The organism is Rathayibacter sp. AY1F9 (assembly GCF_002932155.1).
Lineage (GTDB): Bacteria > Actinomycetota > Actinomycetes > Actinomycetales > Microbacteriaceae > Rathayibacter.
This window is the reverse complement of sequence record NZ_PSVA01000010.1, coordinates 53,434-109,400: the sequence shown is the minus strand read 5'-3', so window position 1 is coordinate 109,400 and position 55,967 is coordinate 53,434. Positions and strand designations below refer to the sequence as shown.

The following is a 55,967-nucleotide window of genomic DNA, read 5'->3' as shown; positions in this document are numbered from 1 at the left end:
GGAGATGAGGAAGCGCGGTTCCTGACCGAGACCGCGCCGGAGCGATGCCCGCACGTCCCTCAGCGCCACCAGCTGCGACTCCACCGCCGCGAGTCGCTCCCCGTCGCCCGCCTTCCCGCGCAGGCCCGCCGCCTCGCTCCTCAGCGCCACGATCCGCGCCCTCAGCGCCCTCTCGTTCGCCCTCACCCGGGCGCGGTAGGGAACACCCTCCAGATTCCCGATCACCCCGGGCAGACCGGCGACCAGCGCCTCCTGCTGCGGCGAGAAGCGCGCGCCGTCCGTGGAGTCGAGGCTCCGCCACCAGTCGTTCACGAGGGTCGGAGCCAGTCGCCCGAGGCGCGCCGCGAGGTCGGGCGACGCCGCCAGGAGTGTCGCGAGATCGTCGGACGAGAGCGCCGCGAGGGAGTCGAGCAGGCTCCGGCCGCCCCGGGGCCGCGCCAGGGTGCCGACGGCGTCGAGGACCGGAACGGAGAGCGCCGCTCCCCCCGCGGCGGTGAAGGCCAGGGAGATCTGCTCGACCCAGGTCGCGTCGGCCGCACCGATCGACAGCAGCTCGCGGAAGCCCCGGAGCACCGAGAAGGACTCGACCGGCGCCCACGAGCAGCGGTTGCCGAAGGCTCCCCAGGCGGCCATCAGATCCTGGAGCCGGGAGCGCATCGCCTCGTCCGCCTGCCGGGTCTGCGAGACGAATACGTCGAGGCGCTCGGGGTCGGCGGAGGTCGTGCCTCCCGCGGCGGGGCCGCCCGGGGACGTGCGGGGCACCGACCGGGGGGAGAACAGCGCACGGATCGGCGGAGGCACGACCGGCCGATCGGACGGCGGCCGGTCGACGACCTCTTCGACTCCCGCCGCGAGGGCCGCGACCGGATCGAGGCGGCGCTGCTGCTCGCGCTCGTCCGCCCGCCGCTCCCAGGCCGCGTACTCCTCCCGGCGCCGACGCTCCTCCTCGGCCTTCCGTGCCACGAGCCGAACCGTGTCGGCGAGCTCGTGCAGCTCGGCGCTCAGCCGACCGCGGTTCTCCCTGTCGCAGACGCAGACCCGGCGGAACAGCTCGGCGTACGCGCCGCGGAACTCGCCCAGCGCGTACTCGGCAGCGACGGACCTCAGCAGCCCCTGGGAGGCGAGCGCCTCCGCCGCCTCGTCCGAGGCGCGGACCAGCTCCGCCGCTGCTGCGTGGTCGAAAGAGAACAGGGTCATCGCCTCCTGAGTGAGAACATCTCAGGAAATGTAGAACGACCACGACGGCGTCGGCACCGGGTGGCGCGAGACGGCGCGCGGTCAGCGCGCCCGCGCCGCGTCCGGCGGCACGCAGAAGTGGCGCGGACCGCATCGGTCCGCGCCACTCGTTCAGATCACGCGGCTTACTCCGCCGCGGTCAGCCGCTCCAGATATCCCGCGAACGCGCGCAGGTCCTCCTCGGGCCAGGCGCTCAGCGCCTCCTGCATCCGCTGCCGCTGACGGCCGCCGAGGTCGCGCATCCGCTCGCATCCGGCCGAGCTGAGCGAGAGGAACCGCGCTCGGCCGTCGGCGGGATCGGAGGTCATCTCGACCAGGCCCAGCTCGGCGAGCTGGCGGGCCTGGCGGCTGATCGCGCTGCGGTCGACCCCGAGCCGCTCCGCCGCGGCTCCGGAGTGGACCGGACCGCAGCGCTCGAGGATCCGCAGCAGCCGCAGTCCGAAGGGCGGCAGCGCCGGGTCGATCGACGCCGCCGCGTCCCGGACGGCGAGGCGCACCTGGACGGCGAGCACGGTGATCTGCTCCTCGACCTCGTGCAGCGCCTCGGCCGAGGGCGCGGCGGCGGGCATCAGGAGCGCTCGATCACGTCGACCGAGCCGGTGGGAGCAGCGTGCCGGGCGTGCCCGACCGGCTCCTCCTGCCGCTCCTCGTCGGCGTGGCGGCCGTGTCCGGCGGGAGTGGCCTCGCGACCCTCCCGGGCGTGCGTCGCGTCGTCCGTCCGCCGGGCCTGGCCGACGGGGCGGAGCGCCGCCTGGCCGTCCGAGGCGGCGATGAGGGCGTCCTCCGCGGCCTGCAGCGGAGTGGTCGGCTCCGCCTTGAGCTGCACCGCGTTCTTCGAGCCGAGGCTCACGTTGGGCAGGAGGACGACGGCGATCAGCGTGACCACGGCGAGCGGGATGCTGTAGAGGAACACGTCGCCGACGCCGATCCCGTAGGCGCTCTCGACCACGACGCGCACGGCGTCGGGCAGGGTCGCCGGCTGCGGGATCGTGCCGCTGCCCAGCGCCTGCGCGGCGAGAGCCTGGTCGGCGGGAGCGAGACCCGCGATGCCGGTCTTGATGCGGTCGGCGATCACGGTGCCGAGCATCGAGCCCAGGACCGAGACTCCGACGGTGCCGCCGAGGCTGCGGAAGAACGTGACCGCGCTGGTCGCGACGCCGAGGTTCTTCACCTCGATCGAGTTCTGCACCACCAGGACGAGGTTCTGCATCAGCATGCCCAGGCCGGCGCCGAGGACGGCCATGTAGATCCCGACGAGGACCAGGTCCGTGTCGTAGCGGAGGGTGCTGAGGAGGGAGGTTCCGATCACGGCGAGCACGCCGCCGCTGATCATGATCGCCTTCCACTTGCCGGTGCGGGAGATGATCCCGCCGAAGATCGTCGACGCGATCAGCAGGCCGGCCATCATCGGGATGGTGAGCAGGCCCGACTGGGTCGGCGTGGCTCCGCGGGCCAGCTGCATGTACTGCGCGAGGAAGACGGCGACGCCGAACATCGAGACGCCGACCGAGATGCTCGCCACGACGGCGAGGCTGAAGGTGCGGTTCTTGAACATCCCCATCGGGATGATCGGCTCGGCCACGGTGAGCTCGGTGATCACGGCGGCGATCAGCAGCACGACGGCACCGCCGACCATGACCGCGGTCTCCCACGAGGCCCAGTCGAAGTTCTTGCCGGCGAGGGAGACCCAGATCAGCAGGAGCGAGACTCCGCCCGCGATGAGCACAGCGCCGAGGTAGTCGATCCGCACCTTGCGCTTCGGGTGCGCGGGGAGGCGGAGGGTCATCTGGAGGAGGACGATCGCGACGATCGCGACGGGCATCGCGATGAAGAAGTTCCAGCGCCAGCCGAACGCGTCGGTCACGACGCCGCCCAGGAGCGGGCCGCCGACGGTGCCGATCGCCATCACGCCGCCGAAGAGGCCGGCGTACTTGCCGCGCTCACGGGGGCTGATGATGTCGGCCATGATGATCTGGCTCAGCGCGGCGAGTCCGCCGGCGCCCAGGCCCTGGAACACGCGGAAGACGATCAGCATGTTCGTGTCCTGCGAGAAGCCGGCCAGGGCGGAGCCGATGACGAACAGCCCGAGGGCGAGCTGGATCAGCAGCTTGCGGTTGAACAGGTCGGCGAACTTGCCCCAGAGCGGGGTGGAGACCGTGGTCGCGAGCAGGGTCGCGGTGACGACCCAGGTGTAGGCGTTCTGGTCGCCCTTGAGGTCGGAGATGATCCGGGGCAGCGAGGTCGACACGACCGTGCCCGCGAGGATCGAGACGAACATGCCCAGCAGCAGGCCGCTGAGCGATTCGAGCACCTGGCGGTGCGACATGGCGCCGTCCGGCCCGGCGGGGGCGTGCGGCGCGGTGGTTCCGCGCGATGCGGCGCGGTGTTCAGGGTGTAACATGGGCTCCTCTTCAGCACGGCGGCGGTTCTAGTTGACTGCGATCAACTATTGACCGAGAGCAACTATATAGCCGGGCGTCACGAATCTCCAGTGGCACTCTGCTGCCGTCCAGGCGCCGCTCCGGCCGCGCCTATCCTCGGAGCATGGACAACATCGATCGGAAGATCCTCGATCTGCTGCGCCAGAACTCCCGCGCGGGCTACGGCGACATCGGCGGCGTGGTCGGGCTCTCCGCCTCCGCGGTGAAGCGCCGCGTCGACCGCCTCGTGGCCGACGGCGTGATCCGCGGCTTCACGATCAAGGTCGACCCCGCGGTCGACGGCATGGCCACCGAGGCCTACGTCGAGCTCTTCTGCCGCGGCACCGTCGCTCCGGACGAGCTCCGCCGCATCCTCTCCGCGGTCCCCGAGGTCGTCGACGCGGGCACGGTCACCGGCTCCGCCGACGCGATCGTCCACATCCGCTCGCGCGACATCCCCAGCCTCGAGCTCGCCCTCGAGAAGGTCCGCATCGCGCCCAACGTCGACCACACGCGCTCCGCGATCGTCCTCTCCCGCCTCATCCAGCGCAGCGAGGCCTGACGGATCGCGCCACCTCCTCGACGCGCGTCGCGACCGCCTGGTACTCCATACCTGTATGGTGAATCCAGGAGGGCGAGCATGAGCGACAGGGAACAGGCCGGTACGGCGGCACGACGCAGACGGCGCATCTGGCTGATGCTGCCGGCTCTGTTCGTCGGCGTCCTGGCCGGGCACCTCGTCGCGACCGCGGTGGGCGCCGAGGATCCGTGGGACGTCGTGGTCACCGCCGCCGTCGCGGCAGCGGTGGCGTCCGTCGTCCTCGCCCTCGTCGACCGGCGGCGCTGAGCCCTCCCTCCTGGATCGGAATCCGAGGGAGGGAACGACGATGGAACGACAGAGGACGAGCACGGCACTGGTCGCGGCGGCGGCCGCTCTGCTGGCGGTGCCGCTGTTCACAGAGCAGGCCGCGCACGCCGAGCCGGCGAGGCAGGAGACGAGCAGCCGGGTGCACCTCGAGGCACGGGGCGGATCGGCGTCGACGGTGACCTTCGACGTCACCGACGACACGCGGATCGTCGAGCTGGCGGGCGGCGGGGTCGGCTTCACGGACGGCGCCGAGACGTCCGACGCACTCCCGGAGAGGATCGACGTCGGACGCGGCCGCACCGTGTCGGGCCACTGGTCGATCGACGACTCCGACACGCTCACCTTCCACTTCGCCCCGGACTCGGCGTCCCGCTCGGCGGTGGGCGGCCTGCACCTGAACAGCGACTGGAGCTCGCCCGAGTGGGGCCACTGCGTCGCCGGGAGCGGCGTCAGCGGTGCCGCGACCGGCGGGGTGATCGGCGCGATCTCCGGTCCCGGCGCGATCGCCTCCGCGACCGGCGGGCTGCTCGCGGGGATCATCGGCGGAGCAATCACCTGCTGAGCGCCGCCTCCTGAACGACCCGGATCAGGCGGGCGCGTCCGCTGCGGTGTGGACGCGCTCGCCGCCGATCCAGGTGCCCAGCACCCGGGTGTCCCCGATCGCCCGGGGGTCGCCGGCGAAGGGGTCCCGGTCCAGCAGGGCGAAGTCCGCCGCGAGTCCCACGGCGATCGAGCCCGACTCGCCCTCCAGGCCGTTCACCCACGCCGAGCCGGCCGTGGAGGCGGAGAGGGCGGTGGCGAGGTCGAGGCGCTGCTCCGGGAGGAACACCTCCTCGCTCCACCCCGGCTCGCGCTCGGAGGGCGCCGAGAGCCGGTGCACCGCGACGTGGATCGCGGCGAGCGGGTCGGGCGTCGACACCGGCCAGTCGCTCCCCGCGGCGAGCACCGCGCCCGAGCGGAGCAGGTCGCCGAACGGGTACTGCCACGAGCCGCGCCGCTCACCGAGGAACGGCAGCGTCAACTCCACCATCTGCGGCTCCAGCGAGGCCCACAGCATCTGCAGGTTGGCCGCGACGTCGAGCGCACGGAAGCGCGGCAGGTCGTCCGGATGCACGACCTGCAGGTGGGCGAGGTGGTGGCGGTTGCCGCGGCGCCCGTTCGCCTGGATCGCCCGCTCGACCGCGTCCAGGCACTCGCGTACGGCACGATCGCCGATCGCGTGGAAGTGCACCTGGAACCCGGCCGCGTCCAGGAGCGGCACGGCCTCGTTCAGGAGGCGCGGGTCGACCATCGAGAGGCCGTCGCCGTGACCATGGCCGCCGTGCCCGTCGAGGTAGGGCTCGAGCATCGCCGCCGTGAAGTTCTCGGCGACCCCGTCCTGCATGATCTTGACGGTCGTCGGCGCGAAGCGGTCGGCGGCGAGCGCCGCGCGCCGCTCGACGAGCTCCGGGATCTGCTCGATGCCGCGGCCCCGGTCCCACCACAGCGCACCGCGGACGCGCCCGGTCAGCTCGCCGTTCAGCGCCGCGCGGCGGTACACCGGACCGGGGTCGCCCACATCGCCGTAGGAGCCGATGATCGCGTCCTGCCACGCCGTCACTCCGAACGAGTGCAGGGTCTCCTGCCCGAGGAGTAGCGCGCGGTGGAGCTCGTCCGCGCTCGCGGGCGGGAGGTGGCGGCGGACCGCGTCCATCGCCCCCTCGTGCAGGGTGCCGGAGGGGGTGCCGTCGGCCAGGCGCTCGATGCGGCCGTCGGCGGGGTCCGGCGTCGTGCGGTCGATCCCCGCGAGGCGCAGTGCGGCGGAGTTGACCCAGGCGCCGTGCCCGTCGGCGTTGGTGAGGAAGGCGGGCCGGTCAGGGACGACCGTGTCGAGCTCGCGGGCGGTCGGGGTGCCTCCGGGGAAGTCGGGCAGGTTCCAGCCGCCGCCGAGGATCCACTCCGCTCCGCTCTCCCGAGCCGCGTACCCGGCGACCGTCGCCAGGTGCTCGGCGGGCGACCCTCCCGCTCCGAGCCAGCAGCGCAGCAGCGCGGCGCCGCCCCAGACCGGGTGCACGTGGGCGTCCTGGAAGCCGGGGACGAGCATCCGGCCCTCGAGGTCGACCACCTCGGTGCGCGGCCCGATCAGGTCGGAGGCGTCGGCGCCGACCGCGACGATCCGCCCTCCGACGACAGCGACGCCGTGCGCTCGGGAGCGCACGGCGTCGGCGGTGAAGACGGCGCCGCCGGTCAGGACGAGATCGGCGGCGCGCACGGGTTCAGAAGCCCGCGGGAGCGAAGGCCTGCGTCATCTGGGAGAACAGCGACACCGTCCAGCCGATCGCGATGAGGAACGACACGACCACGACGCCGAGGAAGACCCAGAGCGGGAGGAGGCCGCCGCCGGTCACGCGCTTCACGACCACGCTTCGGCCGATCACGTAGACGTAGGGAGCGGCGAGGAAGGCCCACGCCCAGTGGAACGGACGCTGCAGGCCGGCTCGCTTCAGCTGGCGCCAGTCGAGGAAGGCGAAGACGACCTCCGCCGCGTAGATCAGGAAGCCGACGACCTGGAGCACGCCGAGGCCGACGAGGTAGGCCGTCGACATCCCCATCGAGGAGCTCGGCCCGTAGGTCGAGGCCATCGACGAGTCGACGATCGCGCTCGGCGGGAGGAGGAAGATCGACAGCGCCGAGAGCAGCGGCAGGAGGACCACCACCCAGATCCACGGGGTGGACGTGACGATGCTCGTGTCGCGCTGCTGCACGGGTGCTCCGGGAGCCGTGGAGTAGGCCGGGTACTGCGGCTGCTGCTGGTTGTAGGGCTGCTGCTGCTGCTGGCCGTACTGCTGGGGAGCCTGCTGGCCGTAGCCCTGCTGCGGCTGCTGCGGCTGCTGCTGGCCGGCGCCCTGCTGGCCGTAGCCCTGCCCGTAGCCCTGCTGCCCGTAGCCCTGCTGCCCGTAGCCCTGCTGGCCGTAGCTCTGCTGCGGGTCGGCGGACGACGGCTGCTGCGGATACCGACCCGAGGCCGACTGCCCGTAGCTCGTCGCCGCCCCGCTCGACGTCTCCCCGTAGGCGGGACGCTCGGCGGGCGGCGCGGGCGGAGTCGGTGCGGTCGGCGGAACGGGAGTCACGGCGGCCTGCGCCGACCCGCTCCCGGCCGGGGCGGTGGGAGTGGCCGCCGGCGCGTCGCGGAGCGACTCCGTCCAGCCGGTCCCGTCCCACCAGCGCTGACGGGACGAGCCCGCCGGGTCCGGGTACCACCCGGCGCGGGGTCCGGAGGCCTCGCCGCCCGTGCTCGCGCCCTGGTCCGTGCCGGTTCCGTTGTCGTCCGTCATGGCGTCCTCCACTCCCCTCCGGGCGTCTGCCCGCGATCTCGGACCACCGTAGCGCCGCGACACGATGCGTGGCCTGAGGGCGGGCTGATCGCGCGCTGTCCGAGCGCTGTCCGCACCGGCAGGCACCGGAGGCCGCCGACCGCCAGGATGGACGCATGCCCCACCTCCTCCGAGCCCGCGCCGCCCTCTTCGACATGGACGGGACGCTCGTCGACTCGACGGCCGTCGTGGAGACCATCTGGGGTGCCTTCGCCGAGCGCTTCGCTCTCGACCACGACGCGGTGCTCGGCGCCGTTCACGGTGTCCGCGCCGCCGACAGCGTCCGCCGCTTCGCTCCGGCCGGCAGCGACGTCGACGCGATCGTCGCGGAGCTCGACGCGTACGAGCTCGAGCACACCGAGGGCACCGTCGAGATCCCCGGCGCGACGGCGTTCCTCGCCTCACTCCCCCGCGAGCGCGTCGCCCTGGTCACGTCCGCGAGCCCGGCGCTGGCGGCCGCACGTCTGGCTGCGGCGGGCGTCCCCTCCCCCGACACCGTCGTCACCGCGCACGACGTCGCGAACGGCAAGCCCGCTCCCGACGGCTACCTCGCCGCCGCGGCCCTGCTCGGCGTCTCCCCCGAGGAAGCGCTGGTGTTCGAGGACGCCGAGGCCGGCATCCGGGCGGGTCTGGACGCGGGCATGCGCGTGATCGTCGTCGGGAGCCACGAGAGTGCGAGCACCCGGGGGCTGCCCCGGATCGCGCACTACTCCGACGCGCGCGCCGCGCTCGAGGGCGACGAGCTCGTCGTCACCCTCGGCGGGCCTCAGTAGCGGATCGCGTCGATCACCTTCACCCGCACGGCGACGATCGCCGGCACCAGGCCCGCGAGCGCGCCGACGAGGGTCGCCGCCCCGAGCCCGAGCAGCGCCGCCTCGGCCGGGAAAGGCGGGATGTCGGCGATCCCGTTGTCCTGCACGAAGGCCACCGTCCACGGGTTGGTGACGAGGATGACCGCGACCGTCACGCCGACCACTCCCGCGACGACGGTCGCCACGACGCTCTCCATCATGATCGAGAAGAAGATGCGGCCGGAGGAGGCGCCGAAGCTGCGTCGGATGCCGATCTCGCGGATCCGCTGCCGGACGGTGACCAGGGCGATGTTGAGCAGTCCGAGCGCGCCGAGCGCCAGCACCAGGCCCGCCACGCCGCCGATCACCCAGGTCAGCACGCCGAAGGGGTCGGAGTCGTAGACCAGGTAGTCCTGCCGGTCGACCGACACCTCGAAGTCGGATCCCAGGGCGCCGGCCACGTCGCGCTCCACCGCCGCGGCGAGGGGCTCGGCCAGGTCGAGCGGCACCCACATCTCGTAGTTCGGCACGCCCTGCCCGCCGTACTGCGGGTCGGCGTCGCGGGCGACCGCCGGGTAGGCGTCCGCGAGCATCATCATCGACGGATCCGTCTCGAACTGCGAGGAGGGAGTCACGCCGACCACCACGCCCGTGACGTCGCGCTCGGAGCCGAGCAGGGTGACCACCGGGTGGGTGCGCAGATCCGGGCTCCCGATCCGCTCCCAGAAGCGCTCGTTGACGACGAGGGCGGGAGCGAGGCGCTGGGAGTCGCGGGCGGTGAACCAGGAGCCGTCCACGATCTTCAGCCGGTGCATCTCGGCGAAGGGCTGGTCCACCGCCTGCACCGCGACGTCGACGGCGCCGTCGGCGAACTGGACGCGCGCGCTGCCGTAGGTCGAGCGGCTCGCGTAGGTGATGGAGTACCGCTCGAGCGCACCGGTCCACGCGGCCTGGAGTGCGTCGGCATCCACCTCGGAGGTGCCGGTACCGGAGGGGTAGGCGGAGAGGAAGAGGCTCGCCGGGCGCCCGCTGGAGCGCTCGGCCTGCTCGATGCTGGCCTGGCGGGCGATGCCGCCGGCCGCGACGACCGCGGTCAGGGCGGCGACGGCCACCGCGACTCCGATCAGCGAGAGGAGCACGCGTCCGCGGTGGATCCGCAGCTCGGTCCACGCCTCGACGATCGCGCCGGCGATCCCGACGAGCGCGCGCATCAGAGGACCGCCGCCTCGGCGACGGGGCCCGCATCCGCGGTCGAGCCCAGGCGGCCGTGGTCGAGCCGGTAGTGGCGCTCGGCCCGCGCCGCGATGGCCGGGTCGTGGGTGATGGTGACCAGCGCGGAGCCGGACTCGCGGGCGATCTCGTCGAGCAGGCCCATCACGCTCTCGCCGGTGTCGGTGTCGAGGGCGCCCGTCGGCTCGTCGGCGAGGATCAGCCGCGGTCGGCGCACCAGGGCGCGGGCGATCGCGATCCGCTGCTGCTCGCCGCCGGACATGCGCCCGGGCATCGAGTCCACGCGGTGCCCGAGGCCGACCCGCTCCAGCATCTCGGCCGCGAGGTCGCGGCGGCGCCAGAACTCCGATCCGGTCGCGTAGAGCAGCGGCGTCATCACGTTCTCGCGGGCGGTCCGCCCCTCCAGCAGGTTGAACTGCTGGAAGATGAAGCCGATGCTGCCGCCGCGGATGCGCGCGCGGGCCCGCGAGGACAGGGTCTCGGTGGGAGCGCCCTCGAGCAGCATCCGCCCCTCGGTGGGCTCGTCGATGAGTCCGAGGATGTTGAGCAGCGTCGACTTGCCGGAGCCGCTGCGCCCCACGACCGAGACGTGGTCGCCCTCGCCCACCTCGAGATCGACGCCGTCGAGGATCGTCAGCGGCGGTGCGTCGGGCAGCGGGACGACCTTGCGGATCCCCTCGAGCCGGAGGATCGTCACGAGCAGAAGACCGAGCCGTCGGGCTGCGCGATGCAGTCGCCGCCCAGCTGGGCGTCGGGAGCAGCCTCCTCCGCGCCCGGCACGAACTGCAGGAGCTCGGCGCCCTCCTCCACTCCGCCGGTGATCTCGACGGAGCTGCCGTCGGTGAGTCCCAGCGTCACCGGGACCTCCTCGGTGCTGCCGTCGTCCGCCCGGCGGAACACGACGCCGGACTGGGCGGTGCCCTCGACCGCGGTGGTCGGCACGACGAGGACGTCCTCCGCCTTTCCTCCCGCGAGCGTCACCGAGGCGGCGAGCCCGGGGAACACGGTGACCTCCGTCGGCACCTGGCAGGTGAAGCTCGTGCCGGAGCCGCCGGTGGAGGTCCCGCCGCCGCCGTCCGTCGCGCCGCCGGTCGTGCCGCCCTCGCCGGCTCCGGCGAGAGGGGTGCTGATGGTGAGGTCGGTGCAGGTGAAGCCCGCGGGCCCGCCGGTGATCGCGACCTGCGCCTCCGTCGGCCGGTTCTGGATGCGGTAGAGCTGCTGCGCGTCGATCGTGCCGGTGACGGCGTAGCTCGGCGGCGCGACCTGTCCGGTCACCTCGCCGACCGTGACGGCCTGGTCGTGGATGACGCCGAGGGCGCTGAGGGTGCCGCCGGTCGCGGCGTAGACCCGCTCGAAGCGCACGGAGGGCTCCTGCTGGGTGAGGGTGACGGCGCCGTCCGGGCCGGTCGTCTCGACCGGGTCGCGCGGAGTCTCGACGCGGATGTCGTAGATGAGATCGCCCGACGCGACGGCCGCGCCCTGCTGCACGTAGACGTCGTCGACCGTTCCGGCCGCCGTCGCCTTCAGCGGCACGGCGGGGTCGGCGGCGACGGTGCCCTGGAGGGTGAGGTCGTTGGTGACCGTGCCGCGGGCGACCGTGACGGTCGGCTCGGTGATCTCACCGGTCGGCTGCGTCGGATCGGCCTCGGCCGCGCCGTCCGGGAAGAACGCGATCTTCACCAGGGCGATGCTCGCCGCTCCGATGATGACCATCCATACGATCGGGAACACCCAACGCCGAACCGCACCCATCAAGTCCCCCGACTCCGCTTCCAGGGCGCTCCGCCGTGGGGCGCCGGAGGCAGCCTATCCGGCGGGGAGGTCGCGTCACGGACCGTGGCGCGCCCGTCAGCCGGCGAGCGCCGCGACGATCGAGGCGACGCGGCGCGCCCTCGTCTCGGCGGCCTTCGCGCCCTCGACAGACGTGACGTGGGCCTTCCGCGCGCTGGGCGAGAGCGCGGCGAAGCGCTCCGCAGCGCCCGCCGAGGCCAGCGCGGACGCCAGGTCCTCCGGCACGACGACCTCGCGCGGCGCGGTGTCGAGCTCGATCACGACGTCGATCGCGTCACCGCCGGCGAGCTGCGTCTCGCGGCGCTTCTCGGCCGAGAACGGGATGAGCACGCGTCCGCCCATCGCTCCGACCGTGCTGGTGAAGCGGTAGCCGTTCACCGTCACCGCGACGGCGGGACGCTTGCCGCCGCCGAGTGCCTCGAGGACCTCGGGCGGCACCTCGATGCCGGTGTTGTTGCCGATCTGGAAGAGCGTCGCGGTGAACTGCACGAGGCGATGATGGCACGGACTCCCGCGTGTCGCGCGGCCGATCGCCGTACGGACGCGGAGGGCCGTCGACTCGATCCTCGTCGACCTTCCGTTCACGGATCCGGAGCGCTCGAGGGCGTTCTCCCCGGCGCTCGGCCGGACCCTGGATCTCCTTTTCAGCCCTGAATCCTCTGTTCAGCGGCGACGCCGCCTGCTCCGTCGCCTCCGAGCCCGTGTCCGCGATGCTCCTCCCGCACCCCTCCTTCTCGACCTCCAGATCGAAGGAGATCGTCGACGCGCGCTCCCAGGTGCAGGGCCTCTTCGCGGTGAGCGTCGGCAGCCGGGAGGAGGTCGGCGAGGTGCTCGGGAACGGGTAGGCCTCCGGCGGCGCCGAGCCGGTCGCGGTGCAGGGCCTCGGCTCCATGTGGGCGCGCGGCCTCGAGGACCCTGACGGGCACGTCCGGGAGTCCCTGTACACGGATCCGGCCGCGGCCGAGGCCGGTCCGCCCCGGGAGCGAGGGGTCGGTGCGCTCAGCAGGAGCGGGTGTCGGGGTCTCCGAGCGAGGAGCGCACGGCGTCGACCGTCATCCTGCCCTCGGGGTCGAGCCGGGCGAGCATGCGCGACATGATGTCGGCCAGCTGCGGGATCTGCTCGGCGTCGAGCGGATCGATGACGTCGGCCAGCACGGTCGCGACGTGACCGGGCGCCGTGTCGACGATCTTCTGGAGGCCGGCGTCGGTGAGCACCGCGTTCGTGGCGCGGCCGTCGGAGGCGCAGGGGCGGCGCTCGAGGTAGCCGCGGGCGACGAGGCGGGTCACCACGTGCGAGAGCCGGGGCAGGGTCGCGTTGGTGCGGGCGGCGAGCGTGGTCATCCGGAGGGCGCGGTCGGGCGCCTCGGACAGCATCGCCAGCGTCAGGTACTCGAAGTGCGTGAGCCCCGCGTCGCGCTGCAGCTGCGTGTCGAGGGCGCCCGGCAGCAGTTCCACGACCGCGATGAAGCGCAGCCAGGCGTCGAGCTGATCGGGCGTCAGCCAGCGTGTCTCGGGCGCACTCATCCCCCCACCCTACCCACTACTTGCCGCGACAAGTAAGTCCCCCCGCGCCTCGTCGAGCCGCGTCCCGGGGCTCCGTCGGGAGGCCGACCCGCGCCAGCCTGATCTCACCATCCCCGCGAGCACCGCCCCCGAGGCGAACCAGCGATCCGCGTACCAGCGGATCGCTGCAGCCGTACGCACCCCGCCCTGCAGAACGCACCCCGTCGAGAAGCCGACCGCGCCACACACGATCCACACCATCCCCGCGAGCACCGCCCCCGAGGCGAACCAGCGATCCGCGTACCAGCGGATCGCTGTAGCCGAACGCCCCCCGCTCCTCAGAACGCACCCCGTCGAGAAGCCGACCGCGCCACGCCCGTCAGGGACGGGCGTGGAATCGACTACAGCACGTCGTCGCTCAGATCGATCGGGTTGCCGAAGCGGTGGTTCGTGATCGAGATCGCCTGCTCGCGGAGGAAGGGCAGCAGTTCGACGCGGCCGGCGGGGGTGACCGGGTCGGCGTAGACGGCGGTGTCGAGGGCGCCGCCGAGGGCTTCGGCGAGGGCGGTCGCGAGGGGGACGCGGGATCCGTCGGCGCGGGTGAGCGGGACCGGCTTGCCCGTGCTGCCGCGGGTCATGCCGGCGACGACGTCGGTGAAGGAGCCGGTCGAGTCGGACGATCGGCGGACGACGGCCTGCTGTCCGTGCGTCGGGCTGCCGGGGGCCTGCGGGCCCGCATAGCCGTCGACGCGGTCGGAGACGATGTCGCCGATGATGCGGATGCGCGGCGCCGTGATGCGGCCGGCCGCGGCGCGCTCGAGCCACTGGGCGTCGGTCTCGACGACGATGCGCGGGACGAGGCCCGCCATCTCGGCGAGCTCGTCGCCGCCGAGCATCTCCTTTACCCGCGGCGGGAGCGGGAGGGACGTGGAGATGTCCATCCGGGAGCGGGTCAGCAGGCCGGCGGCGATGACGCGGAGGAGCTCTCCGAGGTCGCCGCCGTCGGCCAGGCGCAGCGCGATCGGCACGCGGAGGTAGCGGAACAGGTTCCGCTCGACGCCGACCTTCGAGATGTCGGTGACGACGCCGAACTCGGTCGCCCAGGCGAGCTGGTCGGAGAGGGCGGAGCGGCGGAGCAGGTCGAACTGCTCGAACCGGAGCGAGGACTGGGCCGCCTCGATGAACTGGCGCGCGCGGTCGTCGAGGCCGCGCAGGTGCAGCGTCGAGGAGGAGCGCGCGGGCGAGGGCTTCCAGGAGCCGAGGCCGATGAGGTGGTTGGGTCCGCCCGCCTTCGCGCCGCCGCCGACGGACGAGCGCTTCCAGCCGCCGAAGGGCTGGCGCCGGACGATGGCTCCGGTGATGCCCCGGTTGACGTAGAGGTTGCCCGCCTCGACCGAGTCGATCCAGAGGGCGAGCTCGTCGGCGTGCAGGGAGTGGAGCCCGGCCGTGAGCCCGTACTCGGTGCCGTTCTGCATCCGGACGGCGTCCTCGAGGGTCGCCGCGTGCATGATCCCGAGCACCGGGCCGAAGAACTCGGTGAGGTGGACGTAGCTGTCCTCGGTGACGCCCTCGCGGATCCCGGGCGACCAGAGCGTGCCGCTCTCGTCGAGCCGCTGCGGCTCGACGAGCCACGACTCGCCTCCGCCCAGCGTGGTGAGCGCGTGCAGGAGCTTGCCGGTGGGCTCCTCGATGAGCGGCCCCATCACCGCCGACGGGTCGTCGGGCCGGCCGACGCGGAGCGACGTGACGGCGTCGACCAGCTGGGCGCGGAAGCGCTTGGAGCGGGCGACCGAGCCGACCAGGATCACCAGGGAGGCGGCGGAGCACTTCTGGCCGGCGTGCCCGAAGGCGCTGCGGACGATGTCGGCGACGGCGAGGTCGTAGTCGGCGTGGGGAGTGACGATGATCGCGTTCTTGCCGCTGGTCTCGGCCTGCAGTGCGAGGCCGGGCCGCCAGGAGCGGAAGAGGCGGGCGGTCTCGTAGGAGCCGGTGAGCAGCACGCGGTCCACGAGGGGGTCGGTGATCAGCGCCCGTCCCAGCTCCTCCTCGTCGAGGTCGACCAGGGCGAGGAGCTCCTGCGGGACGCCCGCGTCCCAGAGCGCCTCGACGAGCACAGCCGCCGAGCGGCGGGCCTGGGGCGCCGGCTTCACCACGACTCCGGAGCCGGCGGCGAGCGCCGCGAGGATCGATCCGGCCGGGATGGCGACCGGGAAGTTCCACGGCGGAGCGACGACGGTGACCCGCGCGGGGACGAAGGTGGCCCCGGTGACGGCGTCGAGCTCGCGGGCGCGGGTGGCGTAGTAGTGGGCGAAGTCGATGGCCTCGGAGACCTCGGGGTCGGCCTCGGCGATCGTCTTGCCGGTCTCGGAGGCCATCACCTCGATCAGGCGGTCGCGGTTCGCGGCGAGGACGAGGCCGGCGCGGTCGAGCACGGCCGCTCGGTCGTAGCCCAGGCGCTCGCCCCAGCGCTCCGCGCGGCGGGACACCGCGCGCAGCACCTCCTGGAGCTCCGCCTCGGTGCTCACGCGCGCGGCGTCGGCCGTGCCCGCTCCGATGGTCGAGCCGGCGATGCGCTCGGTGATCAGGCGCGCCCAGCGGCGGTTGCCGGGGAGGGCGGGGTCGGTGTCGGGCTCGTTGTGGAAGCCCGCGGTCGCGGCGGCGGCACCGGAGCCGCGGCTGAGGCCGAGGACGGCCTGCGTCAGGCCCGCGGCGGCCGGGTCCTGCGCCCGCTCGCCGGCGCGGGCGTGCTCCTGCACGAGGCGGCGGCCGGAGCCGGAGGACCACTCCCGCAGGCGGTCCTGCGTGCGGTTCGGCGGCGGGACGGAGTCGTCGAGGGCCTCGAGCGAGGCGCGGAAGCGGCCGAGCTCCCGCTGCAGCACCTCCTCGTCGTCGAGGCGGAACGCGGCCGAGAGGAAGTTCTCGGGGCTGCTGTTCTCCTCGAGCCGGCGGATGAGGTACGAGATGGCCACGTCGAACTCGTGCGGGTGCACGACGGGCGTGTAGAGGAGGAGGCGTCCCACGTCCTCGCGGACGGCGCGCGCCTGCCCGGTCGCCATCCCGAGCAGCATCTCGATCTCGACCGCGCCGGTCACCCCGCGCTCGGTCGCCGTGAGCCACGCCCAGGCGAGGTCGAAGAGGTTGTGCCCGGCGACGCCCACGCGCACCGCGTCGACGCGCTCCGGCCGCAGTGCCCGGTCGAGCAGGCGCTTGTAGTTCGTGTCGGCCTCCACCTTGCTGCCGACCGTCGCGAGCGGCCAGTCGTGCAGGGCCGCGTCGACCCGCTCCATCGCGAGGTTCGCGCCCTTCACGACGCGCACCTTGATCGGGGCTCCGCCGCGGGCCCGGCGCTCCTGCGCCCACCCGGTCAGCTCGTCGAGCACGCGGACGGAGTCGGGCAGGTAGGCCTGCAGGACGATGCCCGCCTCGAGGTCGAGCATGCCCGGCTGCTCGAGGAGGCGCCGGAACACGGCGACCGTCAGGTCGAGGTCGCGGTACTCCTCCATGTCGAGGTTGATGAAGGTGGGGTCGGCTCCGGACGCGGCGGCCTGGTAGAGCGGGGTGAGACGCTCCACGACGCGGTCGACCTCCTCCTCGAAGGCCCACATCGACAGCTGGCTGACGACGCTCGAGACCTTGACGCTGACGTAGTCGACGTCCGGCCGCTCGAGCAGGCGGAGGGTCCCCTCGAGGCGGCGGCGGGCCTCGCGCTCGCCGAGCACGGCCTCGCCGAGGAGGTTGAGGTTGAGCCGGTCGCCGCCCTCGCGCAGCGCGGCGACGGCCGCACCGAGACGCGCCTCCGAGGCGTCGACCACGAGGTGCCCGACGAGGCGGCGGAGGACCCGGCGGGCCGCGGGCACGACCACCCAGGGCAGCACGGGGCCGACGGCGCCGCCGGTGCTGATCGCGGCGCGCAGGTAGGAGGGGAGGAAGGCGGGCGTCTTCGCGGTGAGCGCCGCGAGGTTCTCGGCCGCGACCGAGAGGTCCTCGGGCCGGGCGACGCCGTCGACGAACCCGACGGTGAAGTCGAGTCCGTTCGGGTCCTGGAGCACGCCCGCGAGCCGCTGGGCGGCGGGCTCGACCGGGAACTCGCCGCTGCGCGCGATCCAGCGGCGGACCAGGGACTCGACGCGCTCGATCATCTGGCGGTCGTCGACCTCGGGCTCGGCGGCGGCGGGCGCGGCGAGCTCCGACTCCGACGCGGCGTCGGGCCCGCGCAGGACCTCGTCCTCAGCGTCGCGCACGACCTCGTCCTCTGCATCGGGCTCGCTCACGGCCTCGTCCTGAGCGTCGCGCACGACCTCGTCCTCGTCCTGAACACCGGGCTCGCGCAGGTCCTCGTCCTCAGCGTCGGACTCCTGCTCGTCCTGAGGCTCAGCCACGTCCTCAGCGTCGGACTCCTGGTCGTCCTGAGGCTCGGCCACGTTCTCGGACGCGGACTCCGGCGCCGGCACGACCTCGGCCCCGCTCACGGAGTCGCGCGCCTCACCGGCCTCGACCTCGTCGTCCGACCCCGTGCCGCCCTCCGGCGTCCGACCACCGATCGTCGCGTCGACCCCGCTCCGCACGGCCGCCTCGTCGGGCTCGCGCTCCGGGTCGCTGCCGGGCACACCTGGGGTCGTCGACTGCTGCATCCTCCGAGGCTAAGCCCGACCCGCCGCGCGAACGCGGCGTGACGCGGTGGTCGCGCCGACTCGCCCGCGAGCCGCCCCTGTGGAGGAGCGGATCAGTGCCGGCGGTGGTCCTGGATGGTCATCCGCGGGCCGTGCCGCGGCTTCCTCGCTCCGCTGCAGCCGATCAGCCGGATGATCCGCTGCCGGTGCCCGCGCCACGGCTCGAGGAGCTCGAGCATGCCGTCGTCGTCGACCCCGAGCCGACCCGTGAGCGCGAAGCCGACGGCCGCGGCCAGGTGGTAGTCGCCCACGCTGACCGCGTCCGGATCGCCGTGGGCGCGCATCATCACCTCGGACGCCGTCCACGGCCCGATCCCCGGCACCGACTGCAGCCGGCGGGCGACCTCGTCGCCGCCCCGCCCGAGCGCGAGGGTCCGCTCGAGGCCGGAGGCGACGAGCGCGGCGGTGAGGACGGTCCGCGAGCGCCGCGGATCCACTCCCGCGCGGTGCCAGTCCCACGAGGGCACGCGCCGCCACTGCTGCGCGCTCGGAGCCACGTGCAGAGCGACCGGCCCCGGGGCGGGCTCCCCGTGGAGGCGCACCAGCACCCGGTAGGCGCGCCACGCCTCCGTGCTCGTGACCTTCTGCTCGAGGACCGACGGCGCGAGCATCTCGAACACCAGGTTCGCGCGCGTGAGGCGCAGGCCCGACGAGCGGCGGAGCACCTCGGCGAGCGGCGCGTGGGCCGACAGGTCGAGCCCGCTCCAGTCGTCGCCGTGGCCGAGGAGCTCGGGGACCGCGTCGATCAGCCACTCCGCTCCCCCGCCCCAGGCGCGCGCGTGGACCGCGCCGTCCACCGCCTGCCGCAGATGCAGGGTGCCCGGGCCGAGCGGCGTGCGGAACGCCCGCCAGAAGCCGGACGCGTCGAGGAGCATGGTCGGGTCGCCCGAGCCCCGCAGCAGCGTGCGGAGGGTGAGCGCGAGGCTCACCGGCTCCGCCGGCGCGTAGACCGTCGCCCAGGCGGGCTCCGGAGCAGGGGCGGGGATCGACACGCAGTGATGGTAACCGGCGGCTCCGACACCGGATCGGACGCTCCTCCACAGAACCCCCATCCACGACGTGTTCGGAGCGACACGCCCGGCGGATTGGTTCAGACGGCGTGAACACATGCGCGGATCCGATCGCCCGTTTCCACTGGTCAGCAGGTCGATCCCGGGCGTAGCTTCGCGCTGTCGCGGCGGCGCTCCAGCCGCCCGGCACCCGCCTATCACTGGAGATGCGCACATGTTCGACACGACCTTCATCCGCAACGCGATCGTCAAGAGCTCTGAGACCGCTCTCGACCGTCGCCGCTTCTTCGAGGCCACCGGCGTCGCCGGCCTCGGCATCGGAGCCGCGGCCCTCGCCGCGCCCACCGCCTCCGCCGAGGAGGTCGCTGCCAGCGGCCCCAGCGACGCCTCGATCCTCAACTTCGCCCTCAACCTCGAGTACCTCGAGGCCGAGTTCTACCTCCGCGCCGTCTACGGCACCGGCCTCGGCGGCTCGGACGTGACCGGCAAGGGCACGCCCGGCGGCGTCATCGGCGGCCGCCCCGTCGACTTCAAGACCCCGTGGCTGAAGAGCTTCGCCACCGAGGTCGCGAACGACGAGAAGGCCCACGTGCAGTTCCTGCGGGCCGCGCTGGGCACCGCGAAGGTGGCCCGCCCGGCGATCAACCTGAAGGACAGCTTCAACTCCGCCGCCGTTGCGGCGGGGCTGATCAAGGCCGGTCAGTCGTTCGACCCGTTCGCGAGCGAGTCGAACTTCCTGCTCGGCGCCTTCGTCTTCGAGGACGTGGGAGTGACCGCCTACAAGGGCGCCGCCCCGCTCATCCAGTCGAAGACCTACCTCGACGCGGCCGCCGGCATCCTCGCGGTGGAGGCGTACCACGCGGGCGCGATCCGCTCGGCGATCTACGCCGCCGACCTGTCCGACTCGGCGAACAAGCTCTCCGACGCGCGCGACAGCCTCGACGGCAAGACCGACCTCGACCAGGGCGTCAAGGTCAACGGCCAGGCGAACATCGTCCCGACCGACGGCAGCTCCATCGCGTTCAGCCGCACCCCGGGCCAGGTCCTCAACATCGTGTACCTGAACCCCGCGGCCGGCACGCGCACCGGCGGATTCTTCCCCCGCGGCGTCAACGGCGAGCTCGTCACGACCTAGTCCCACCAGCACAGAGCACGACGACGGGCCCTTCCTCGAGGCGGCGAGGAGGGGCCCGTCGTCGTCCGCGTGCACATCCGTTCACCGGGTCCTCTAACCTGAGCGGGTGAAGATCGGGATCCTGACCTCCGGTGGCGACTGCCCCGGCCTCAACGCCGTCATCCGCGGTGCCGTCTACAAGGGCATCAAGGTCTACGACCAGGAGTTCGTGGGCTTCCGGAACGGCTGGCGCGGAGTGGTCGACGGCGACCTCCTGCCCCTGGGCCGCCCCGAGATCCAGGGCATCGCCAAGCAGGGCGGCACGATCATCGGCACCAGCCGGACGAACCCCTTCGAGGGCGAGAACGGCGGCCCCGAGAAGATCGCCGAGATGATGGACCGCAACGGCATCGACTCGATCATCGCGATCGGCGGCGAGGGCACCCTGGCCGCGGCCAAGCGCCTCACGGACGCGGGCCTCAAGATCGTCGGCGTCCCGAAGACCATCGACAACGACCTCGGCGCCACCGACTACACCTTCGGCTTCGACACGGCCGTCGGCATCGCGACCGACGCGATGGACCGCCTCCGCACCACCGGCGACTCGCACGGCCGCTGCATGGTCGCCGAGGTCATGGGCCGCCACGTCGGCTGGATCGCCCTGCACTCCGGCATGGCCGCGGGCGCCCACGTCATCCTCATCCCGGAGAAGCGCACCTCCCTCGACCAGATCGTCGAGTGGGTGCAGAGCGCGCAGGACCGCGGGCGCGCACCGCTCGTCGTGGTCGCCGAGGGCTTCTCGCTCGACACGATGGACGACGCCCACTCCGAGCGCGGCCTCGACGCCTTCGGCCGGCCCCGCCTCGGCGGCATCGGCGAGCTGCTGGCTCCGCTCATCGAGGAGCGCACCGGCATCGAGACCCGCGCCACCACGCTCGGCCACATCCAGCGCGGAGGCACGCCCACCGCGTTCGACCGCGTCCTCGCGACCCGCCTGGGCATGGCCGCCATCGACTCCGTCGTCGCCGAGCACTGGGGCCGCATGGTCGCCCTGCGCGGCACCGACATCTACCACGTGGCCTTTGCCGAGGCGCTCGGCACCCTCAAGACGGTGCCGGACGCCCGCTACGAGGAGGCGCGCACCCTCTTCGGGTAGCGCGCGCTCCCCGCGGAGCGGTCAGTCCTTCGCGCCGTCCGGCGTCGCCGTGGCGACGATCTGCGCCCGCGCTAGGGTGTGGAAGTGCGCGTTGAAGCCGAGGATCGCCGGCGTCGACTCCGGGTCGAGGTCGAGCGACTCGACATCGAGGGCGTGCACCACGAAGAAGTAGCGGTGCTCGCGGTCCGGCGGCGCCGCTCCGACGAACTGGCGCAGCCGCATCTCGTTGGGCAGCGTCTGCGCGCGCGCCGGGAGCAGCTCGAAGCCGGCGGCTCCGGCTCCCGTCGGGAGCTCCGTGGTGTCGGCCGGGAGGTTGTAGACGGCCCAGTGCCAGAAGCCGGAGCCGGTGGGCGCGTCGGGGTCGAACACCGTCACGGCGAAGCTCTTCGTCTCGGCGGGGGCTCCCGACCAGCGCAGGTGCGGCGAGACGTCCTCGCCGCCGGAGCCCTCGCCGTAGTGGCGGGCGGACAGGGGCGCACCGTCGGCGATGTCGTCGCTCTCGAGCGCGAAGGTCGGCACCTCGCCGAGGCGGGCGTAGGGGTCGTAGGTCCAGTCGGACATCCGGTTTCTCCGTTCGGGAAGGGCGGGCGGGGGCCCGCGCCCTCAGCCTAGGAACCCGGCGGTGCGCGCCGAAGGGCTTGCGGAGGGGGTCAGGACCCGAGATAGCGCCCGGGCCGGTGGTTGAACGCCAGGACCAGGTTGAGCACCACCACTCCCGCCGCCGAGATCAGCACGTTCAGCGGAGGCACCACCAGCAGCGCGGCCGCGACCACGCACGCGTCGAGCGCCATCATCACGTAGCCCGCCCGCCAGCCGAGCCGCTCCTGCGCGATCAGGGCGACGATGCTGAATCCGCCCAGGCTCGACCCGTGCCGGAAGAGGATCAGGAGGCCGATCCCCGCGAGCACGTCGCCCGTGAGGACGCCGTAGACGGGCTCGATCCGCAGCTCGCCGAACGCCAGCGGGTGCAGGCCCGCCAGGACCGAGACCAGCACGATCGAGAACATGGTCCGCAGCGTGAAGCGCCAGCCCTTCTTCCACAGCGAGAGGGCGAGGAACGGCACGTTGACCGTGACGAGGATCACGCCGAACGGGATGTCGAGCGGGTACCCCAGCAGCAGTGCGAGACCCGCGGTGCCGCCCGTGACCGCCTGGCTCGCGCGCAGCAGGTAGAGGCCGAGCGACACGACGAACGCACCGGTGACGAGACCGAAGACGTCCTCGAGGCGGGAGTGCGGCACGGGGGCGGAGGCGTCGGGCACCCGACGATGCTGCCACACGCCGCGCCCCGGTCCGGACGTCCTCGTAGGATGTGCCGGTGCTGCCGAAGATCCTGCTGTTCTACCGCTTCGTGCCGCTGGCCGACCCCGAGTCCGTGCGGCTGTGGCAGCGCGAGCTGTGCGAGTCGCTGGGCCTGCGCGGGCGCCTGCTGATCTCGGAGCACGGGGTGAACGGCACGCTGGGCGGCGGGATGGACGCCCTGAAGCGCTACGTCCGCCGCACCCGTGAGCACTCGGCATTCCACGGACTCGAGGTGAAGTGGAGCGACGGCTCCGGCCTCGACGACGACGGCCGCAGCCTCGACTTCCCCGGTCTCTCGGTGAAGGTGCGCGACGAGATCGTCTCGTTCGGCGCGCCCGACGAGCTGCGGGTCGACGCCGACGGGGTCGTCGGGACGGCTCCGCGGCTCGACCCGGACCAGCTGGACGCCCTCGTCGCCGAGCGCGACGACGTGGTGCTCTTCGACGGCCGCAACGCCTTCGAAGCCGAGATCGGCCGGTTCGAGGGGGCGATCGTGCCGGGGGTCTCCAGCACCCGCGAGTTCGTCGAGCAGCTCGACGCCGGCGTCTACGACCACCTCAAGGGCCGGCCCGTGGTCACGTACTGCACCGGCGGCATCCGCTGCGAGGTGCTGTCGAGCCTGATGACGGCGCGCGGCTTCGGCGAGGTGTACCAGCTCGACGGAGGCGTCGTCCGCTACGCCGAGGCGCGGCGCGACCGCGGTCTGTGGAAGGGGGCCCTGTACGTCTTCGACGGCCGCGGCTCCGTCTCCTTCTCCCCCGACGCCGAGGTGCTGGGCCGCTGCACCTCGTGCGCCGCGCCGACCAGCCGGATGCGCAACTGCACCGACCTCTCCTGCCGCGCCCAGCTCGTGGTCTGCGCCGACTGCGATGCGGCGGCCTGCGCCGCGCACGCGGGCCCTACGCTCGTGCCATGAGCATCGAAGCGCGCGGGCGCACCCTCGTCGACCTCCACACCGCCCCCGAGCTGCTGCAGGTGGTGAACGTCTGGGACGTGATCAGCGCGACCACGGTCGCCGCGCTCCCGGAGACCCGGGCGCTCGCGACCGCCAGCCACTCCATCGCGGCGGCGTTCGGCTACGAGGACGGCGAGCGGATCCCGCTGGAGCTGCACCTGGGCATGATCGAGCGCATCGTCGCCGCCGTCGAGGTCCCGGTCTCGGCCGACCTCGAGGCGGGCTACGGCGACGCCGGCGAGACGGTCCGCCGCGCGATCGGGATCGGCGTCGTGGGCGCGAACCTCGAGGACCAGGCGAAGCCGCTCCCGGAGGCGCTGCGAGCGGTCGAGAAGGCCGTCGCCGCGGCCGAGGAGGAGGCGGTGCCCTTCGCGCTCAACGCCCGCACGGATGTGCTCCTCCGCGCCGGCGACCGCGACCGCGGCGAGGTCCTGGCCGACGCCGTCGAGCGCGGCCGCGCCTACCTCGACGCCGGCGCCACCTGCTTCTTCGTCCCCGGGCTGCTCCAGGACGCCGAGCTGGAGTCCCTCGTCGCCGCCCTCGGGCGGCAGCGCGTCAGCGTCATCGGCGTCCCCGGATCGCAGTCCCCCGCCCGCTTCGAGGAGCTCGGGCTGGCCCGCGTCTCCTACGGTCCGTGGACGCAGCGCGTCGCCCTGACGGCGCTCCAGGGCGCGGCCTCCGCCCTCTACTCCGGCGGATCGCTCCCCGAGGGCACCCGGCCCCTGAACTGACCGCCCGGCCGCGGGCCCGCGGGCGTAGCGTGGGCCCATGTACCGAGCCATCGTCGTCGAGCGGCACTCCGACTCCGACACCCCCAACCGAGCCCGCCTCCTCGAGCGCGACGATCCCGACCGCTCGCACGGCGACGTGTCGATCGCCGTCGAGTACTCGAGCGTCAACTACAAGGACGCCCTGGCGCTGGCGGGGCGGCCCGGGATCGTTCGCCGCACCCCGCTCGTCGCCGGCATCGACCTGGTCGGCACCGTGGAGTACGCGGACGGCGAGGCGGGCGAGCGCTTCGACTCCGGCGACCGGGTGGTGCTCAACGGCGCCGGCCTCGGCGAGCGCCACGACGGCGGGCTCGCCGAGCGGGCGCGTGTCGACTCCGCGTCGCTGCTCCGGCTGCCCGGCGCCATCTCGGCGGCACGGGCCGGAGCGATCGGCACCGCGGGCTTCACGGCGATGCTGGCCGTGCTGGCGCTCGAGCGGCACGGCGTGCGGCCGGGCAGCGGTCCCGTCCTGGTGACGGGGGCCTCGGGAGGCGTGGGGTCGCTCGCCGTCGCGCTCCTGGCGCGCCTCGGCCACGAGGTCGTCGCCTCGACCGGCCGGCTCGGCGAGCACGGCGCTCTGCTCCAGCGCCTCGGCGCCTCCGACGTCATCGACCGCGCCGAGCTGCAGGAGGGCGGGAAGCCGCTGCAGTCCGAGCGCTGGGCGGGAGCGGTGGACTCCGCCGGCTCGCACACGCTCGCGAACGCCCTCGCGCAGACGCGGTGGGGCGGCACCGTAGCGGCGTGCGGTCTCGCGCAGGGCCCGGACCTGCCGGTGAGCGTGATGCCGTTCATCCTGCGCGGAGTGACGCTGGCCGGCATCAACTCGGTGGAGGCGCCGCGCAAGCTCCGCGAGGAGGCCTGGCGCCGCCTCGCCCACGACCTCGACCTGGAGCTGCTCGACGAGCTGACGACGACGGTGCCGCTCGGCGGGGCGGTCGACGCGGCCGAGGACGTGCTCGCCGGCCGCTCGCACGGTCGGACGCTGGTGGACGTCCGCGCCTGAGGGCACGGCGTCGGCGGAGGGCGTCCGCCCGCCTCGAGCGTGGAGGGGGGCGCCTCGGCCGGCGCTGCGTGGCTGCTGCTCGTGCGGCGGTGCGCTACTCCGCGGCCTCGGTGGCGCCGCTCGGCTCGGCCGACGCGTGACCGACGGAGGAGTCGGGGCGCGCGGCGCGGGGTTTCGCCGGCGTGCGGGGCTTCGGCGCGGGCTTCGCGGCCGGCCCCGGCTTCGCGGGGGCGGGCTCGGCGGACTCGGATCCGGCGGGCTTCGGCTCGGCGGGCTTCGATCCCGCGGACTTTTTCTCGGCGGGCTTCGGCTCCGCGGGCTTCGGCTCGGCGGGCTTCACCGGAGCTGCGGAGTCGATCGGCTCGGAGCCGATGACGTCCACGGGCGCGGAAGCCCCGGACTCGGCCGGCGTGCTCGCGGCGGTCCGAGCACTCGTCTTCGGAGCGGCCTTCGGCGTGGCCTTCGGGCTCTTCGGAGCGGCCCCCGCTGCTGACTCCGTCGGCGCCGCGACGTCCTCCGCGGCGCCGTCCGCCTCCGGAGCCGCGGTCGCCGCGGCCGCCGCGCTCCCGCCGCTCGCCGCCTCCCGGCCCTCGACCACCGTCGCCGGACCCGCCGCCTCCGCGGCCACGGCCGCGGCCTCCGCCGCCTTCGCCTTCGTCTTCGCGCGCTTCTCCGCGGCGGCCGCCTGGGCCTGCTCCGCCTGCTCGGCGACCTCGGGGACGATCACGAGGTCGTCGGTCTCGATCACGGGGATCGCCGCGGTCGTCGTCCCCAGCTGGAGGGCCGCGATCAGCTCGGGAGCGTGCTTGGTGCTCACGATCAGGCGGGAGTAGTCCTCGTCGACCAGGTCGATCACGACGGCCGAGGCGGTGCGCTTGATCAGCAGGAAGTCCTTGCCGCCGTGGAACTTCCACGTGCCGGCCGCGAGCGTGAGCGGCACCGCGGTGCCCGGCGCGCGGATGCCCCGGACCCAGATCCAGGGGTCCTCGGTGACCGTCGCCGAGCGGATGCTCGACCGGTCGACGACGACGTCGCTGCGGTGGAACGCGAGCAGTCGCTCGGCCGCGGTGAGGCGGAGTTCGAGGCGGTCGGGGAGCACGGTCACGACGGGCATGCCTCTAGTCTGCCCCGCCGCCCGCCGCCGGGTCAGCGCCGGATCGCACAACGATGCCCCGCCGCTCGCGTGGGTGGCAGCATGGTCGGATGCCGATGGATCCGGACGAGGCGCGCCTCCTCGACGCGCTGCTGGCCGAGCGGCAGGCCGAGACGCGCGACGAGGCGGCCCGGCTCGAGGCCTCGCTGGCCGAGCTCCTGCGCGACCGTGCCGACGGCACCGCCGATGACGAGCACGACCCGGAGGGCACGCCGCTCTCGGCCGAGTGGTCGCGGATGGCCGGAGTCCGCGACGCTCTCGGCCGCACGGCGCGCGAGCTCGACGCCGCTCGCACCCGCCTCGGCACCGGCGGCTACGGGGACTGCGCCTCGTGCGGCCGCCCGATCGGAGCCGCCCGCCTCGCCGCCCGGCCCACGGCCGAGCTCTGCATCGACTGCGCCCGGCTGGCGGAGTCGCGCATCCGCTGACGCCCCGCGAGGCGAGCCTGCGGCGAGCCCTCCGCCTGAAGGCCCCCACAGATCCCGGCGTGCGGAAACCCGGTTTCTCCTGCGAGCATTCACATCCGTTCGCGTCCCTCGAACAGGTCTGACGGACCACCCCTCCCCCCCCTGCTCGAAAGGCACTCCTGCGATGACCGAGACGTCGACCGCCCGATCGACCGGCGCCCCTCCCGCCCCCGACAAGCGCGCCTGGCGCTCGCTGATCGTCCTGCTCGCGGGCATGTTCATCGCCCTGCTCGACACGACCATCGTGAACGTGGCGCTGCCCACCATCCGCACCACGCTCGACGCCTCCGAGTCGACGCTCTCCTGGATCATCTCCGGCTACGCCCTCGCGTTCGGCCTCGCCCTCATCCCCGCCGGCCGCCTCGGCGACCGCTTCGGGCACAAGTGGGTCTTCGTCAGCGGCATCGCCCTCTTCACCGTCGCCAGCTTCGCGTGCGGACTGGCCGCGGACGACACCCAGCTCGTCATCGCCCGCATCGTGCAGGGCCTGGCGGGCGGCGTCTTCGTCCCGGCGGTCAACGCCTACATCCAGCTCCTCTTCCGCGGTCCCTCGCGCGGCAAGGCCTTCGCGGTGATGGGCGCGGTCCTCGGCGTCTCGTCGGCGCTCGGCCCGATCATCGGCGGCCTGATCATCCAGGCCTTCGGCGACGAGAACGGCTGGCGCCTGGTCTTCTGGGTGAACCTGCCCATCGGCGTCGCGACCCTGATCGCCGCCGCGGTCCTCCTCCCCGCCCGCCGCGACCTCGAGGCCGGTGACCGCGCCCCGAGCGGAGGCGTCGACTGGCTCGGCCTCGTGCTCGTCTCCGGCGGCCTGGTCGCCCTGCTCGTCCCGCTCATCCAGGGCGAGGACGAGGGCTGGCCGCTGTGGACCTTCCTCTCGATCGCCGGCGGAGTCCTGCTCCTCGCCGCGTTCGGCGCATGGGAGGTCCTCCACGTCCGCCGCGGCCGCGCTCCCCTGGTGCCGCCGTCGCTGTTCCGCCACCCGGCCTTCACCGGAGGCGTGATCCTCGCGCTGGTCTACTTCGCCGCCTTCACGAGCATCTTCTTCACCATCTCGCTGCTCTGGCAGTCGGGCCTCGGCCACACCGCGCTCGAGTCGGGCCTGGTCTCGATCCCCTTCGCGATCGGCAGCATCATCAGTTCCTCGCAGAGCAACCGGATGACCGCGCGCCTGGGCCGCAACGTCCTGGTGATGGGCAGCGGACTCCTCGCCGTCGGGCTCGGCTGGGTCTGGCTGGTGCTGCTGACCGCGACCCCGGACTCGATCAGCAACTGGCAGCTCCTGCCGCCGCTGCTGATCGCGGGCCTCGGCAACGGCTTCTTCATCGCCCCGAACGTGCAGTTCATCGTCTCGACCGTCGACCCGCAGGACGCGGGCGCGGCGAGCGGCGTGATCTCGGCGATCCAGCGGATCGGCTCGGCCGTGGGCATCGCGGTCATCGGCAGCGTGCTGTTCGGGAGCCTCGTCATCACGGGTCCGGACACGGTCGCCTCGGGCTTCCTCGACGCCGCGGCTCCCGCGATGCTCCTCAGCACCCTGATGGCGGTCGCCGCCTTCGCGCTGGTGTTCGTGCTGCCGAAGTCGGTCTCGCGCCGGGGCTGAGGGCCCCTGTCCGGTCGCCGCACGCCGGCGGCCGGGCGCGCGGAACGTCCGCCGCCCGGAGATCCGGTGCGGCGGGCCCCCCGCCTGATCCGCGGGTGGCCCCGGAGCCTACGCCCGAGCGGCCGCCGCGGCCTTCGCCGCCGCCGGCAGCGCGTCCACGATGCGCCCGATCGCCGCGTCGTCGTGCGCGGCCGAGACGAACCAGGCCTCGTACACCGACGGCGGCAGCGAGACGCCCGCATCGAGCATCGCGTGGAAGAACGCCGGGTAGCGGAACGACTCCTGCGCCTGGACCTCGGCGTAGTCGCGCACCGGCCGGCCCAGGTCCGTGAACATGAAGCTGAAGAGGCTCCCGGCCGTCTGCACCGTGTGCGCGACGCCCTCGGCCGTCAGCGCCGCCGACACCTCGCGCTGGAGCGTCAGCGCCGTGGCGTCCAGCGAGGCGTAGACCGCGTCGTCGGCCAGCTGCAGCGTCCGGATGCCCGCGGCCACCGCGACCGGGTTCCCGGAGAGGGTGCCCGCCTGGTACACCGGCCCGAGCGGCGCCAGGTGGTCCATGACGTCCGCACGGCCGCCGAGAGCCGCGACCGGCATCCCTCCGCCGATGACCTTGCCGAAGGTGTAGAGGTCGGCCAGGTACGGAGCCTCGGCGCCGCGGTTCTCGAGCCCCCACCAGCCGCCGGCGCTCACGCGGAAGCCGGTGAGCACCTCGTCCATGATCAGCAGCGAGCCGTTCGCGTGCACGAGGTCGGCGAGGGCCGCGTTGAAGCCCGGGTCCGGAGCGACGACGCCCATGTTGGCGGCCGCGGCCTCGGTGATGACCGCCGCGATGTCGGCGCCACGCTCGGCCAGGACCGCGCGCACCGCCTCGAGGTCGTTGTACGGCAGCACGATCGTCTGGGCCGCGGTCGCGGCCGTGACGCCGGCGGAGGCGGGCAGCGAGAGGGTCGCGAGACCGGAGCCGGCATCGGCGAGCAGCCCGTCGGAGTGGCCGTGGTAGTGGCCGGAGAACTTGATCAGCAGGTCGCGGCCGGTGACGCCGCGGGCGAGGCGGATCGCCGTCATCGTCGCCTCGGTGCCGGTGGAGACCAGGCGGAGCTTCTCGATCGGCGAGACTCCCCCGGCCGTGATCCGCGCCTTGACCAGCTCGGCGAGATCCGTCTCGGCGGGAGTGGACGCGCCGAACGAGAGACCGCGGGCGGCCGCCTCCTGCACGGCCGCGACGACCTCGGGGTGCGCGTGCCCGAGGACGGCAGGGCCCCAGGAGCAGACGAGGTCGACGTACTCGCGCCCGTCCGCGTCCGTGATGTACGGGCCGGCGGCCGAGACCATGAAGCGCGGGGTCCCGCCGACCGAGCGGAACGCTCTGACGGGCGAGTTGACGCCTCCGGGGATCGCGTGCCGGGCACGCTCGTACAGAGTGTCGTTCGCCGAGGTGGTCACCCCTCCAGGGTACGCGCGCCGCCCGGCGCCCTCGCGCCGGAGGAGCGCTTTCGGACGAGATGCCGAGGCTCGCTCCCAGGAGGAGGAGCGGCTACTTCAGCAGGTCGCGAGCGATCTCGACGGCCCAGTACGTGAGAACCGCGTCGGCCCCCGCGCGGAGGATCCCCGTGACCGACTCCAGGATCGCCGGCTCGCGCGAGATCCAGCCGTTCGCGGCGGCGGCCTCGATCATCGCGTACTCCCCCGACACCTGGTACGCCCAGACCGGCACGTCCGAGACGGAGGCGACGTCCGAGAGCACGTCGAGGTAGCTCATGGCCGGCTTCACCATCACCACGTCGGCGCCCTCGGCGAGGTCGAGGGTCGCCTCGCGCAGGCCCTCGCGGCGGTTCGCCGGGTCCTGCTGGTAGGTCCGGCGATCGCCCTCGAGCGTGGACTGCACGGCCTCGCGGAACGGACCGTAGAAGCTGGAGGCGTACTTCGCCGAGTACGCGAGGATCGCGGTGTCCAGGTGCCCGGCGCCGTCGAGAGCGGCGCGGATCGCCCCGACCTGGCCGTCCATCATCCCCGAGAGCCCGAGCAGGTGGGAGCCGGCCTCGGCCTGGGCGAGCGCCATCTCCTCGTAGCGGAGGAGCGTGGCGTCGTTGTCGACGCGCCCGCGGTCGTCGAGCACGCCGCAGTGGCCGTGGTCGGTGAACTCGTCCAGGCACAGGTCGGTCTGCACGACCAGCGCGTCGCCGACCTCCTCCACGACGACCCGCGTCGCGGCGTTGAGCACGCCGTCGGGGTCGGTCGCACCGGAGCCGACCGCGTCGCGCGTGGTGGGCACGCCGAACAGCATCACGCCGCCGATCCCCGCCTCGGCCGCCTCCGTCACCGCTCCGCGGACGCTGTCCAGCGAGTGGTGCATCACCCCCGGCATCGACCCGATCGGCCGGGCCTCGGTGATCCCCTCGGCCACGAAGAGAGGCAGGATCAGCTGCGCCGGGTGGATGCGCGTCTCCTGGACGAGACGGCGGAGTGCGGGGGACGTGCGGAGGCGGCGCGGGCGGATGGCAGTCATGTCCTCCAGCGTAATCCCGCCCCGCCGAGCACCCCCCGGGAGCGCGGACGCCCCACCCCGTGGAGGTGCTCCGGACGCAGGACGTCAGCCGAGAGGCGGATCCCTGGCCTGCGGGGCGAGGCCCGCCCCTCCCGGCCGACGTCGCGCCGGGGAGGCGGCTCAGCGGGGAGCGCGCTCCGTGGCGACGGCGGCGACCGCGTCGATGAGGGAGGAGGCCGAGCGCTCGTCGGCGACGACGTCGACGCGCAGGCCGAAGGCGCGGGCGTCCTTCGCGGTCTGCGGGCCGATCGCGGCGACGAGGATCGACTCGGGCACCGGGCCGAGCTGCTTCTGGACCTGCTCCGCCACGCTGCCCGAGGTGACGAGGATCGCGTGCACGGCTCCGCCGGCGACATCCGCCACGACGCGCTCCTCCACCGGGACGCCGACCGTGCGGTAGGCGACCACGGAGCGCACGTCGTGCCCGATGCGGGTGAGGCCCTCGGTGAGCAGCGGCTTGGCGATCTCGGACCGCAGCGTCAGCACGCGCAGGGGGTGTCGGCCGCCGGTGGCCTCCTCCCACTCGGCCAGGAGGCCGCGGGCGGAGTTGTCCTCGGAGGGGACGAGGTCGACGGAGTACCCGGCGGCGACGAGCGCGGCCGCCGTGGTCTCGCCGACCGCCGCCACCTTGGTGCTCGCGGGCACGGTGGTGCGCAGGAGGGAGAGGACATCGACCGTGGTGGCGCTCGTGACGGTCATCCAGTCGAAGGCGCCGGCCTCGAGGTCGGCGAGGGCCTGCTCGAGCGCGGGGAAGTCGTCGGTCGGCGCGAAGTTGATCATCGGAGCGACGACGGGCGAGGCTCCCTTGGCTCGGAGAGCGGCGGCGACACCGTCCCCCCACGGGCCTCCGCGGGGGACGAGGATGCGCCACCCCTGCAACGGCTTCTCCCACTGGGAGTAGGCGGCGGGGACGATCACGAAGGGGCTCCCAGGGGTGCGAGTTCGGCGGCACCCGCACCGAGAAGCGCGTCAGCGAGCAGAGAGCCGCAACGGAACGCGGCTTCGACGACGGGCAGTTCGCGACCACCATACTGCGGATCCGCCCGGTGTCGACCACCGCCGACCGAACCGTTATCGACCGGCTCCGCGACCTCCCGTGCGAGGGACGCCGTGCCGTCGACGGCGAAGACCACGCCGTGCAGGACGACGCGGTCCTCCTCGACGACCGCGGAGGCTCCGATCGGAGCGGCGCACCCGGCCTCGAGGGAGGCGAGGAGCGACCGCTCGGCCGTGATCGCCGCGCGGGTCGGCACGTGCTCGACCGCTGCGAGAGCGGCACGCAGCTCCTCCGACGGCTCCTCGTCGCGCACCTCGATGGCCAGCGCTCCCTGACCGGGGGCGTGCGGGGAGACGTCGAAGCCGAGCACCTCGGTGATCGCGTCGACCCGGCCGAGGCGGCGCAGGCCGGACAGGGCGAGCACGATCGCGTCCAGCGGCGAGTCGCTGCCGGGCAGCACCCTCCGGAGCCGGGTGTCGATGTTGCCGCGGATGTCCACGATCTCGAGGTCCGGACGGGCGGCCAGCAGCGCCGCGCGCCGGCGGGGCGAGCCCGTGCCCACGCGGGCTCCGACCGGCAGGGTCGCCAGGGTGAGCCCGTCGCGGGCGCAGAGCGCGTCGCGCGGGTCCTCCCGCTCGGGGACCGCTCCGAGCAGCAGGCCCTCCACCGCAGCGGTGGGCAGGTCCTTCAGCGAGTGCACGATCGCATCGCAGCGCCCGGCGAGCAGCGCGTCGCGCAGGGCGCTGACGAACACGCCGGTGCCGCCGAGGGAGGCGAGCGAGCCGCGCATGCGGTCGCCGTCCGACTCGATGCGCACCAGCTCCACGGGGACCCCCGCGGCGGCCGACATCAGATCGGCCGTCATCCGGGTCTGCGCCACCGCGAGCGCGCTCGCGCGGGTGCCGACTCTGATGCTCACGACAGACGACTCCTCATCACGGTGCGACTCCCGCCAGGGCGGGCTTGAACCCCGCTCGCACGTTCTCGCAGCAACCGGGGCGGCAGACGTCGTACCAGGGGCCGAGCGCCGTCATCGAGGGCCGGTCCTCGGTCGGCACGCCGTTGACGCGCTCGAGGACCAGGTCGATCAGGCCGGAGACGTAGACCGGGTCCGTGCCGGGGGTCGCGACGCGGAGCGCGACGAGTCCGTGCTCCTCCGAGGTCTCGAGGGCCTCGTTGTCGAGGTCCCACATGACCTCCATGTGGTCGGACACGAAGCCGAGCGGGACGATCAGCAGCGCGCGGCGGCCGCGGGCCGGCAGCTCCGCGATGGCGTCGTTGATGTCCGGCTCGAGCCAGGGCTGGGTGGGCGGGCCGGAGCGCGACTGGTAGACCAGCTGCCAGGGCACGTCCTCATCCGTGGCGGCGGCCATGACGACCTCGGCGACGGCGAGGTGCTGCGCCTCGTAGGCACCGCCCGGTCCGAACTCGTGCACGTCGACGACGGTGCCGTCGTCGTGGCGCTCGTGAGGTCCGCTGCGCTCGGCGTCGGCCATGGGGATCGAGTGCGTCGAGAACAGCACCTCCACCTCGGACGTGACATCGAGGTCGGGCATCCGCTCGCGCAGCTCGTCGAGCCCGTCGTGGACGGCCTTGACGAACGGCATGACGAAGCCGGGGTGGTCGAAGAACTGGCGCACCTTGTCGATCCGCAGCTCGCCCTCGAGGCCGGTCGCGTCGAGCGCCGCCGCGTAGTCCTCGCGGTACTGCCTGCAGGACGAGAAGGAGGAGTACGCGCTGGTGGCGATGGCGAGCAGGTTGGTGAACCCGCGCTCCTTCGCCTCGGCGACGGCCTCGCTCATGTAGGGCGCCCAGTTGCGGTTGCCCCAGAGCACGGGGAGGTCGATGCCGCGGTTCGCGAGCTCGGCCTCGAGCGCCTTCTTCAACGCGCGGTTCTGCGCGTTGATCGGGCTGACGCCGCCGAAGTGGCGGTAGTGGTGGGCGACCTCCTCGAGGCGCTCCTCCGGGATGCCGCGGCCGCGGGTGACGTTGCGGAGGAACGGGATGACGTCGTCCTGACCCTCCGGCCCGCCGAAGCCGGCGAGGAGGATCGCGTCGTAGGCCACGGGGACCTCGACGTGCTCGGGGCCGCACGCCGCCGCAGGGGTGGCCCCGCGGACGAGGATCGGCTCGCTGGTCGTGTCGCTCATCGGAGCACCTCGGCGATCTGGTCGGCGTCGATGCGCCGGCCTGTGTAGAAGGGGACTTCCTCGCGCACGTGGCGGCGGGCCTCGGTGGCGCGCAGGTCGCGCATGAGGTCGACGAGGTTGACGAGCTCCTCGTCCTCGAGGGCGAGGATCCACTCGTAGTCGCCGAGCGAGAACGAGGCGACCGTGTTGGTCAGGACGGAGCGGAACCGCGAGCCCTGGCGCCCGTGCTGGGCGAGCATCGCGCGGCGCTCCTCCTCGGGGAGGATGTACCACTCGTAGGAGCGGACGAAGGGGTAGACCGTGAGCCAGCGGGCCGGCGCCTTCCCGCGCATGTAGGCGGGGAGGTGGTTCGAGCTGAACTCGGCGTCGCGGTGCACGCCCATCGCGTTCCACGTCGGCAGGAGGCCGACCAGCAGCTCCGTGCGCCGCAGCTCGCGGTAGGCCCGCTGCAGCTCCTCGGGCGCCGGGCCCGTGAGCCACAGCATGATGTCGGCGTCGGCGCGCAGGGCCGAGACGTCGTAGGTGCCGCGGACGGTCACGCCCTCGCCCTCGAGCTGGGCGACGAGGTGCTCGTACTGCTTCACCGCGGGATCCACGGCGTCGCTGGAGAGGGTGAACGGACGTGCGGGATCCCTGCGGAGAACCGCCCAGAGCGTGTATCCCAGGGCCTGATCGGAGTGATCCTGATCGGCGGGGGGCTGCGGCGCCGGAGCGGCGGCGCTCGTGTCGGGGGCGGACTGAACGGGACCCGCCGTGCCGGCGGTCTGATCGGTCATTGATCCATCATCCCTCCGCTCGTGCCGATGCACAAAAGCGGCGGGGGCTCTGGCGCCGGAGGGCCCGGGACGCTAGCACCCCGGGCCCTCCGGCGCTCAGTCCTCGATGATCTGCTTCGCGACGCCCCAGACGACGAGGCCCACGGCGGCGGCGGCGCCGACCGCTCCGGCGATCAGCGCGGAGGGGTTCTGGCGGCGCACCACCTGGAGCTTGCGCTCGATCGTCCGCTGGGCCGTGCGCACCTTGCGCGGCACGTTGACCTTGTACTCGATCGCGTCGAGGGTCGCGGCCAGCTCGGAGCGAGCGCGCTCGATGTCGGCCTTCAGCTGGCCGGGCTTCAGCTCCGCCGGGTCGACGAAGCGGGGCGTGGTGCTGCTGACGGATCGCTCAGTTGTCATAGCTGCCCACTCCCTTGAACGCCTGGACGTCCTTCTTGATGCTGTTGATCGAGTCCTGCGGCACCGGCGGCACGGCCTTCTTGATGGTGCGCACGCCGACGAGGGCGAGGATCACGGCCACCAGGAGGAAGAAGACCGTCACGATCAGCGCCGACAGCCAGGCCGGAAGCCAGGAGGCGATGCCGATGATCGCGAAGGCGACCAGCGTCGCCCACGCGGTCAGGAGGAGGAAGGCCGCGACCGCGAACAGGCCGACGGCCAGACCCGCGCTCTTCGCCTTGCCCGCCAGCTCGTTCTTCAGCGAGGCGACCTCGGCCTTGACGAGCTCGATCACGAGGCCGGGCAGGTCGCTGACCAGCTCTCCCAGTGATCGGGCGTTCTTGGGATTGCGTTCGTTCACCACGGGAGCTCCTCGAGGGTGGGACGTGCCGGCCGGCGCGCGCCTGGCACGGCCGGGGGGATGAGCACTAGGCCCTGCTGGTGGAGGTGGACGTCGTCGACCCGCCGGAGCCGGCCGACGCCGCGGCCTCGTCGACCTTCGAGGCCGCCTTGCGGGCGGCGGCCGACGCCTCCGCGTCGCTCGCTCCCTGGGCCTTCCTGCCGCCGGACACGGCCTTGACGACCACCGAGCGCACGACCTCGTACGCCTTGTCCGAGACGCTGCTCAGCTGGGTCTTCGCGGCACCGCCGACGGCGCCCGCGACGTCCTGCACCGGCTGGGTCCGCCAGAAGCGGCCTGCCGCCGAGGCGATCTGCTCGTACCGCTTGCGGCCGGCGCGTGCTCCCAGCACGTACCCGGCTGCGGCTCCTGCCACGAAAAGAATCTTGCCCTTCACGCCTACTCCTCGTCCTGGGTCGCTCTCGCGATCGTCCACGCGGTCGGTGACCACTCGTGCCGGGGCACGCCGCGCGCTCGCGCGGATGCCTGGGCCTAAGAGTAGCCGTCGGCGTCGCGGGCGTCGCTCGGCAGCCCGACTCCTTGACGCACCAGTCGGCGCCGGATAAGGGCGGCCGTCTCGGCGGCGTGCGGGAGCACCGAGGCGAGGCCCGTGCCCGCGATCCAGGTGCCGGTCACGGCGACTCCCTCGATCGGGAGGAGCGCCTCGCGGAACGCCTCCAGGTGCGCGCGGCGGCCCAGCGCCGCGGCGGGCCGGACATTGGCCCAGCTCACCCGGGCGGAGTCGACGAGCGACGCCGGATCGAGGGCGAGTCCGAGCAGCGTCGAGGCGTCGAGCAGGGCGATCGCCGCCGCCTCGGCATCGGTGCGCCCCTCGAGCGGCGGGCGCTCGCCCGGGCGCCCGTAGGAGAGGCGCAGCACGTGGCGCCCGGGAGGGAGGGAGGCGGCCAGCCAGTCCCACTTCGCGGTCGCGTGCGTGATCGCCTTGGCCGTGACGTCGGTGGCGGTGGGCGCCACGAGCACACCGGAGCCGCGGGGGGCTGCGTCCAGGCGGGCGTCGTCGAGGACGAGGGTCACCAGCTCGACGGAGTCGTGGGGCGCCTCGTCGGCGCGCTCCGCGACGGCGGGGGCGAGGCCGGCCAGCAGCGCCCGGGCGTCGCGCTCCGGCGTCGAGACGATCACCGCTCGGGCGCTCAGAGCGCCGTCGGCGAGGGTCAGGACGAAGTCCCCGTCGGAGCCCTCGAGCCGCTGCACGGAGGCGCCGGTGCGGATCTCGCCGGAGAGGTAGTCGATCCGCTGGACCAGCGCGGCGACCAGGCGGTGCATCCCGCCCTCGAGCCCGCGGACCGCGACTCCGGCCGGGAGGTTCGCGCGGAGGGCGGCCACGGCCCGGGCGAGTGAGCCCGCGCGGGTGAGCGCGCCGTTCAGTCCGGGTGCGGCCAGGTCGACGTCGATGTCGTCCGGCCGGCTCGAGTACACGCCCGAGACGACCGGCGCGACCAGGTCCTCGAGCACGCGCTCGCCCATCCGGGTGCGCACCAGCTCGGCGAGGGAGTGGGCGCGGCCGATGCGCAGCACGGGCATCAGGGTGTCGAGCCAGGCGCGCCAGGCACCGCGGCGGCCGATCGCCCGCACGACGTCGGGGGCGAGCGGCGTGCCGGGGATGCCGAGGATGCCGGCCCGGGGCGACGGCACGGAGCGGCCGTTCGAGAGGTGCAGCCACGAGCCGTGCGTCCGCGGCTCGACGATCGACTCGGCGAGCGGGACGCCGTCGAGGGTCAGCGCGGCGAGCGCCCGCTCGACGTGGCCGCCGCGGGTGGCGAAGCTCTCGGCGCCCGCATCGAGCGCGGCTCCGGCCAGCGCGAGCGGAGAGACGGAGCCGCCGACCCGCTCCCCCGCCTCGAGCACCACGACGCGCAGGCCGATGCGCAGGCACTCCGCGGCGGCGGCGAGCCCCGCCACTCCGCCGCCGACGACCGCGACGTCGTACGACGCCGCGTCGCGGGGGCGCTCCTCGCTCACGGCCGCCAGGCGTGCACGAACGCGACGAGGCGCGTGAGCACGTCGGGGTCGGTCTCGGGCGGCACGCCGTGGCCGAGGTTGAGCACGTGCGCGGGGGCGCTCAGGCCCCGGCGGAGCACGTCGTCGACGTGGGCCTCGAGGACCTCCCACGGCGCGGTCAGCAGCGCCGGGTCGACGTTGCCCTGCACCGGCACGAAGCCGCCGAGGCGGTGGTTGGCCTCGTCGAGCGGGATCCGGTAGTCGACGCCGACCACGTCGGCGCCGATGCCGTGCATCGCTCCGAGCAGCTCGCCGGTGCCGACGCCGAAGTGCACGATCGGGACGTTGCGGCGCGTCTCCCCGTGGTCGAATGCGAGGTCGCGCACGTGGACGAGGGCGCGCGCGGAGGCGGGAGCGACATGGGTCGTGTAGTCCGAGAGCGAGAGCGCCCCGGCCCAGGAGTCGAAGAGCTGCGCGGCGCTGGCCCCGGCGAGCACCTGCGCGCGGAGGAAGCGGCCGGTGACCTCGGCGGTCCACTCCATCAGCTGAGCCCAGGCGGCGGGGTCGGCGTGCATCATCGTCCGCGCACGCAGGTGGTCCTTGGACGGGCCGCCCTCCACCAGGTAGGCGGCCAGGGTGAAGGGAGCGCCGGCGAAGCCGATGAGCGGTGTGTCGCCGAGGCCCGCGACGGTGCGGCGCACGCCCTCGCGGATGGGCTCGAGCGTCTCGTCGAGGACGGACGGGTCGATCGAGGCGAGCTCGGCGACGTCGGCGGCCGTGCGCACCGGCTTCTCGAGCACCGGACCGCGACCGGGGACGATGTCGACGCCGACGCCCGCGAGCCGCAGCGGGATCACGATGTCGCTGAAGAAGATGGCCGCGTCCACTCCGTGGCGCCGCACCGGCTGCAGGGTGATCTCGCTCGCCAGCGCCGGGTCGAGGCAGGCGTCGAGCATCTTCGTGTCGGTGCGCAGGGCCCGGTACTCCGGGAGGCTGCGGCCGGCCTGTCGCATGAACCAGACGGGCGTCCTCTCGCCCCGCTCGGAGCGGTAGGCGCGCAGGAGCAGCGAGTCGGCCGTGCGGCCGGCGGAGAGGGGGTGCAGCGGATCGAGCAGGCCGTCGGTGGGGGAGGTCACCGCGGCATTATTCCAGGCGCATCCGTGCATTCCTCCCCAGTCCGGGGACCCCGCCCCGCAGAGCGCGCGTAGACTGACGTGGTGCTTCTGTGTCTGACGGCGTCGCACAAGAACGCCAGCTTCGATCTCCTCGAGAAGCTCTCCGTCGACTCCTCCGCCGTGACCGCGGCCCTCTCCGAGGGGATCGACTTCGTCTCCGGAGCCGTCGTCGTCGCGACCTGCAACCGCTTCGAGGCCTACCTCGACATCGAGGAGCCGCTGACCGCCGCGCAGGCCGTCGCCGTCGAGGCCGCCACCGCCGCCGTCAGCGCCGCGACCGGCGTCGAGCAGGACGAGCTGCGCGGGAGCGTCGACGTCGTCTCGGGCGACCGGGTGGCCGAGCACCTCTTCGCCGTCTCCAGCGGGCTCGAGTCCGTCGTGGTCGGCGAGGGCGAGATCGCGGGCCAGGTCCGCCGGTCCCTCGAGGAGGCGCGCCGCCTCGGCACCACCTCCTCCGAGCTCGAGCGGCTGTTCCAGCGCGCCTCGCAGACCTCGCGCGGCATCAAGAACCGCACCGGCCTCGGCAGCGCCGGCCGCTCGATCGTGCGCCTCGCGCTCGACCTGGCCGCGAGCCGCGTCACCGACTGGCGGGCCGCCCGCGTCCTCCTCGTCGGCACCGGCAGCTACGCGCGGGCGACCGTCGCGGCCCTGCGCGACCGCGGAGTGGTGGACATCGCCGTGCACTCCCCCTCCGGCCGCGCCGAGGGCTTCGCCGCCCGCCGCTCGCTCCGGCCCATCGCCGCCTCCGATCTCGCGCTCGAGGCGGTCTCGGCCGACATCGTCATCACCTGCACCACGACCCAGGAGCCGGTGCTCGACGCCGCCCTGCTCGCCGCCGGGCGCCTCCAGGGGTTCTCCCGCGAGCGCCAGCTCGTGATCGACCTGGGCCTGCCGCGCAACGTCGCCTCCGACGTCACCTCGGTCGCCGGCGTCGAGCTCCTCGACCTCGAGACGATCAGCCTGCACGCGCCTCTCGACGTGCTCGACGCGTCGCAGCAGGCGCGCGCGCTCGTCGACAAGGCGGCCCGGAAGTTCTCGGACGTCGCCGACGAGAAGAGCCTCACTCCGGCCGTCGTCGCCCTGCGCGCCCACGTGTTCGACGCGCTCGACGCCGAGATCGAGCGGGCCCGCTCGCGCGGCGACGAGGACGGCCGCACCGAGCAGGCGCTCCGCCACCTCGCCGGCGTCCTGCTGCACACCCCGAGCGTCCGCGCCCGCGACTACGCGCGCGCCGGAGCCCAGGAGGCCTACCTCACCGGGCTCGAGGCGCTCTTCGGCATCGAGGTCCCGGCCGAGCCCGCCGCCGCGCGCCCCGAGGCGGACGCCGCCACCGCGTGAGCCTCCGGCTCCCCTTCGATGCGGAGCCGCTGCGCTCCGCGCCGCTGCTCACCGAGCGCCTGCTCCTGCGTCCCCTCGGACCGGAGGACGCCGAGGACCACGCGCGCTACCAGGGCGACGCCGACGCCGTCCGGTTCCTCCGCTGGCCGGTGCGCACCCCCGAGGAGTCGAGGGCGCACCTGCAGCGCCGCCTCCCCTCGACACGGCTCGCCGCTGACGGCGACGTGGCCGTGCTGGCGATCGTCCCCCGGGAGGGCGTCCTCGCCGGGCGGATGATCGGCGACCTCACGCTCATCGCGACGTCCGTCGAGCAGGAGGCGGTCGAGATCGGCTGGGTGCTGCACCCGGAGGCGCAGGGGCGCGGCTACGCGACCGAGGCCGCCCGGGCGCTGCTCGACCTCGCGTTCGACACCCTCGGCGCGCACCGCGTGATCGCGCAGCTCGACGCTCGGAACACCGCGTCCGCCCGCCTCTGCGAGCGCCTCGGGATGCGCCTCGAGGCGCACCACCGGGAGGACGAGTTCTGCAAGGGCGAGTGGACCTCGACCCTCGTCTTCGCCCTGCTCGCCCGCGAGCGCTGACCGCAGGGCCGGCTGGTCCGCGCCGGGCGGGACGCCGCCGACCCGTCCGGTCGGCGGCGTCCCGGGAGGAGTGTCAGGCCCCGCGGAGCCCGGTGAAGAGGTACGACTCGAGCTGCTCGAGCGGGATGCGCTCCTGCTTCATCGTGTCGCGGTCGCGGACGGTCACGGCGTCGTCCTCGAGCGAGTCGAAGTCGACGGTCACGCAGTACGGGGTGCCGATCTCGTCCTGGCGGCGGTAGCGGCGGCCGATCGCTCCGGAGTCGTCGAAGTCGACGTTCCAGAGCTGGCGCAGCTGGTCGGCGACGCGGCGCGCGAGCGGCGAGAGTGCCTCGTTGCGCGAGAGCGGCAGCACGGCCACCTTCACCGGCGCCAGGCGCGGGTCGAGGTGCAGCACGGTCCGCGTCTCGACCTTGCCCTTGGCGTTCGGCGGCAGCTCCTGCTCCTCGTAGGCGTCGACGAGGAACGCCATGAGCGCGCGGGTGAGACCGAACGACGGCTCGATCACGAACGGCACGTAGCGCTCGTTCTTGTTCTGGTCGAAGAACGAGAGGTCCTTGCCCGAGTGCTCGATGTGCGTCTTGAGGTCGTAGTCGGTGCGGTTCGCGACTCCCATCAGCTCGCCCCACTCGCCCGAGGCGAAGCTGAAGCGGTACTCGATGTCGACGGTGCGCTTGGAGTAGTGGGAGAGCTTGTCCTTCGGGTGCTCGTACTGCCGGATGTTCTCGGGGTTCATCCCGAGCCCGACGAACCAGTCCCAGGCGAGCTGCATCCAGGTCTCCTGCCACTCCTCGTCCGTGCCGGGCTCGACGAAGAACTCGAGCTCCATCTGCTCGAACTCGCGGGTGCGGAAGATGAAGTTGCCGGGGGTGATCTCGTTGCGGAACGCCTTGCCGATCTGGCCGATGCCGAAGGGCGGCTTGCGACGGGCGCTCTGCAGCACGTTCGCGAAGTTGGTGAAGATGCCCTGGGCGGTCTCGGGACGCAGGTAGTGCAGCCCCGACTCGTCGTCGACGACGCCGAGGTAGGTCTTCATCAGGCCCGAGAACTGCTTGATCTCGGTCCACTGGCCGACCTTGTCGGGGTGCTCCGGGTCCGGGATGTCGGCGAGGCCGTTCACGGGCGGGTGGCCGTTGACCTCCTCGTACTTCTCGAAGAGGTGGTCGGCGCGGTAGCGCTTGTGGGTGATCAGCGACTCGGTCAGCGGGTCCGAGAAGACGCCGACGTGTCCCGAGGCGTGCCAGATCGCCGTGGGCAGGATGACCGCGGAGTCCAGGCCGACGACGTCGCCCCGGCCCTGCACGAAGGTCTTCCACCACTGGCGCTTGATGTTCTCCTTGAACTCCACGCCGAGCGGCCCGTAGTCCCACGCGGAGCGGGTGCCCCCGTAGATCTCACCCGAGGGGAAGACGAATCCCCTGTGCTGCGCGAGGGTGATGACTTTGTCGAGGGTGGTGGGTTCTGCCACGGGTTGCTCCTCAGCTGTTCGGGCGCACGGGGCCCCGGCGCGCGCCGGCTGCGCGCGTCCTTCTGGTGTGCCCCCATGGTAGCCGCGGGGGCGCCGCGACGGTCCGCCCGCGGCGGGCATGATGAGCGGATGAGCACCCTCCCGCCGATCATCGTGTCCGCCGTCGCCGTCCTCCGCGACCGGCAGGTCCTGATGGTCACGGCGCGGGGCCGCGACGTCCTCTACCTCCCCGGCGGCAAGGTCGACGAGGGCGAGAGCGGGATCGAGGCGGCGGCCCGCGAGACCCGCGAGGAGCTCGGCGCCGTCGCCCTCGGCCTCGTGCCCCTGTTCACCGTCCGGACCCAGGCGCACGGCGAGCCGGAGGGGCGGGAGGTCCACATGAGCGTCTTCGCCGCCGAGCTCGACCGGGAGGCGCGCCCGAGCGGCGAGATCGACTCGCTGCACTGGGTCGACGGCTCCGATACGGGCCGCTGCCCGCCCGCCGGGGTCGAGACCCTCCGGCTGCTGCGCGGTCTCGATCTCGTCGACTGACCCTCCGGCGCCGGGCCGACCGCGGGGCGGCTAGCCTCGTGGCGTGGAGACGAGACGGCGTGCACGGGACCGGTCGAGCGCGGAGGAGCCGGACCGGCTCGAGCCGGTGCGACTGGAGGCGGCCGTGCCGATCCTGCGGATCTTCTCGGTCGCCAAGGCGGGCGAGTTCTACGTCGACTACCTCGGCTTCGAGGTGGACTGGGAGCACCGCGCCGCGCTCGACGCCCCCCTCTACCTGCAGGTGTCGCGCTCGGGGCTCCGCCTGCACCTCAGCGAGCACCACCGCGACGGCAGTCCCGGCGCCGCGGTGCACGTCGCCCTCCGCGGTGTCCGCGAGCTGCACGCCGAGCTCGACGCGAAGGCGTACCCCTACCTCAACCCGCGGATCACCCGCACGCCGTTCGGCTTCGCGCTCGACGTGATCGATCCGTTCGGCAACCAGCTGCGCTTCGCGGAGCCGGCCCCGGTGCCGCGCCTGCCCTGATCGGTGCGCGTGCGGGTGCTTGTACAACCTGAGCGCCGACTGATCAACCGTTCACCGGCCGTCCATGCACTTCGGAGTCCCATCCTTTAGCGTGGCTCCGATGGCTTCACGGGGGACGATCGAGCGGCCGGACACGGCCCGGGCAACGGGACGGCAGCGCCGACCGCGGCTCCGCTTCATGGAGGCCGCACCGCTGGCGACGGGCCTGCTGGGCTCGATCGCGATCCTCCTCGGCTCGCTCGGCGTGGGCTACCTGCCCGCCGGCTCGCCCATCCGCGACTGGCCTCTCGTCGCCTCGATCCGCGCCACGGGCTGGCTCACCGAGTCCAGCGGCGCCCTCGTCGTGGGCGGCGGGATGCTGCTGCTGATCGCGTGGCTCCGCCTGCGCACGGTCGCGCTCGCGGCGGGCCCCGGCTCCGTCCGCACCATCGTGGTGGCGGCCCTCGCCTGGACCGCTCCGCTCCTCGTGACGGTGCCGCTGTTCAGCCACGACATGTTCTCCTACGTGGCGCAGGGTCGCCTGATGACCCAGGGCATCGACCCCTACACCCACGGCGTCGCGACGCTCCCGGGCTGGTTCGACCTCGGCGTCGACCCGCTCTGGGCCGACACGCCCACGCCCTACGGGCCCCTCTACCTCCTGATCGAGCGCACCGCCGTGCAGTTCGCGGGCTACGGCGCACCGGAGCTCTCGATCGCGATGCTCCGCGCCGTGTCGGTCGCGGGCGTGGCCGTCATGGCCGTCTACGCGCTCCGCCTGGCGCGCCTGCGCGGCCTCTCGGTCCCGCTCACCGCCTGGACGATCGTCGCCAACCCGCTGACCCTCGTGCTCTTCGTCGTCGCCGGCCACAACGACTCCGTGATGCTGGCGCTCATCCTCGCGTCGCTCTACTACGCCCAGACCGACCGGCGCATCGCCGCCGTCGTGCTGATGGCCGGAGCGATCGCGATCAAGCCGATCGCCGTGATCGCGCTCCCCGTGCTCGCGCTCCTGTGGCTGCGCCACGACGCGACGTGGCGTGAGCGCACCCGCGGCTGGCTCTGGACGGGCGCCGGAGCGCTCGGCCTCGTGGTCGCCGTCGGGCTGCTCGCGGGCGTCGGGGTCGGCTGGGTCGCGGCGATGGTCGTGCCCGGCTCGATCCTGCACTGGTACGCGCCGATGTCGTTCGTCACGGTCTCGGTCTCCCGCGCCGTCGAGTTCACCGGTCACGACCCCGCCGCGGCGATCGCCGTGGTCAAGATCCTCGCGCTCGGGCTCGCCGGCCTGATCGCTGCGCGCCTCATGCTGTCGCGGCGCTCCATCGATCCGCTCGCCCGCCTGTCCGGCGCGCTGCTCGCGTTCGTGACGGCGTCGACCGCCATCCACCCCTGGTACGCCCTCTGGATCCTGCCGATCGCCGCGCTCGCGCGCCCGTGGAGCCGCTCCCACGTGCACCTGGCGGTCTACGCGTCGATCTTCCTCATGTGCGTCACGCTCGCCGAGCCGATCGACGGCGGAGGCGGCACGATGGACCAGATCCCGGCGCGGGTCGCGACGATCGCCGCGATCGCCGTGGTCGGGATGTACGTCCTCCTCGGCTACACGGACGAGGAGCGGGTCGAGGGTCTGCCCCTGGTGCGCGCGCTGCCGTTCGGCTCCGTGATCCTCGCCCGCCTCAGCGGCGGCCGCCTGGTCGACGCCCGGATGGCCGCCACTCGCCTGCGCGACTAGCCGGGGCCGCGGCTCAGGAGTCGGACTCGTCGCTCCGACGGCGCGTGCGACGGTCGAGCGCGGCCTGCGCCGTCTCGGCGGCCGAGTCCGGGGAGCCGACCGGCCCGGTGGGACCGGCGAGGGTGCTCGAGAGCGACGACAGCCAGCCGGAGTCGTCGCGGCCGGCGTTCAGCGCATCCGAGAAGAGGGGGAGGTCGCTGCGGGCGGCGTGGATCGCGTAGGACTCGCGGGAGAACCCGTTGTCGGGGACGACGGGCGTCCTGCGGGACGCGCGCGTGGAGTCCGGGGCCTGCTCCTGTCGAGCAGCGTTCGACACCTGCTCCTGGGTGGACTGCTCCTGGGCGGCCTGCTCCCGGCGGGCGTCGCGCTCGTCGCGCGGGGTGCTGCTGTCGTGGTCCACGGCGGTCCTCCTGCTCTCCGCCCCGAGCGGAGGGGCAGGCGCCGCGATGACGGGGCGGCGCCCGGTCAGGCTACCCCTCGTTCAGGGTGTGGCGTCGTCGGCGGCCCCTGATCGTGGCGCGGGGCGCCAGACGACCAGCTCGGTCCGGCGCTGCGCGCGCGTGCCGTGGCGCAGAGTGACCACGTCCCCCTCGAGTCCGGCGGCGAACACGCGGCGGCCCGGCCGGTTCAGGAGCTCGTCGGCGAGGGCCGACTCCAGCTCGCGCACCCGCTGCGAGAGCGACTGCACCTGGTTCTCGAGCTGCAGGATGCGCGCGATGCCCTCGAGCGAGACGCCCTCGGAGGAGAGCCGGGCGACCTCGCGCAGCTGCACCACGTCGCGCATCGAGTAGCGGCGCGACTTGCCCGCGGTGCGGGTCGGGCTCACGAGCCCGAGCCGGTCGTACTGCCGGAGCGTCTGCGGGTGCATCCCCGCCAGCTCGGCGGCGACGGCGATCGCGAAGACGGGCGTGTTCTCGTCCATGTCTCCTCCTCCGACCGGTCGCGCCGATCCGGTGCTAGTAGCGGGCCTTCTCCAGGATGTCCTCGCGCGGGTCCTCGTCCGGCTCGGCGGCGGCGTAGGCCTCGAGGGCCTCACGGGCGGCGGCGGACAGGTGGCTCGGGACGGCGACCTGCAGGACGGCGAGCAGGTCGCCCGTGCCCTTGGGGGTCGTGACGCCGCGGCCCTTGACGCGCAGGACGCGGCCGCTCGGGGTGCCTGCGGCGACCCGGAGCTTGACGGGCTCGCCGCCGAGGGTCGGCACCTCGATCGTCGCGCCGAAGACGGCCTCGACGAAGGTCACGGGGACCGTCACGCGCAGGTTCAGCCCGTCGCGCTCGAACACCGGATGCTTGCGCACCGAGACGGTGAGCACCAGGTCGCCGGGATCGCCGCCGTCCGGGCTGGGGCGGCCCTTGCCGCGGACGCGGATCTTCTGGTCGTCGGCCACGCCGGCGGGGATGCGCACCGAGAGGGTGCGCCCGTCGCCGGTCTGCAGCTGGACGGTGTCGCCCCGGGTCGCGGTGCGGAAGTCGATGGTGGTGCTGGCGGTGACGTCGGCGCCCTTCTGCGGGCCGCCGAAGCCGCGGTAGCCGCCGCTGGGCTGGCCGAAGCGGCTGCCTCCGCCGCCGAACATGCCGCCGAGGATGTCCTCGAAGCCCGGCGGCGGGCCCTGCTGGGTGCTGTAGGAGGTGCGCCCGCCCTGGCCGAACATGCCGCCGAAGACGTCGTCGAACCCTCCGGGCTGGCCTCCCGCGGTGAAGCGCGCTCCGCCGCCCATGGCGCGGATCTGGTCGTACTCCTTGCGCTGCTCGGCGTCCGAGAGCACGGTGTACGCCTCGCTGATCTCCTTGAAGCGCGCCTCGGCCTTCGCGTCCCCCGGGTTGGAGTCGGGGTGGAACTGGCGGGCGAGCTTGCGGTAGGTCTTCTTCAGGTCCGCGGCGGAGACGTCCTTGGACACGCCGAGGACCTTGTAGAAGTCCTTGTCGAACCAATCCTGGCTGGCCATGTGCCTCTTCCTGTGTCGAATGCGGCGAGGGACCCCGCCCCGGTCCGGCAGCGTGCTGCCGAGCGGGGCGGGGTCCTCCGCGGTGGTGGTGCCGGTGGCGGGGTCAGTCGGCGGGGACTGCCACGACCACCTTGGCGGCCCGCAGCAGCGAGCCTCCGAGGTAGTAGCCCGCCTCGACGACGTCCGCGACCGTGGAGGTCTCGGCGCCGGGGGTGGGCTGCTGGAAGATCGCCTCGTGGATGTTCGGGTCGAACAAGTCGCCCACGGCGCCGGTCTTCACCAGGCCGAGCTTCTCCACTCCGCCGCGCAGCTTCTGCGCGATGGCCGTGAAGGGCCCGCCCTCGGCGAGGTCGCCGTGCTTCTCGGCGCGGTCGAGGTCGTCGAGCACGGGGAGGATGACCTTCACCGCGTCGCCGATCGCCCGCTCCTTGTCGACCTGGCGGTTGGCCTCGGTTCGCTTGCGGTAGTTCGCGTACTCGGCGGTCACCCGCTGGAGGTCGGCGAGGTGCTCGGCCGCGAGCGTCTCGGCGCTGGACTGTCCCGAGAGGAACGAGAGGTCGGCGTCCGAGAGGCTGGTCTCGACGTCGGGCCCCTCGGCCTCGATGAGGCCCTCCTGGTCCTGGGCGTCCTGCGCCGCCTCGGCTCCCGCCTCGCCGCCGGTGACCGGCTGCTCCTCGGGGAGGTCCTGGGGCTCGTTATCGGCTGCCATGGCTACTTCGTGTCCTTCGGCTCGTCCTCGTCGATGACCTCGGCGTCGACGATGTCCTCGTCGTCCTTCTTGTCACCGTCGGCCGGAGCGTCCGCGGGGGCGCTCTGCGCGGCCTGGTCCTGGGAGTAGATCGCCTGGCCGATCTTGGTCTGCGAGGCGTTGAGGGCGTCGAACGCGATCTTGACGGCCGCGTCGTCGTCGCCGGCGAGCGCGGTCTTCAGCGCGTCGACGTCTCCCTGCACCTCGGACTTGACGTCCTCGGGCAGCTTGTCCTCGTTGTCCTTGATCAGCTTGTCGATCGAGTACGCCAGGGTCTCGGCGTTGTTGCGGATCTCGGCGGCCTCGCGGCGGGCCTTGTCCTCGGCGGCGTGCTCCTCGGCCTCGCGGACCATGCGGTCGATGTCGTCCTTGGGCAGCGACGAGCCGCCCGTGATCGTCATCGACTGCTCCTTGCCGGTGCCCTTGTCCTTCGCGGACACGTGGACGATGCCGTTGGCGTCGATGTCGAAGGTGACCTCGACCTGCGGGATGCCGCGCGGGGCCGGCGCGATGCCGGTCAGCTCGAACGTGCCCAGGTTCTTGTTGTCGCGGGTGAACTCGCGCTCGCCCTGGAAGACCTGGATCGCGACGGACGGCTGGTTGTCGTCGGCCGTGGTGAAGGTCTCAGACCTCTTGGTCGGGATCGCGGTGTTGCGCTCGATGAGTTTCGTCATGATCCCGCCCTTGGTCTCGATGCCCAGCGAGAGCGGGGTCACGTCGATCAGGAGGACGTCCTTGCGCTCGCCCTTGAGGACGCCGGCCTGCAGCGCGGCGCCGACGGCGACGACCTCGTCCGGGTTGACGCCCTTGTTGGGCTCCTTGCCGCCGGTGAGCTTCTTGACGAGCTCGGCCACGGCCGGCATGCGGGTCGAGCCGCCGACGAGGACCACGTGCGCGATGTCCTCGACCTTGACGCCCGCCTCGGCGATGACGTCGGTGAAGGGCTTGCGGGTGCGCTCGATCAGGTCGCTGGTGAGCTCCTCGAACTTGGCGCGGGTGAGCGTCTCGTCGAGATTCGCCGGGCCGTTCTCGGTGAGCGAGAGGTAGGGCAGCTGGATGCTGGTCGAGGTGCTCGAGGAGAGCTCCTTCTTCGCCTGCTCCGCGGCCTCCTTGAGGCGCTGACGCGCGATCTTGTCCTTCGAGACGTCGACGCCGGTCGAGTCCTTGAAGCGCTTGACCAGGTGGTCGACGACGCGCTGGTCCCAGTCGTCGCCGCCGAGGCGGTTGTCGCCCGAGGTCGCACGGACCTGGATGGTCGAGAAGTCGTCGTCCTTGCCCACCTCGAGGAGGGAGACGTCGAACGTTCCGCCGCCGAGGTCGAAGACGAGGATGAGCTCGTCCTCCTTGCCCTTGTCGAGGCCGTAGGCCAGCGCGGCCGCGGTGGGCTCGTTGATGATGCGCAGGACGTTGAGTCCGGCGATCTCGCCGGCGTCCTTGGTCGCCTGGCGCTCGGCGTCGTTGAAGTAGGCCGGGACGGTGATGACCGCGTCGGTCACCTTGTCGCCCAGGTACTGCTCCGCGTCGCGCTTGAGCTTGCCCAGGATGCGGGCCGAGATCTCCTGCGGGGTGTACTTCTTGTCCTCCACGCCGAAGGTCCAGTCGGTGCCCATGTGGCGCTTGACCGACGCGATGGTGCGGTCGACGTTGGTGACGGCCTGGCGCTTCGCGGTCTCGCCGACGAGCACCTCCCCGTCCTTGGTGAACGCCACGACGGACGGCGTGGTGCGGAAGCCCTCGGCGTTGGCGATGACGGTGGGCTCGCCTCCCTCGAGGACGGCCACGACAGAGTTGGTGGTTCCCAGGTCGATGCCTACGGCACGGGACATATGCGTTGTTCTCCTTCGCGATCGGCGTCGCGCGGGCGGCTGCCGGTCAGTTGACGGGTGGTGCGGAATCCTCTGCGGGAGTTGAGCCCCGCACGCTCAAGTTTACGCATCCGTCGTCTCGCGTCAAGTCCGGAGGCGAGAAGTTGAGTCGCATCGGCTCAACTCTCAGACTCGCGGGTCCCGCCGCTTCCGGCCGTTCACCTCCTCCCCCTACGGTGGGCCCATGACGACGCGCACCGGCCGCTGGCCCGTCCTCGCCTGGGGCCTGTGGGACTGGGGCGGCTCGGCCTTCAACGCGGTGGTGACCACCTTCGTCTTCACCGTCTACCTGACCACCGACGGGCTCTTCGGCACCTCGAGCGGAGTCTCGGCCGCGCTCGGCTGGTCCCTCGCCGCCGCCGGCGTGGTCGTCACCGTCATCGCGCCGATCACCGGCCGCCGGGCCGACCTCGGCGGGCGCCGCCGGCTCTGGCTGGGGATCCACTCCTCCGTCGTCGTCCTCTGCATCCTGCTGATGTTCCTCGTGCGCCCCGACCCGGCCCTCCTCTGGCTGGGACTCGGACTGCTCGCGGTCGGCACGGTCTTCTTCGAGTTCGCGAGCGTCAACTACAACGCGATGCTCCTCCAGGTCTCGACCCGGGCGACCATCGGCCGCGTCTCCGGCTTCGGGTGGGGCATGGGCTACGTCGGCGGGATCGTTCTACTGCTGATCGTGTACTTCGGCTTCATCTCGCCCGAGGTCGGGCTCTTCGGAGTGACGGGGGACGACGGCCTCGACGTGCGCGTCTCGATCCTGGTCGCCGGCGTGTGGTTCGCCGTCTTCGCCCTTCCGGTGCTGGTCGCGGTGCCGGAGACGCCGGCACAGGCGAGCCGGGCGGAGCGCGTCGGCGTGATCGCCTCCTACCGCGCGCTCTTCGCGCAGGTCGCCGCCCTCTGGCGCGAGAGCCGCAGCACCGTGGCCTTCCTCATCGCCAGCGCGGTGTTCCGCGACGGGCTCACCGGGGTCTTCACCTTCGGCGGCGTGCTGGCGCAGGGCACCTTCGGCTTCGACGCCGGCGAGGTGATCCTGTTCGCCATCGCCGCGAACGTCGTGGCCGGAGTGGCGACCATCTCGGTCGGCGCGCTCGACGACCGCATCGGCCCCAAGGCCGTGATCGTCGCCTCGCTCATCGGCCTGGTCGTCTGCGGCACCGCCGTCTTCGTCCTGCACGACGGGGGGAGCACGGTGTTCTGGATCTTCGGCCTGCTGCTGTGCCTGTTCGTCGGCCCGGCGCAGTCGGCGAGCCGCAGCTACCTGGCCCGCCTCATCCCGGAGGGACGCGAGGGCGAGATCTTCGGCCTCTACGCGACCACCGGGCGGGCGGCCTCGTTCCTCGCGCCCGCCGCCTTCGCAGCCGCCGTCTCGATCGCCGCGGCCGTCTCGGGCAGCGGCGAGGCGAACGTGCAGTACTGGGGCATCCTCGGGCTCGTCCTCGTCCTCGCCGTGGGGCTGGTGCTGCTCCTGCCGGTGCGGCGCCCGCCGGCCACCGCCCCCGTCGTGCCGGAGCCGCGGCTCGCTCCGCCCGCCCGCCGGGACTGACGAGGCCCGGACCGCGGAGTCGCTGGCGACGCCCCTCCCCGCGCGCCGCCGGCCGCGGATCAGACCGTGGCGATCCAGAACACGATCAGCAGGAGCGTGACGAGGAAGCCGGTCAGGAAGTTCAGCGCGAGGAAGCGCTTCCAGCCCGCATTCGCCCGCTCCGCCTCGGCGTCCTCGAGCGACCGGTACGGCCAGATGCTCACCGCGTACGGCACCGCGAGGATCGCCGCGAGAGTCCCCGGCCAGGGCAGCAGGAGCAGGAGCAGGCCGCTCGCGACGTAGGCGGCGATGGCGAAGCGCGTGGTCGCCTTCGCTCCGATCACGGTCGCGATCGAGCCGATGCCGCCCGCCCGGTCGGCCAGGATGTCCTGCACCGCGCCGAAGGCGTGGCTCGCGATCCCCCAGAGGAAGAACGCCACGAGCAGCGCCACGAGAGGTCCGGTGACCACGGTGCCCGCGAGGGCGATCCCGTAGACGGCCGGGCTGACGAAGTGGGTCGCCGAGGTCAGCGAGTCGACGAACGGACGCTCCTTGAAGCGGAGCCCCGGCGCACTGTAGGCGATCACCGCGAAGACGCTGATCGCGAGGACCAGCCACGAGACCGGGGATCCGAGCAGCACGAGCGCCACCAGGAACGGCACGTTCGTGGCCACCGCCGCGATCAGCGTCGCGCGGTGCTCGCTCCGGTCGAGCACGGCGCCCTCGACGCCGCCCTTGCGGGGGTTCCGCAGGTCGGACTCGTAGTCGAAGACGTCGTTGATCCCGTACATCGCGAGGTTGTAGGGGATGAGGAAGTAGATCGTGCCGAGCACGAAGGCGAGGTCGATCTCGCGGGTGGTCAGCAGGTACGCCGCCGCGAACGGGTAGGCGGTGTTGACCCAGCTCAGCGGGCGGCTCGAGACGAACAGCGCGCGCAGCCGGTTCACGGCTCGCTCCGACGACGCGAGGGCAGGAGCACCCAGAGCGCCGGGAGGGCGAGGGCCGCGGCGATCGCGTAGGCGAAGTCCTCGATCGGAGCGACACCGATCCGGATGCCCGAGATCAGGTCGTCGTCGTAGGCGACCAGCAGGCCCACTCCGATCATGATGTTGTCGAACACGGCGGTCATCACCAGCAGCACGGCGAGGGTGCCGAGGACGGCGGGCAGGCGCAGGACGCGTCGGCGCAGCGCGAGCAGCAGCAGCACCAGCACCACCGCGAGGAACACGGCGTTGAGGAGGAGGTAGGTCACGCGCGCGCCTCCGCCCGCCGGGCGACCCGCTGCGAGAGGAAGCCGTGCACGTCCATCGTCAGGTAGCAGAGCAGGGTGAGGAAGAGGACCTCCTCGACCGGGAGCTCCGGCGCGATCTGCAGGCCGGTCATGTAGGAGGTCTCTCCGCGGAAGAAGACGCCCAGGCCGATCCCCACGAGGTCCCAGACCAGGAAGAACGCGACTCCCACGGGCAGCACGATCGCCGCGCGTCGCGCGTCCGCCCAGAAGAACAGCCGGAAGCGGCGGTCGAGCACGATCATCCCGGTGATCGAGACGAGGAGCGCGAGCAGGTAGAGGATCCCCACGCCTACTCCCCCACGGCGACGGGCGCGACCGGAGCGGACGGCGCCTCCCGCACGGGCAGCGGCTCGGTCGACACGTCGCCGCGCACGCGCTTGAGCATGACCTCGGCGCTGATGATGCACATCGGCAGGCCGATGCCGGGGATCGTGGAGCTGCCGGCGAAGAGCAGGCCGTCGACGTGCCTGCTGACGTTCCCGGCGCGGAAGAAGGCGCTCTGCGAGAGGACGTGGGCCGGTCCGAGCATCGAGCCGCGCCAGGCGCCGAGGTCGCTCTCGAAGTCGGCCGGGCCGATGGTGCGGCGGACGACGATCCGCTCGGCCAGGTCGGTCGCGCCGGTCCAGGACGCGATCTGCGCGATGGCCTGGTCGGCGATGGCCTCGACGCGCGCGTCGCCCGCGCCGTCGACTCCGCCGTGGCCGATCGAGGTGTCGGCCGGGATCGGCACGAGCACGAACAGGTTCTCGTGCCCCTCCGGAGCCGTGCTCGCGTCGGTCGCGCTCGGGCGGCAGACGTAGATCGACGCGGGATCGGGGACGGTCGGGTGCTCACCGAAGATCTTGTCGAAGTTGTCGCGCCAGTCCTTCGTGAAGAGCAGGGTGTGGTGCTCGAGCTCGGGCAGCTCCCCGCGCACGCCCAGGAGGACGAGGACGGCGCTCGGGCCGGGCTCGCGCTTCTCCCAGTAGGCGGGCGGGTAGGTCCGCAGCTCCTCGGGGAGGAGCGACTGCTCGGTGGTGAAGAGGTCGGAGGCGTTGACGACCAGGTCGGCGGGGATCCGCTCCGTGCCGTCGGGGCCCGTGAACTCGACTCCGACGACCTCGGCGCCGCGGCGTCCGCCGCGGGGCGAGCGGGCGGTGAGGATCCGCGTCGCGGGCGAGGACGTGCGGACGGTGACGCCGGCCTCCTCGGCGACGTCGGCGACCGCCTCGATCAGCTTCGTGAATCCGCCCATCGGGTAGAGCACGCCGTCGGCGAGGTCGAGGTGGCTCATCAGGTGGTACATGCTCGGCGCGGCGAACGGCGAGGAGCCGAGGAAGACGGCCGGGTAGCCGAGGATCTGGCGCAGCCGGTTGTCGGTGACCGCCGTCGCCGCGAACGTGTCGAGCGGAGTGAGCAGCAGGCGGCCGAGCCTCCCGGTCCGGCTGAGCACGTCGCGGCGCAGCAGCGGGAGGAAGGACGAGAAGCTCGTGTAGAGGAAGCGGCGCTTGGCCATCTCGTAGGTGTCGCGCGCGGAGTCGAGGTACGCGCGCATCCGCTCGCCCGCTCCGGGCTCGATGCTCTCGAAGAGCGCGAGGTTCGACTCGAGGTCGGCGAGCACGTCGATCGGCTCGTCGACGCCCTCGCTGTAGACCCGGTAGCCGGGGTCGAGCGTGACGAGGTCGAGGCGCTCCACGGCGCTGGTGCCCATCAGGCGGAAGAAGTGGTCGAACACCTCGGGCATCAGATACCAGGAGGGACCGGTGTCGAAGCGGAAGCCCTCGTGCTCCCACGAGCCGGCGCGGCCGCCGACGGCCTCGCGCGCCTCCAGGAGGGTCACGTCGTAGCCGTCGCGCGCGAGCAGCGCGGCGGAGGCGAGTCCGCCGATCCCCCCGCCGATGACGACGGCGCGGTGCGGGCCGGTCCTCGAGCGGGTCGCGCGGACGGGGCCGGGGCCCAGGCGCGGGCCCAGCGTCGACACGGCCGCCTTCGCCGCGAGCGCCGCCTTGGCGGCCGTGGGCACGCTGACGCGGGCGCGGAGGAGCTCCTCGGCGGGCGTCGCGCGGATCCGGTCGGCCAGGGCGGCGAAGAGGGAGTGGGCGAGCAGGACCGCGCGCCGGCTCGAGCGCGGGAGCTCGGGCACGATGGCGGCGGCTTCGGCGAGATCGTCGTCGAGGTCGGCGAGCAGCGAGGCCTTGTCGCGCTCGGAGAACGCCCGCGGGTCGACTCCGGGGAAGTAGCTGCGGCCGAGACCGTCGACGTCGGCGGCGAGATCGCGGAGGAAGTTGACCTTCTGGAACGCGGCGCCCAGGCGGCGCGCTCCGGCCACGAGCCGCGCGCGGGCGGCCTCGGAGACGAGCCCCGCGTCCGGCGCCGCGAGGAACACGTGCAGGCACATCAGCCCGACGACCTCGGCGGAGCCGTAGACGTAGGCCTCGAAGGACTCGGGGGTGTGCTCGGTCTCGCGGAGGTCGGCGCGCATCGACGCGAAGAACGGCCGGGTGAGCTCGGTGCCGAATCCGGTCGCCCGCGCGGTCCGCGCGAAGGCGTGGATCACGAGGTTGGAGCTGTAGCCGGAGGCGAGCGCGCGCTCGGTCTCGGCCTCGAAGGCGTCGAGGGACTCCTCCACCGCGGCCCGGTCGAGACGGGCCTCCGCGGCGACGCCGTCGACGATCTCGTCGGCGACGCGCACGAGGGCGTAGACGTCCTCCACCCGCTCGCGGACGCCCGGCGCGAGCAGGCGAGTGGCCAGCCCGAAGGAGGTGGAGTAGCGGCGGATCACCTGCGCGGACGACTCGTGCGCGACGCGGTCGTACAGTTCGCTCTGGCGGCTCATCGTGCCACCGTACGGGGGCTCGGCCGGGCGGAGCGCATCGTCGCGCGCATCCGCGCGTGGCGGACAGCGCTCATCGGGTGCGCCCGACCACGCTGGCCACGAGCGGGCGGACCTCGTTGCGGAAGGCCTCCGACACCGCGGGCGTCTCCAGAGCCGCCCAGGCGCGATCGGCGAACTGGTTCGCGAGCCCCTCGGCGTAGCTGCGGGCGCCGCACTCCTCGAGGATGCCGCGCACCTTCTCCGCGGTCTCGGGCGCGAGGTGCTCGTCGCCGATCAGCGCCTCGATGTCGGGCCAGCAGTCCGTGCCGGCCGCGTGGGCGATGAGGACGGTGCGCTTGCCCTCGCGGAGGTCGCCCAGCGTGGTCTTGCCGGTCTGCCCCTCCGAGCCGAAGACCCCGAGCAGGTCGTCGACGATCTGATAGGCGATGCCGATCCAGCGGCCGAACTCGCCGAGCGCGTCCACCGCGGCGTCCGAGGCCCCCGCGAGGATCGCTCCGGCCTGCAGCGGCGCCTCGAAGGAGTAGACGGCCGTCTTGAGGCGCTCCATCTCGAGCACCTCGTCGACCGAGGGCATGCCCGGCATGAGGGAGAAGTCCACATCGGCCAGCTCACCCGCGGCGGAGGCGAAGACGGCCTCGTCGAGCAGGGTGAGCAGGCGGGCCCGCACGCCGTCGGAGGCGCCGACGCCCTCGACGAGGCGGTGGGCGCCGGTGAGGGCGAGGTCCCCGGCGATCACGGCCACCGAGGTCCCGCGGTGCTCGGCGATCGGGATGGAGAGGCCCGCGGTCGTCGCCTCGTCGCGGTAGCTGCCCGAGACGTTCGGGCCGCCGCGGCGCAC

General features: G+C 73.2%; 55 protein-coding genes (2 of these 55 only partly in view). 18 read left to right on the top strand and 37 right to left on the bottom strand.

Annotation, left to right across the window (positions count from 1 at the left end; all coding sequences use genetic code 11):
- The 3 genes from C5C37_RS08785 to C5C37_RS08775 all read right to left on the bottom strand — a co-directional run.
- Positions 1-1,197 carry the 5' portion of an alpha/beta hydrolase gene (locus tag C5C37_RS08785; protein WP_104338804.1) on the bottom strand. The gene continues 822 nt to the left of window position 1, outside the view, so only the first 1,197 of its 2,019 coding nucleotides appear in the window; it begins with the start codon at positions 1,195-1,197; its stop codon lies beyond the left edge, outside the window.
- 164 nt (positions 1,198-1,361) lie between these two features.
- A complete protein-coding gene (locus tag C5C37_RS08780) occupies positions 1,362-1,805 on the bottom strand; it encodes a MarR family winged helix-turn-helix transcriptional regulator (RefSeq protein WP_104237641.1) in 444 nt (147 codons plus the stop codon).
- Positions 1,805-3,562 carry an MDR family MFS transporter gene (locus C5C37_RS08775; protein ID WP_104237640.1) on the bottom strand — a complete coding sequence of 586 codons (1,758 nt, stop codon included), beginning with the start codon at positions 3,560-3,562 and terminating at the stop codon, positions 1,805-1,807. The genes C5C37_RS08780 and C5C37_RS08775 overlap by 1 nt, the downstream gene beginning before the upstream one ends.
- Before the next feature lie 218 nt (positions 3,563-3,780).
- On the opposite strand from C5C37_RS08775, the gene C5C37_RS08770 reads away from it, so the two are divergent.
- The 3 genes from C5C37_RS08770 (at position 3,781) to C5C37_RS08765 (ending at position 5,086) form a co-directional block, all read left to right on the top strand.
- A complete protein-coding gene (locus tag C5C37_RS08770; protein ID WP_104222855.1) occupies positions 3,781-4,218 on the top strand; it encodes an Lrp/AsnC family transcriptional regulator in 438 nt (145 codons plus the stop codon).
- A gap of 78 nt (positions 4,219-4,296) precedes the next feature.
- On the top strand, positions 4,297-4,503 hold the full coding sequence (locus C5C37_RS17130; RefSeq protein ID WP_146076614.1) for a hypothetical protein: 207 nt from the start codon (positions 4,297-4,299) through the stop codon (positions 4,501-4,503).
- 40 nt (positions 4,504-4,543) lie between these two features.
- Positions 4,544-5,086 carry a hypothetical protein gene (locus C5C37_RS08765; RefSeq protein ID WP_104262745.1) on the top strand — a complete coding sequence of 181 codons (543 nt, stop codon included), beginning with the start codon at positions 4,544-4,546 and terminating at the stop codon, positions 5,084-5,086.
- Between the two features lie 24 nt (positions 5,087-5,110).
- Here C5C37_RS08765 and C5C37_RS08760 read toward each other — a convergent pair whose 3' ends face one another.
- Positions 5,111-6,775, bottom strand: a complete 1,665-nt coding sequence (locus C5C37_RS08760; protein ID WP_104338803.1) for an amidohydrolase — start codon at positions 6,773-6,775, stop codon at positions 5,111-5,113.
- Positions 6,776-6,779: 4 nt separating this feature from the next.
- Positions 6,780-7,838, bottom strand: a complete 1,059-nt coding sequence (locus C5C37_RS08755) for a DUF2510 domain-containing protein (RefSeq protein WP_146085206.1) — start codon at positions 7,836-7,838, stop codon at positions 6,780-6,782.
- A 155-nt stretch (positions 7,839-7,993) separates the two neighbouring features.
- On the opposite strand from C5C37_RS08755, the gene C5C37_RS08750 reads away from it, so the two are divergent.
- Entirely contained in the window at positions 7,994-8,650 is a 657-nt protein-coding gene (locus C5C37_RS08750) for an HAD-IA family hydrolase (protein ID WP_104233104.1), read from the top strand.
- Here C5C37_RS08750 and C5C37_RS08745 read toward each other — a convergent pair.
- From C5C37_RS08745 to C5C37_RS08730, 4 genes are all read right to left on the bottom strand, one after another.
- A complete protein-coding gene (locus tag C5C37_RS08745) occupies positions 8,644-9,879 on the bottom strand; it encodes an ABC transporter permease (RefSeq protein ID WP_104260405.1) in 1,236 nt (411 codons plus the stop codon). The genes C5C37_RS08750 and C5C37_RS08745 overlap by 7 nt on opposite strands.
- Positions 9,879-10,595 (bottom strand): ABC transporter ATP-binding protein, encoded by a 717-nt coding sequence (locus C5C37_RS08740; protein ID WP_104222861.1) that lies wholly within the window; start codon positions 10,593-10,595, stop codon positions 9,879-9,881. The genes C5C37_RS08745 and C5C37_RS08740 overlap by 1 nt, the downstream gene beginning before the upstream one ends.
- The gene (locus C5C37_RS08735; protein WP_104338802.1) at positions 10,592-11,611 is read right to left on the bottom strand and encodes an efflux RND transporter periplasmic adaptor subunit; all 1,020 of its coding nucleotides are present in this window, start codon (positions 11,609-11,611) and stop codon (positions 10,592-10,594) included. The genes C5C37_RS08740 and C5C37_RS08735 overlap by 4 nt, the downstream gene beginning before the upstream one ends.
- Before the next feature lie 135 nt (positions 11,612-11,746).
- Positions 11,747-12,178, bottom strand: a complete 432-nt coding sequence (locus C5C37_RS08730; protein ID WP_104338801.1) for a YdeI/OmpD-associated family protein — start codon at positions 12,176-12,178, stop codon at positions 11,747-11,749.
- Between the two features lie 212 nt (positions 12,179-12,390).
- Between C5C37_RS08730 and C5C37_RS17475 the strand changes: the two genes are divergently transcribed.
- Positions 12,391-12,534 (top strand): hypothetical protein, encoded by a 144-nt coding sequence (locus tag C5C37_RS17475; RefSeq protein WP_181127392.1) that lies wholly within the window; start codon positions 12,391-12,393, stop codon positions 12,532-12,534.
- A 154-nt stretch (positions 12,535-12,688) separates the two neighbouring features.
- Here the strand turns inward: C5C37_RS17475 and C5C37_RS08725 are convergent, their stop codons facing one another.
- The 3 genes from C5C37_RS08725 to C5C37_RS08705 all read right to left on the bottom strand — a co-directional run bounded on the left by C5C37_RS08725 (position 12,689) and on the right by C5C37_RS08705 (position 18,854).
- A complete protein-coding gene (locus tag C5C37_RS08725) occupies positions 12,689-13,213 on the bottom strand; it encodes a MarR family winged helix-turn-helix transcriptional regulator (RefSeq protein ID WP_104233099.1) in 525 nt (174 codons plus the stop codon).
- A 380-nt stretch (positions 13,214-13,593) separates the two neighbouring features.
- The gene (locus tag C5C37_RS08715) at positions 13,594-17,331 is read right to left on the bottom strand and encodes a proline dehydrogenase family protein (protein ID WP_104338811.1); all 3,738 of its coding nucleotides are present in this window, start codon (positions 17,329-17,331) and stop codon (positions 13,594-13,596) included.
- 584 nt (positions 17,332-17,915) lie between these two features.
- Positions 17,916-18,854 carry a DNA-3-methyladenine glycosylase gene (locus C5C37_RS08705; RefSeq protein WP_258064157.1) on the bottom strand — a complete coding sequence of 313 codons (939 nt, stop codon included), beginning with the start codon at positions 18,852-18,854 and terminating at the stop codon, positions 17,916-17,918.
- Between the two features lie 232 nt (positions 18,855-19,086).
- On the opposite strand from C5C37_RS08705, the gene C5C37_RS08700 reads away from it, so the two are divergent.
- On the top strand, positions 19,087-20,007 hold the full coding sequence (locus C5C37_RS08700) for a ferritin-like domain-containing protein (protein ID WP_104222865.1): 921 nt from the start codon (positions 19,087-19,089) through the stop codon (positions 20,005-20,007).
- A gap of 106 nt (positions 20,008-20,113) precedes the next feature.
- On the top strand, positions 20,114-21,142 hold the full coding sequence (locus C5C37_RS08695; protein ID WP_104246916.1) for a 6-phosphofructokinase: 1,029 nt from the start codon (positions 20,114-20,116) through the stop codon (positions 21,140-21,142).
- Between the two features lie 21 nt (positions 21,143-21,163).
- Here the strand turns inward: C5C37_RS08695 and C5C37_RS08690 are convergent, their stop codons facing one another.
- Complete coding sequence (locus tag C5C37_RS08690; RefSeq protein ID WP_104297649.1) at positions 21,164-21,703, bottom strand: YbhB/YbcL family Raf kinase inhibitor-like protein; 540 nt, start codon at positions 21,701-21,703, stop codon at positions 21,164-21,166.
- 89 nt (positions 21,704-21,792) lie between these two features.
- Positions 21,793-22,404, bottom strand: a complete 612-nt coding sequence (locus C5C37_RS08685; protein ID WP_244230588.1) for a YitT family protein — start codon at positions 22,402-22,404, stop codon at positions 21,793-21,795.
- Between the two features lie 56 nt (positions 22,405-22,460).
- Between C5C37_RS08685 and C5C37_RS08680 the strand changes: the two genes are divergently transcribed.
- From C5C37_RS08680 to C5C37_RS08670, 3 genes are read left to right on the top strand one after another with little or no spacing between them, the layout of a single operon-like run.
- Positions 22,461-23,360, top strand: coding sequence for a rhodanese-related sulfurtransferase (locus tag C5C37_RS08680; protein WP_104222869.1), 900 nt, complete (start codon positions 22,461-22,463; stop codon positions 23,358-23,360).
- On the top strand, positions 23,357-24,130 hold the full coding sequence (locus tag C5C37_RS08675) for an isocitrate lyase/phosphoenolpyruvate mutase family protein (RefSeq protein WP_104246918.1): 774 nt from the start codon (positions 23,357-23,359) through the stop codon (positions 24,128-24,130). Before C5C37_RS08680 ends, C5C37_RS08675 begins: the two co-directional genes overlap by 4 nt.
- A gap of 37 nt (positions 24,131-24,167) precedes the next feature.
- Positions 24,168-25,172: an MDR family oxidoreductase gene (locus tag C5C37_RS08670; protein WP_104338799.1), complete on the top strand. Its 1,005-nt coding sequence runs from the start codon at positions 24,168-24,170 to the stop codon at positions 25,170-25,172.
- A gap of 94 nt (positions 25,173-25,266) precedes the next feature.
- Here the strand turns inward: C5C37_RS08670 and C5C37_RS18015 are convergent, their stop codons facing one another.
- Entirely contained in the window at positions 25,267-26,286 is a 1,020-nt protein-coding gene (locus C5C37_RS18015) for a hypothetical protein (RefSeq protein WP_308471051.1), read from the bottom strand.
- Between the two features lie 89 nt (positions 26,287-26,375).
- On the opposite strand from C5C37_RS18015, the gene C5C37_RS08660 reads away from it, so the two are divergent.
- Together C5C37_RS08660 and C5C37_RS08655 are read left to right on the top strand one after the other, a co-directional pair.
- Positions 26,376-26,753, top strand: coding sequence for a TraR/DksA C4-type zinc finger protein (locus C5C37_RS08660; RefSeq protein WP_258065384.1), 378 nt, complete (start codon positions 26,376-26,378; stop codon positions 26,751-26,753).
- Positions 26,754-26,916: 163 nt separating this feature from the next.
- Positions 26,917-28,395, top strand: a complete 1,479-nt coding sequence (locus C5C37_RS08655) for an MFS transporter (RefSeq protein WP_104257675.1) — start codon at positions 26,917-26,919, stop codon at positions 28,393-28,395.
- Between the two features lie 108 nt (positions 28,396-28,503).
- Here C5C37_RS08655 and hemL read toward each other — a convergent pair whose 3' ends face one another.
- The 11 genes from hemL to hemE all read right to left on the bottom strand — a co-directional run bounded on the left by hemL (position 28,504) and on the right by hemE (position 38,826).
- Positions 28,504-29,838: a glutamate-1-semialdehyde 2,1-aminomutase gene (gene hemL / locus C5C37_RS08650; RefSeq protein WP_104338798.1), complete on the bottom strand. Its 1,335-nt coding sequence runs from the start codon at positions 29,836-29,838 to the stop codon at positions 28,504-28,506.
- 91 nt (positions 29,839-29,929) lie between these two features.
- Complete coding sequence (gene hemB, locus C5C37_RS08645) at positions 29,930-30,901, bottom strand: porphobilinogen synthase (RefSeq protein ID WP_104315054.1); 972 nt, start codon at positions 30,899-30,901, stop codon at positions 29,930-29,932.
- Positions 30,902-31,060: 159 nt separating this feature from the next.
- Positions 31,061-31,855: a uroporphyrinogen-III synthase gene (locus C5C37_RS08640; RefSeq protein WP_104222950.1), complete on the bottom strand. Its 795-nt coding sequence runs from the start codon at positions 31,853-31,855 to the stop codon at positions 31,061-31,063.
- Entirely contained in the window at positions 31,855-32,856 is a 1,002-nt protein-coding gene (hemC, locus tag C5C37_RS08635; protein WP_104283147.1) for a hydroxymethylbilane synthase, read from the bottom strand. The genes C5C37_RS08640 and hemC overlap by 1 nt, the downstream gene beginning before the upstream one ends.
- Positions 32,857-32,872: 16 nt before the next feature.
- A complete protein-coding gene (locus C5C37_RS08630) occupies positions 32,873-34,087 on the bottom strand; it encodes a ferrochelatase (RefSeq protein WP_104338797.1) in 1,215 nt (404 codons plus the stop codon).
- Positions 34,084-34,863 (bottom strand): hydrogen peroxide-dependent heme synthase, encoded by a 780-nt coding sequence (gene hemQ, locus C5C37_RS08625; protein WP_104233087.1) that lies wholly within the window; start codon positions 34,861-34,863, stop codon positions 34,084-34,086. Before hemQ ends, C5C37_RS08630 begins: the two co-directional genes overlap by 4 nt.
- Positions 34,864-34,959: 96 nt before the next feature.
- Positions 34,960-35,262: a DUF3618 domain-containing protein gene (locus C5C37_RS08620; protein WP_104222879.1), complete on the bottom strand. Its 303-nt coding sequence runs from the start codon at positions 35,260-35,262 to the stop codon at positions 34,960-34,962.
- Positions 35,252-35,662, bottom strand: a complete 411-nt coding sequence (locus C5C37_RS08615; RefSeq protein WP_258062864.1) for a phage holin family protein — start codon at positions 35,660-35,662, stop codon at positions 35,252-35,254. Before C5C37_RS08615 ends, C5C37_RS08620 begins: the two co-directional genes overlap by 11 nt.
- Positions 35,663-35,729: 67 nt before the next feature.
- On the bottom strand, positions 35,730-36,077 hold the full coding sequence (locus C5C37_RS08610; protein ID WP_146076886.1) for a YtxH domain-containing protein: 348 nt from the start codon (positions 36,075-36,077) through the stop codon (positions 35,730-35,732).
- Positions 36,078-36,193: 116 nt separating this feature from the next.
- On the bottom strand, positions 36,194-37,681 hold the full coding sequence (locus C5C37_RS08605) for an NAD(P)/FAD-dependent oxidoreductase (RefSeq protein ID WP_258074082.1): 1,488 nt from the start codon (positions 37,679-37,681) through the stop codon (positions 36,194-36,196).
- Positions 37,678-38,826 carry a uroporphyrinogen decarboxylase gene (gene hemE / locus C5C37_RS08600; RefSeq protein ID WP_104255341.1) on the bottom strand — a complete coding sequence of 383 codons (1,149 nt, stop codon included), beginning with the start codon at positions 38,824-38,826 and terminating at the stop codon, positions 37,678-37,680. Before hemE ends, C5C37_RS08605 begins: the two co-directional genes overlap by 4 nt.
- A gap of 51 nt (positions 38,827-38,877) precedes the next feature.
- On the opposite strand from hemE, the gene C5C37_RS08595 reads away from it, so the two are divergent.
- Entirely contained in the window at positions 38,878-40,173 is a 1,296-nt protein-coding gene (locus C5C37_RS08595) for a glutamyl-tRNA reductase (protein ID WP_104338809.1), read from the top strand.
- Positions 40,170-40,754 (top strand): GNAT family N-acetyltransferase, encoded by a 585-nt coding sequence (locus C5C37_RS08590; RefSeq protein ID WP_258059379.1) that lies wholly within the window; start codon positions 40,170-40,172, stop codon positions 40,752-40,754. The genes C5C37_RS08595 and C5C37_RS08590 overlap by 4 nt, the downstream gene beginning before the upstream one ends.
- Positions 40,755-40,827: 73 nt before the next feature.
- On the opposite strand, the gene C5C37_RS08585 is transcribed toward C5C37_RS08590, so the two are convergent.
- Positions 40,828-42,219 (bottom strand): glycine--tRNA ligase, encoded by a 1,392-nt coding sequence (locus C5C37_RS08585; RefSeq protein ID WP_104226140.1) that lies wholly within the window; start codon positions 42,217-42,219, stop codon positions 40,828-40,830.
- 129 nt (positions 42,220-42,348) lie between these two features.
- Between C5C37_RS08585 and C5C37_RS08580 the strand changes: the two genes are divergently transcribed.
- The 3 genes from C5C37_RS08580 to mptB all read left to right on the top strand — a co-directional run bounded on the left by C5C37_RS08580 (position 42,349) and on the right by mptB (position 44,945).
- Positions 42,349-42,750 (top strand): NUDIX domain-containing protein, encoded by a 402-nt coding sequence (locus C5C37_RS08580; RefSeq protein WP_104338796.1) that lies wholly within the window; start codon positions 42,349-42,351, stop codon positions 42,748-42,750.
- 43 nt (positions 42,751-42,793) lie between these two features.
- Positions 42,794-43,234, top strand: coding sequence for a glyoxalase superfamily protein (locus C5C37_RS08575; protein WP_208543318.1), 441 nt, complete (start codon positions 42,794-42,796; stop codon positions 43,232-43,234).
- Between the two features lie 100 nt (positions 43,235-43,334).
- The gene (gene mptB / locus C5C37_RS08570; RefSeq protein WP_146078786.1) at positions 43,335-44,945 is read left to right on the top strand and encodes a polyprenol phosphomannose-dependent alpha 1,6 mannosyltransferase MptB; all 1,611 of its coding nucleotides are present in this window, start codon (positions 43,335-43,337) and stop codon (positions 44,943-44,945) included.
- Positions 44,946-44,958: 13 nt separating this feature from the next.
- On the opposite strand, the gene C5C37_RS08565 is transcribed toward mptB, so the two are convergent.
- From C5C37_RS08565 to dnaK, 5 genes are all read right to left on the bottom strand, one after another.
- The gene (locus tag C5C37_RS08565; protein WP_104287840.1) at positions 44,959-45,345 is read right to left on the bottom strand and encodes a hypothetical protein; all 387 of its coding nucleotides are present in this window, start codon (positions 45,343-45,345) and stop codon (positions 44,959-44,961) included.
- 81 nt (positions 45,346-45,426) lie between these two features.
- Positions 45,427-45,867, bottom strand: a complete 441-nt coding sequence (locus C5C37_RS08560) for a heat shock protein transcriptional repressor HspR (protein WP_104226135.1) — start codon at positions 45,865-45,867, stop codon at positions 45,427-45,429.
- A gap of 34 nt (positions 45,868-45,901) precedes the next feature.
- On the bottom strand, positions 45,902-46,891 hold the full coding sequence (locus C5C37_RS08555; protein WP_104222888.1) for a DnaJ C-terminal domain-containing protein: 990 nt from the start codon (positions 46,889-46,891) through the stop codon (positions 45,902-45,904).
- A 103-nt stretch (positions 46,892-46,994) separates the two neighbouring features.
- Positions 46,995-47,600 (bottom strand): nucleotide exchange factor GrpE, encoded by a 606-nt coding sequence (locus C5C37_RS08550; protein ID WP_104338795.1) that lies wholly within the window; start codon positions 47,598-47,600, stop codon positions 46,995-46,997.
- 2 nt (positions 47,601-47,602) lie between these two features.
- Entirely contained in the window at positions 47,603-49,465 is a 1,863-nt protein-coding gene (gene dnaK / locus C5C37_RS08545) for a molecular chaperone DnaK (RefSeq protein ID WP_104338794.1), read from the bottom strand.
- A gap of 223 nt (positions 49,466-49,688) precedes the next feature.
- Between dnaK and C5C37_RS08540 the strand changes: the two genes are divergently transcribed.
- Positions 49,689-51,044, top strand: coding sequence for an MFS transporter (locus C5C37_RS08540; RefSeq protein ID WP_104338793.1), 1,356 nt, complete (start codon positions 49,689-49,691; stop codon positions 51,042-51,044).
- Positions 51,045-51,103: 59 nt separating this feature from the next.
- On the opposite strand, the gene C5C37_RS08535 is transcribed toward C5C37_RS08540, so the two are convergent.
- The 5 genes from C5C37_RS08535 to C5C37_RS08515 all read right to left on the bottom strand — a co-directional run.
- A complete protein-coding gene (locus C5C37_RS08535; protein ID WP_104222892.1) occupies positions 51,104-51,970 on the bottom strand; it encodes a prenyltransferase in 867 nt (288 codons plus the stop codon).
- Entirely contained in the window at positions 51,967-52,275 is a 309-nt protein-coding gene (locus C5C37_RS08530) for a lycopene cyclase domain-containing protein (protein ID WP_104222893.1), read from the bottom strand. Before C5C37_RS08530 ends, C5C37_RS08535 begins: the two co-directional genes overlap by 4 nt.
- A complete protein-coding gene (locus tag C5C37_RS08525; RefSeq protein ID WP_104222894.1) occupies positions 52,272-52,601 on the bottom strand; it encodes a lycopene cyclase domain-containing protein in 330 nt (109 codons plus the stop codon). Before C5C37_RS08525 ends, C5C37_RS08530 begins: the two co-directional genes overlap by 4 nt.
- Before the next feature lie 2 nt (positions 52,602-52,603).
- A complete protein-coding gene (crtI, locus tag C5C37_RS08520) occupies positions 52,604-55,129 on the bottom strand; it encodes a phytoene desaturase family protein (RefSeq protein ID WP_104338792.1) in 2,526 nt (841 codons plus the stop codon).
- Between the two features lie 70 nt (positions 55,130-55,199).
- A protein-coding gene (locus tag C5C37_RS08515; RefSeq protein WP_244229492.1) for a polyprenyl synthetase family protein crosses the window boundary here: on the bottom strand, positions 55,200-55,967 show its 3' portion. The gene runs 207 nt beyond the window's last position; 768 of the gene's 975 nt are visible here — the last part of the coding sequence; its start codon lies beyond the right edge, outside the window; the stop codon is at positions 55,200-55,202.

Coding starts and splice junctions, on each gene's coding strand:
- C5C37_RS08780 (WP_104237641.1), bottom strand. CDS start 1,805: ATGCCCGCCGCCGCGCCCTCGGCCGAGGCGCTGCACGAGGTCGAGGAG.
- C5C37_RS08775 (WP_104237640.1), bottom strand. CDS start 3,562: ATGTCGCACCGCCAGGTGCTCGAATCGCTCAGCGGCCTGCTGCTGGGC.
- C5C37_RS08770 (WP_104222855.1), top strand. CDS start 3,781: ATGGACAACATCGATCGGAAGATCCTCGATCTGCTGCGCCAGAACTCC.
- C5C37_RS17130 (WP_146076614.1), top strand. CDS start 4,297: ATGAGCGACAGGGAACAGGCCGGTACGGCGGCACGACGCAGACGGCGC.
- C5C37_RS08765 (WP_104262745.1), top strand. CDS start 4,544: ATGGAACGACAGAGGACGAGCACGGCACTGGTCGCGGCGGCGGCCGCT.
- C5C37_RS08755 (WP_146085206.1), bottom strand. CDS start 7,838: ATGACGGACGACAACGGAACCGGCACGGACCAGGGCGCGAGCACGGGC.
- C5C37_RS08750 (WP_104233104.1), top strand. CDS start 7,994: ATGCCCCACCTCCTCCGAGCCCGCGCCGCCCTCTTCGACATGGACGGG.
- C5C37_RS08745 (WP_104260405.1), bottom strand. CDS start 9,879: ATGCGCGCGCTCGTCGGGATCGCCGGCGCGATCGTCGAGGCGTGGACC.
- C5C37_RS08735 (WP_104338802.1), bottom strand. CDS start 11,611: ATGGTCATCATCGGAGCGGCGAGCATCGCCCTGGTGAAGATCGCGTTC.
- C5C37_RS08725 (WP_104233099.1), bottom strand. CDS start 13,213: ATGAGTGCGCCCGAGACACGCTGGCTGACGCCCGATCAGCTCGACGCC.
- C5C37_RS08715 (WP_104338811.1), bottom strand. CDS start 17,331: ATGATCGAGCGCGTCGAGTCCCTGGTCCGCCGCTGGATCGCGCGCAGC.
- C5C37_RS08700 (WP_104222865.1), top strand. CDS start 19,087: ATGTTCGACACGACCTTCATCCGCAACGCGATCGTCAAGAGCTCTGAG.
- C5C37_RS08690 (WP_104297649.1), bottom strand. CDS start 21,703: ATGTCCGACTGGACCTACGACCCCTACGCCCGCCTCGGCGAGGTGCCG.
- C5C37_RS08675 (WP_104246918.1), top strand. CDS start 23,357: ATGAGCATCGAAGCGCGCGGGCGCACCCTCGTCGACCTCCACACCGCC.
- C5C37_RS08670 (WP_104338799.1), top strand. CDS start 24,168: ATGTACCGAGCCATCGTCGTCGAGCGGCACTCCGACTCCGACACCCCC.
- C5C37_RS18015 (WP_308471051.1), bottom strand. CDS start 26,286: ATGCCCGTCGTGACCGTGCTCCCCGACCGCCTCGAACTCCGCCTCACC.
- C5C37_RS08660 (WP_258065384.1), top strand. CDS start 26,376: ATGCCGATGGATCCGGACGAGGCGCGCCTCCTCGACGCGCTGCTGGCC.
- C5C37_RS08655 (WP_104257675.1), top strand. CDS start 26,917: ATGACCGAGACGTCGACCGCCCGATCGACCGGCGCCCCTCCCGCCCCC.
- hemB (WP_104315054.1), bottom strand. CDS start 30,901: ATGACTGCCATCCGCCCGCGCCGCCTCCGCACGTCCCCCGCACTCCGC.
- C5C37_RS08630 (WP_104338797.1), bottom strand. CDS start 34,087: ATGAGCGACACGACCAGCGAGCCGATCCTCGTCCGCGGGGCCACCCCT.
- hemQ (WP_104233087.1), bottom strand. CDS start 34,863: ATGACCGATCAGACCGCCGGCACGGCGGGTCCCGTTCAGTCCGCCCCC.
- C5C37_RS08620 (WP_104222879.1), bottom strand. CDS start 35,262: ATGACAACTGAGCGATCCGTCAGCAGCACCACGCCCCGCTTCGTCGAC.
- hemE (WP_104255341.1), bottom strand. CDS start 38,826: ATGCACGGATGCGCCTGGAATAATGCCGCGGTGACCTCCCCCACCGAC.
- C5C37_RS08580 (WP_104338796.1), top strand. CDS start 42,349: ATGAGCACCCTCCCGCCGATCATCGTGTCCGCCGTCGCCGTCCTCCGC.
- mptB (WP_146078786.1), top strand. CDS start 43,335: ATGGCTTCACGGGGGACGATCGAGCGGCCGGACACGGCCCGGGCAACG.
- C5C37_RS08560 (WP_104226135.1), bottom strand. CDS start 45,867: ATGGACGAGAACACGCCCGTCTTCGCGATCGCCGTCGCCGCCGAGCTG.
- C5C37_RS08555 (WP_104222888.1), bottom strand. CDS start 46,891: ATGGCCAGCCAGGATTGGTTCGACAAGGACTTCTACAAGGTCCTCGGC.
- C5C37_RS08550 (WP_104338795.1), bottom strand. CDS start 47,600: ATGGCAGCCGATAACGAGCCCCAGGACCTCCCCGAGGAGCAGCCGGTC.
- dnaK (WP_104338794.1), bottom strand. CDS start 49,465: ATGTCCCGTGCCGTAGGCATCGACCTGGGAACCACCAACTCTGTCGTG.
- C5C37_RS08540 (WP_104338793.1), top strand. CDS start 49,689: ATGACGACGCGCACCGGCCGCTGGCCCGTCCTCGCCTGGGGCCTGTGG.
- crtI (WP_104338792.1), bottom strand. CDS start 55,129: ATGAGCCGCCAGAGCGAACTGTACGACCGCGTCGCGCACGAGTCGTCC.